This is a genomic window from Dactylosporangium sucinum (assembly GCF_014647515.1).
In the GTDB taxonomy this organism is placed as follows: domain Bacteria; phylum Actinomycetota; class Actinomycetes; order Mycobacteriales; family Micromonosporaceae; genus Dactylosporangium; species Dactylosporangium sucinum.
The window spans coordinates 55172-110010 of the sequence record NZ_BMPI01000003.1 but is presented as its reverse complement, the minus strand read 5'-3'; the positions used below and the strand labels follow the sequence as shown (position 1 = coordinate 110010).

The following is a 54839-nucleotide window of genomic DNA, read 5'->3' as shown; positions in this document are numbered from 1 at the left end:
TCTGCGTGATGGAGGTGTTCGGCGACGCCGCGCAAGCCGTCGGCATGGGCCTGCACGCGTTCCGCGACCCGGCCGTCACCGAGGACTTCGCCGCGCCGCGGCTGGACATCGACGTCGGCGAGTTCCACACGTACGCGGTGGACTGGACGCCCGCGGCGGTCACCTTCTCCGTCGACGGCGTCACGGTGCGCTCATGCGCCGGGCCGCCGACCTATCCGATGCAGATGATGCTCGCGGTCTTCGATTTCCCGGCCAAGCCGGACGACGCCTACGTCGACCCATGGTTCGTGATCGACTACATCAGCGGTAAGAACTTGCAAGACTTACATCGAAGTCTTGCGTTGTGATGCGGCTTGCTGGCAAGCTTTGCCGCAGAAGCCGACATGGTCAGCACCGCCAACCGCGCGCCTCGCGTGGGCTGCTCAGTGCCGGTCCGGCGGGCCCGCCCAGCCCGCCGTCCCCACGTCAACCGACCTGAAGAGCGCCGACGCCGACGACCCGGCCGCCACCGGGTCCGCCCCGCCGTGCGCTCCCGGGCCCGGTCCACCCGAGGAGTCCACATGGGAGTTTCCCGCCGCTCCGTCATCGCGACCTCGCTGGCCGGCGCCGCCGCGACCGGCCTGCCGCTCGCCGCCGGCGCCACCCCGGCCGCGGCCGCCAGCCCGCCCGGCGACGTCGTCGGCAAGGTCACCGTCGGCTACCAGGGCTGGTTCGCCTGCATCGGCGACGGCGCCCCGATCAACGGCTGGTGGCACTACAGCCCGAACTGGTCGCAGTCCCCGGCACCGGGCGCGTGCTCGATCACCTGCTGGCCGGACATGCGCGACTTCACCCGCGGCTACCGGTCCAACTTCGCCAACCTCGGCAACGGCCAGCCGGCGAACCTGTTCTCGTCGTACGACCAGCAGACGGTCGACACGCACTTCCGCTGGATGCAGCAGAACGGCCAGGACACGGCCGCGCTGCAGCGCTTCAACCCCTTCGGCGGCGAAGGGCCGACCCGGGACGCGATGGCGGCCAAGGTCCGGCAGTCCGCCGAGGCCTACGGGCGGAAGTTCTACATCATGTACGACGTCACCTGGTGGCTGAACATGCAGTCGGAGATCAAGACCGACTGGACCACCAAGATGTCGGCGTACACGTCCTCCCCCGCCTACGCGCGGCAGAACGGCAAGCCGGTCGTGTGCATCTGGGGCTTCGGCTTCAACGACGACGGCCGCCCGTTCCAGCCGGCCGCCTGCCTCGACGTCATCAACTGGTTCAAGAACCAGGGCTGCTACGTCATCGGCGGCGTGCCCACCCACTGGCGGCTCGGCACCGACGACTCGCGGCCCGGCTTCATCGACGTCTACCACGCGTTCAACATGATCTCGCCGTGGATGGTCGGGCGGATCAGCGACAACAACGGCGCCGACTGGTTCTACCAGAACCGCGTGCTGCCCGACCTCGCCGACCTCAACCCGCGCGGCATCGACTACCAGCCCTGCATCATCCCCGGCGACCTCGCGGCCGGCCACCGCCGCCACGGCGAGCTCATGTGGCGGCAGTTCTACAACCACACCCGCGCCGGCGTGCAGAGCGTCTACATCTCGATGTTCGACGAGTTCAACGAGGGCAACCAGATCGCCAAGACGGCCGAGAGCGCGGCCTTCCAGCCGACGAACTCGGGCATGCGGGCGCTCGACGAGGACGGCACGCCCTGCTCCGCCGACTACTACCTGCGGCTCACCAACGACGGCGGGCGGATGCTCAAGGGGCAGGTCACGCTGACCGCGACCCGGTTCACCCCGACGTTCCCGACCGGCCCCGACGCCACCGCCCCGTCCGTGCCCGGCAACCTGCGGGTCACCGGCACCACCGACACGACCGTGGCGCTCGCCTGGAACGCGTCGACCGACAACGTCGGCGTCGCCGGCTACCGGGTGTCCCGCGGCGGTACCGTCGTGGGCACCACCACCATGCTCGCCTTCACGGTCACCGGCCTGACCGCCTCGACGGCCTACCAGTTCACGGTCGCCGCGTTCGACGCCGCGGGCAACGGCTCCGGCCCGTCCAACATCGTCAACGTCACCACCGCGGCGCCGCCGAACGGCAACGTCAACCTGGCCGCCGGCCGGCCGACCGCCGAGAGCAGCCACACCCAGGTGTACGGCAGCGGCAACGCCACCGACGGGAACACCGACACCTACTGGGAGAGCGCGAACAACGCGTTCCCGCAGTGGCTGCAGGTCGACCTCGGCAGCGCCGTCGCCACGAAGCGGATCGTGCTCACCCTGCCGCCGTCGTCGGCCTGGGGCACCCGCACGCAGACGCTGTCGGTCACCGGCAGCACCGACGGCGGCTCGTTCACCACGATCGTGGGCTCGGCCGGCTACACGTTCAACCCGGCGACGGGCAACACCGCGACGATCGTCTTCGCCAGCACGGCGACCGTCCGGTACCTCAGGCTGAACTTCACGGCGAACACCGGCTGGCCGGCGGGCCAGGTCTCCGAGTTCCGCGTGTACAACGCCTGACCGCTCGTCCGGAGTCCTCCGCTCCGCACGGCCGACGCCGACGGCCGCGCGGAGCGGACGGGGCACGGCCCGGCCGGCCCGACGCCGACGGGCCGGCCGGCAGCGCAACCCCACCCCCGCGGGTGGCGACCAGGCGTCCGGTCGCCACCCGCCCCCTCAAGCGGGTCGGGTGACGGTGAGGATCGGGGTCACCGCCCGGTCCGCCCGCAGGCGTTCGAGCCATAGGACGACGTGGGCGGCGACCGTGCGGTGGGTGATGTCGTTCAGCGCGTCGTGCCGGCCGGCGCGAACGGTCGCCAGCTCGGCCTGGGGCAGGGCGGCGGCCAGCGCGCGGGCCGCGTCCACGGGGGTCACCGGGTCGGCCTCGCCGTGGACGACGAGGACGGGCACGGCCACCGCGCCCGGGTCGACGGACTCCCGGAGCCCGGCGGGGAGCGGCTCGGTCAGCGCGCCGCGGCGGAACCCGGTGTCGCCTGTGAGCCGGGCCTGGTGGGTCGGGCAGGCGCTGCGGGCCTCCAGCTCGGCATCCCAGCCGCCGGTACGCAGCCGGCCCGGGTCCCCCGTTTCGGTCGGTCGACCGACCAAGCCCAAGCCGTCTTCGGTCGGTCGACCGACCGAGCTCAAGCTACTACCTTCGGTCGGTCGACCGACCAGGCCCGAGCTGTTCGGTCGGTCGACCGACCGAAGCTCCGGAGCGGTCCGCGCCGAGGGCGGCGCGGCCCCGGACCACGGCGTGCCCGCCACGATGGCGCCGTCCACGGCGAGGGTTGCCGCCAGCCTCAGCGCGTGCAGGGCGCCCTCGTCCGAGCCGACCAGCACCACCGGGGCCACCGCCTCGCCGACGGCCGCGGCGGCGGTGGCCGGGGCGACGGAGCGCACCGCGTACCCGTCCACGGCGAGCCGCCGGCCGAACCGGTCGTAGACCCCGGCGTGCTCGCCCCGGCCCGGCAGGATCAGCAGGGTGCCCCGGACCGCGATCGCGGCCGGCGGGTCCCAGCGGGCGCCGGCCACGACCGGCGCGCCCACCGTCGCGGTCACCGGGCACCCGCCGCGAGGGCCGCCGGCGCGGCGGTGGCGGCGCGGTGGGCCAGCTCCTGGCGCACCAGCGGGAGGAGGTGCCGGCCGTAGTCGATCGCGTCGTCCAGCGGGTCGTACCCGCGGATGAGCAGCGTCGTCACGCCGATGTCGACGTAGTCGAGCAGCGCCCGGGCCACCGTCTCCGGCGTGCCGACGAGCGCGGTCGAGTTGCCGCCGGCGCCGGTGGCCTTCGCCGGGGCGGTCCACAGGGCGCGGTCGTGCACGTCGCCCTGCTCGGCCGCGGCGAGCAGCCGCTGCGAGCCGACGTTCTCCGGCGGACCGTCGGTGCGCCAGGCGCGGGCCGGCCAGTTCGACCGGCCGGTCACGATGGTGTCGAGGATCGCGTGCGCCCGCTCCCAGGCCAGCTCCTCGGTCGGGCCGAGGATCGGGCGGAACGAGACGCTGATGCCCGGCGGCTCGGCCCGGCCGGCGGCCGCGGCGGCCGCGCGGACGGAGGCGATCTGCTCGGCCGTCTCCTTCAGCGGCTCGCCCCACAGCGCGAACGTGTCGGCGTGCTTGCCGCCGACGCGGTACGCCGCCTCCGACGAGCCCCCGAAGTACAGCGGGATCCGATGCTGCGGCTGGACGTGGGCGGCGAAGTCCTCGAACCGGTAGAACCTCCCCTCGTAGGAGAACGGTTCGGGCGAGGACCACGCGCGGCGGAGGATCTCGAGGTACTCGTCCGTGCGGGCGTAGCGGTCGTCCTTGTCGAGGTAGTCGCCGTCGCGCCGCTGCTCGGCGTTGTTGCCGCCGGTGATCGTGTGCACCGCGACCCGCCCGCCGCTGAACTGGTCGAGCGTCGCGAACTGGCGCGCGGCGAGCGTCGGGGCGACGAACCCGGGCCGGTGGGCGATGAGCAGCCCGAGCCGCTCGGTGTGGGCGGCGACGTGGGCCGCGACCTGGCCGCCCTCGGGCCAGCCGGAGCCGTAGCCGATGAGGATCCGGTCGAAGCCGGCGTCCTCGTGGGCGCGGGCGAAGCGCCGCGTGTACGCCGGATCGACGACCGGTCCGCTCGGCGCATGGATCTCGGAGGCGTGCTGGGTGCCGATCATGCCGATGAACTCGACCGTCATGGCGTGGTCTCCTTTACGGGTAGCGAGAACGGGTGGTGGCAGGCGACCGCGCGGCCACCGTCCACGGTGGACAGCGCGGGCACCGTGGCGCACGCTCCGGTGGCGAAGGGGCAGCGGCTCGCGTATGGGCAGCCGTCGCCGGGGACCGGCGGGGCGCCGGCCGGGCGGCGCAGCGCCGACGCCGGGATCGGGTGGTCGCGGCGGACGCTCGGGGCCGACGCGGTCAGCAGGGCCGTGTACGGGTGGCGCGGGTTGGCCAGCACCTCCTCGGCCGGGCCGTGCTCGACGAGCCGGCCGCCGTAGAGGACGGCGACCCGGTCGGCGATGCCGGCCAGGGAGCTCAGGTCGTGGGAGATGACCACGACCGTGACGTCCGCGGTGGTGCGCAGGTCGGCGAGCAGGCGCAGGACGTGGTTGCGGTTCGAGGCGTCCAGCGCGCTCACCGGCTCGTCGCACAGCAGCAGCCGCGGGCGCATCGCGATGGCCCGCGCCAGCAGCACCCGCTGCCGCTGGCCGCCCGAGATGCGGCCCGGCGTCCGGCCCGCGAGGGCCGGGTCCAGGCCGACCTGGCTCAGCGCCCACTCGACCCGGTCGCCGACCGGGCGGCCAGCGACGGCGAGGCCCTCGGCGACGATGGTGGCCACGGTGTGCTGCGGGTCGAGGGCGCGCAGCGGGTCCTGGAAGACGTACTGCACCTGCCCGGTGCGCCGCCAGTCGCGCAGCGCGCGGCCGCGCAGGCCGGTGAGGTCGGTGCCGGCGAACCGGATCCGCCCGGCGGTGACCGGCGCGAGCCCGACGACGGCGCGGGCGAGCGTGGTCTTGCCGGAGCCCGTCTCGCCGATGATGCCGAGGATCTCGCCGGTACCGGCGGTCAGCGAGACCCCGGCCAGGACGCGCTGGCGGCGGTAGGTGACGTCGAGGTCCTCGACCGACAGCAGCGCGCTCACCGGGCGCCCACCAGCGCGAGGTCGGCCGCCCGGTGGCAGCGCACCTGCCGGTCGCCGTCGAGCGTGGACAGGGCGACGGGCGTGGCGCAGGCGTCCGTGGCGTGGGCGCAGCGCTCGGCGAACCGGCACCCGGCGGGCGGCGCGCCCAGCTCCGGCGGGCGGCCGGGGATCACCTCCAGCTCGCGGCGGCGCCAGTCGCCGAGCGACGCGACGCGCAGCAGTGCCTCGGTGTACGGGTGCCGCGGGCCGGCGATGACCTCGGCGGTGGGGCCCTGCTCGACGACCTCCCCGGCGTAGAACACCACGATCCGGTCGCAGACCTCGGCGACGACGGCGAGGTCGTGGCTGACGAGCAGCAGGGCCAGGCCGCGCTCCGCGCGCAGGCGGCGCAGCAGCTCCAGCACCTCGGCCTGCACGGCCGTGTCGAGGGCGGTGGTGGCCTCGTCGGCGACGAGCAGCTCGGGCTCGCCGGCGACCGCGATGGCGATGAGCGTGCGCTGGAGCATGCCGCCGGACAGCTCGTGCGGGTACTGGTCGACGACCGCCTCCGCGCGCCGGATGCCGACGGCCGCGAGCAGCTCGACGGCCGCGGCCCGGGCCGCCCGGCGGGGCAGGCCGCGCTTGAGCCGCAGCTGCTCGGCGAGCTGGCGGCCGACGGTGAGCGACGGGTTGAGGTACGACGCCGGATCCTGGAACACGGCGGCCAGCCGGTTGCCGCGGATCCGGTCCCAGCCCCGGCGGTCCAGGCCGGTCAGCGCGGTGCCGTCGAGCTCGATCCGGCCGCCGGTGACGGCGACGCCGGGCGGCAGCACGCCGAGCACGGCCCGGCAGGTCAGGGTCTTGCCGGAGCCGGACTCGCCGACGAGGCCGACCGACTCTCCCTTGTGGACGGTGAACGACACGTGCTGTACCGCCGGACCCCGACCGGCGACCGTGATGTCGAGGTCGTCAACGCGCAAGACCGGCATCGACCCGCTCCTTCGAAGTGGTGTGGTCCGCGAGGGCGTTCAGGGCCGCGACGGTCACCATGATCAGCGCGGCGGGGATGACCGGGGCCCACGGCTGCTGGGCCAGGAAGCCGAGGTCGCTGGCGAGCACGCCGCCCCAGGTCGGCGCGGGCGGCTTGACGCCGATGCCGAGGAACGTCAGCGACGACACGGCGAGCAGCGCGCCGCCGGTCGCCTGGGCCGCGGTCACGGCGACGGTCGGCAGCACCTTGCCCCAGACGTGGGTGCGCAGGATCCGGGTGCGGGAGGCGCCGAAGAGCTCGGCGGCCTCGACGTACTGCGCCCGGGTGAGCCGCAGCCCGGCCGCCCGGGTGACCCGGAAGAACAGCGGCGCGAACAGCGCCCCGATCGCGATCATCGCCTGGGTCAGGCCGTTGCCGAGGATGCCGGTGACGGCGACCGCGAACACGATGAACGGCAGGGTCATGAGGGCGTCGGCGGCACGCAGCAGCAGCCACTCGACCGTGCGGCCCAGCCACAGCGACGCGAGCCCGGGCACGACGCCGAGGAGCAGGCCGACGCCGACGCTCTGGAGCGCGGCGAGCACGGTGGTGCCGGTGCCGGCGAGCAGCCGGCTGAACACGTCGCGTCCGAGGTAGTCGGTGCCGAACGGGTGGGCGAGGCTGGGGCCGCGCAGCGCCAGGTCGGGCTGTTGCAGCAGCGGGTCGTGCGGCGCGATCGCCCCGCCGGCGACGGCGAGGACGGCGACCACGGCGAGCACGCCGATCGCGGTGCGTCTCACTGGCGGCCTCCCTGCGGGGTGAGCCGGAGCAGGGCCAGGTTGACCAGGGTGTTGCAGACCAGCACGACGGTGATGGTGACGAGCAGGGTGCCCTGGATCAGCGGCACGTCGTGCTGCTCGGACGCCTGCAGGGCGAGCCGCGCGACGCCGGGCAGGTTGAAGATCTTCTCGGTGACGACGGCGCCGCCGAGCACCATCGGCACGCCGATGCCGAGCACGGTGAGGGCGGGGCCGACCGCGTTGCGCAGCGCGTGGCGGAACAGCACCCGGCGGGGGCCGAGCCCGCGGACCACGGCCCCCGTGACGTAGTTCTCGCCGAGCTGCCCGACGAGCGAGGTGCGCAGCTGCCGGGCGATCGACGCGGCGATGTCAAGGCTGAGCGCGAGCGCCGGCAGGATCGCGAACCGCAGCCACGGCAGGAACCCGGCCTCGATCGGCACGTAGCCGCCGGCGGGCAGCGCGCCGAGCAGCACGGAGAAGACCACGATCAGCCCGATGCCGACGACGAACGGCGGCAGCGTGCCGAGCCCGGAGGCGACGAACGTGACCGCCCGGTCGAACCGGCCGCCCTGGCGCAGCGCCGCGCCGATCCCGGCGGCGCCGCCGAGCAGCACCGCGAGGAGCACGGCGAGGCCGGCGAGCGTCAGGTCGACCGGCAGCGCGGCGAAGATGCTGTCGGACACCGGGATCGTGGTGAAGTACGAGCGGCCCAGGTCGCCGGTGAGGGAGGCGCCGAGCCAGTCGGCGTAGCGGGCCAGGAACGGCCGGTCGAGCCCGAACTCGTGGTTCATCCGGGCGATGTCGGCCGCGGTGGCCGTCTCGCCGAGGACGGCCGCCGCCGGGTTGCTCGGCGACAGCGCGCCGAGCCCGAACGTCAGCAGCGAGGCCAGGACGAAGACGACGACGGGCGTCGCGAGCGTGGGCCCGAGCCGGCGGGTCATGCCACGGTCACCCCCTCGAACCGCTGGACGACGGTGAACTCCGGGATCGCCGACACGTTCGGCCGGCGGGCCAGGATCCGGGGCACGCTGTAGAGGAAGACGTTCGGCATCGAACGGACCGCGACCGACGTCGCCTCCTGGAGCACCTTCGCGTAGTCCGGCGAGTCGAGCGGGGTCCGGCTCACCACGGCCAGCGCGTCGGCGAGCTCCGGCGGCTGCTGGCGGCCCGGGTTCATCAGGCCCTCCTTGCCGAACAGCACCTGGAACGCCTGCACCGCCGAGTCGCGGCCGGCGAACTGGTCGACGAACAGGGCCTTGGCGTGCTGCACGTACACCAGCTGCGTGGCCTGCGCCTGCGGGATGACCTCGATCGTGGGCTTGAACCCGACGGCCTGCAGCTGGGACTGCAGCTGCTCGGGCACGCCGGCGGCGGCCGCGGTCGTGATGACGACGTCGACGGGCGCGCCCTGGTAGCTGGACTCGGCGAGCAGCTGACGGGCCTTGCCGGGGTTGTAGGCGTAGATGCCGTCGAGGGCCGGGGCGTAGCCGACGTAGTTCTTCGGGAACGGCTGGTAGGCGACGTCGCCGTGGCCGAACTGCGCGGTCTTCAGCAGCGCGGCCCGGTCGACGGCGTAGCGGAGGGCCTCGGCGACCTTCGGGTCGTCGAACGGCTTCTTCGTGATGTTCACGTCGAGCACGGCGACGACGAGCGACGGGATGACCTGCACCTGCAGGCCGGCCGCCTTGGCCGCCTCGACCTGGCTGCCCGGGATCTGCGCCACGTCGTACTGGCCGGACTGCAGCGCGGCCACGACGGTCGCCGCCTCGGGCAGCGGGTAGGCCTCGAAGTGCTGGAGCTTGATGCTGGCCGCGTCCCAGTAGTCGGGGTTGCGGGCGAACACCGCCTTGGCGTTCTGGGTGTACGCCGTGAGCGTGAACGGGCCGGCCCCGACGGGCTGGGTGGCGAGGGCGGCGGCGTCGCTCTCGAACGCCTTCGGGCTCACGATCATGCCGGTCTTGCCGGCCAGCAGGTTGGGGATCTGGAAGTCGGGCGCCTTGAGCTTGATCACGACGGTACCGCCGTCCGGCGCCTCGACCGCCGCGACGTTCACGAGCTGCGGGCCGACGAGCGACTTGGGGAGGTCGCGACCGCGCTCGAGGCTCTTCTTGACGGCGGTCGCGTCGAGCGGGGTGCCGTCGGAGAACTTGAGGCCGGGCCGCAGCGTGAAGGCGACCTCGGTGCCGTCGGCGTTGTACTTCCAGCCGGTGGCGAGGGCCGGTACCGCGTCGCCGCGCTCGTCGAGCTTGGTGAGCCCGGCGTACACCAGGGACAGCACGTGCACGTCCCAGCCGGCCGAGCTGGTCACCGGGTCCCAGCTGGTGGTCAGGGCCCAGCCCCACTTGAGCGTGCCGCCGCCGGCGGCGCCCGGGACGGTGCCGTCGCCGCACGCACCGAGCAGCGTCGCGGCACCGGCGGCGGCGCCGAGGCCGAGGAACGACCGGCGGCTGATGTCTGTCTTCATGGGGGCCCTTCCATGGGTGCTGTTTCTGGGTGCGCTGACTCGTCCGCCGGCGCTCGGCCGCGGGTGCGTGTGCTCACAGGCGCGGGCTCATCGGGCCCGAGGGGAATGACTTATCGACAGAGGGCGCTTGCGGTGCGCCGGAGATCGACGTAGCGCCGTGCCACGCCGGGGTGGGTCGAGGTCATGCGCCCATCATGCGGAGGCGCCGGAACTCTCGTCAATAGCCATCAAGAAGTGTCCTATGTTTCGAGACAAATCAGATGGGCTTTGTAGGAGTTGAGCGGGTCGTCAGCGCAGCGCCGGATGGGTCCTGGCCTCGTCTTCGGCCAGCCAGACCCGGCCGCCGGGCGTGTCGAGGGACACAGCGCCGGGCAGCGACGCGAGGGCGCCGACCTCCGCCTCGGTCAGGCTGGCGTACCGCCGCAGCGCCTCCTCCGGGGACAGCCGGACCGGCTCGCGCACCGAGCCGGGGGCGACCCGCTCGGCCGCCGCCGTGGACTCCGCGTAGGGGCGCCAGCCGGGAACCACCGCCCGTCCGGCGGGGCCCTGGAACAGCAGGGTGGGCAGCGCGTACCGGTGGCCGTCGTCGTCCACCGGCTTCGCCCGGCCGTTGTGCGGGCCGGGGTCGTCGATGCGCAGCACCTCCGGTACCGGCGAACGACACTCCCGCCGGTCCGCGGTGACCGACGCGCGCACGCCCGCGGACGCCGCGTCCGCCGCCAGGCGGTCGTGGTCGAGGCCGGGAATGCCGTCGACGGCCCGCAGGGCGCGCTCCGGCGTGTCGGCCGGGCGACCCATCAGGAACACGGTCTCGCGCAGGCGGCGCAGCACCCGCTCGGCCACGACGGAGCCCTGCGCCTGCGCGGCCCGCGCGACGAGCGACGACGGCCAGCTCGTGAGCGCCACCCGCTCCAGGACGGCCGGCCAGGGCGCGCGGGTGTGCTCGGCGATCCTTTGGAGATGGCCGTGGTACCACGCCGTCTCCGCCGCCGGGTCGGGCGCGGGATCGTCGCCGTCGTCGAAGAGGATGCCGAACACCCGCCGCCACCGCGCGCCCGGCAGCGCCGCCCGCAGCCGGCGGAACGTGGGCTCGGAGCCCCACGCCCACGGGCACATCGGGTCGGTGTACTCGACGACGGTGAGGGTCACTCCGCCCGCGACCACAGGCTTGGCAGGTTCACGACCACGCCCTCCTGGCTGCTGCGGGCGATCACGACGACGGCCTCGGTCGCGCCGGGGTTCTCCTCGCGATGGGGCACGTACGGCGGGACGAAGACGTAGTCGCCGGGCTCGGTCTCCAGCCGTACCTCCCGATCCCCCTCGGCGAAGACGAACACCGGGTTGCCGGAGACGACGTAGATGGCGGTCTCCGTCTCGCCGTGGTGGTGGTCGCCCGAGGACGTGGCCGGGGCGACGTGCGTCTGACCCATCCAGACCTTCGACGAGCCGACGGTCTTGCCGGAGATCGCCTCCAGGCGGGTCATCCCGGACGTCTGGCGGGTGTCGCCGCTCAGGCCGGCGCCGCGGATGTGCCGCAGCGGGGCGTGCCAGTGGTCGGTGGCACCGTCGGGCGCGTCCTCGGGCGTGCGCTCGGTCATGCTGGGGCTCCCAGTGGCAGGCGGAGCAGCGTGGCCGCGGGCTCCGGCGGGTTGTCGGTGAGCAGGTCGGCGATCGTCACGCCGGTGAGGACCTCCTCGGTGCGGGCCTGGATCGCCCGCCAGAGGGCAGTGACGCCGGGGGCCCGCGTAGCGTCCGACGGGTCGGTGCCGTGGATGGTGAGCAGCTCGCCGTCGACGGCCGCGAACACGTCCGCGAGCGTGATGGTGGCCGCGTCACGCCCGAGCCAGTAGCCGCCCTCGCAGCCGCGCTGGCTGCGCACGAGCCCGGTGCGCCGCAGGTCGCGGAGCACGCTCTTGAGGAACCGGTAGGGAATGTGCTGCGCCGCGGCGATCCCCTCGCAGACGAGCGGCCGCCGGACGTCCGCGGCCAACTCGACCAGCGCCCGGATCGCGTAGTCCGCCTTCGCCGAGATGCGCATGGCAAACCATACCAAGGGACTCTGATTGGTATCCATTCCGGTTTCGCGCTGCCTTTTGTCCGATTTGTCGTTAACGTCAGTGATGCCGGGGCGCCCTGCCCCGGCGGGACGGGAGGCGAGGATGGACCGCAGGAGTCTGCTGGTGGCCGCGGGAGCGGTCGGGATCACGGCCGCGGTCGGCGGCACGGCCGTGGCGTCCGCCACGCTGGAGCGCGGCCCCCGCCCGCTCGTGCTGTGGGAGCTGACCGGCGGGTTCGTGCCGGCGGGCTGGAGCATGCTGCGGGCGCCGCGGCTGGCCGCGTACGAGGACGGCGTCGTCATCGCGGACGCCACGCGGCGGCTGCGCATCGGCGGCGGGGCGCTGCGTTCGCTGCGCAACCACGCCACGACCGTGCTGCGCGACCGCTCGAACGCGCGGCGCCGGCCCGGCGCGCCGGTCATCGCCGACGTGCCGTCGACCGTGTTCACCGCCCGGGCCGCGAGCCGGAAGTTCTCGCTGCAGTTCGAGGGGCTGGAGGAGACCCGCACCGACAAGGCGTACCCGGCGCCGGCCTACGCGCTGCTCGACCACCTGAGTCTCGTCCGCGACCGCGCCCTTGCGGTGGGCTCGCCGTGGCGGCCGTCCGCGGTGCGGATGGTGGCCGTCGTCCTCTCCCCGGCCGAACCGACCGCTGCCGCCGTCGTCGAGCCCTGGCCGGCCGGGGTGCCGGTGCCACGGCTGGGCAAGGACGAGTTCGTGGCGCGGCTCGACCTGCACGACCGGCAGGCGCAGGCGCTGATGCGGGCCGTCCCGCGGCCCGACCAGTCGCGCTGGCCGGTGTTCCGGACGCCGGCCGGGGTCTCGATGCAGGTCAACTGGCGCTACCTGCTCCCCCACGAGTAGCGCGCAGGCCCGCCAGCACCGTGTCGATCAACCGCTGGTGGGTCACCGCGACGTCCTGCGGCAGGCCGAACCCGCCGCCGATCTGCAGCATCGCGAAGCCGTGCAGGGTGGCGCGGGCGACCCGGGTGGCGTGGACCAGCTCGTCGTCGTCGAGCCCGTAGCCCTTCAGCACCGCGAAGAACAGCGCCACGAACCGCTCGCCCGCCGCCTGGACCGCGGGGTCGGGGTCGGGCCGCTGGGGCACGATCGCATACCGGTGCGGATGCTCGGTGGCGTACTCGTGGTAGGCCCGCATGAGCGCCTCGACCGCCTCGTCTCGGCTGCGCCCCAGCACCGCCCGCGTGGCCCGGTCGGTGAACTCGTCGAAGAGCCGCACGGCGAGCAGGTTGCGCAGCTCGCCGAGGTTCTTCACGTGTTTGTACAGCGAGGGCGTGGCCACCCCGGTCCGCGCGGCGACGGCGGCCAGCGTCAATGCCTCCGGCCCGCCGTCGTCGATGATCGCCAGTGCGGCGGCGACGACGGCGTCCCGGTTGAGCCCGGCCCTAGGCATCCTGGCGGCCCTGCAGGAAGGCCAGCACCGCCGCGGCCGTCTCTTCGGGGAACTCCGAGTGCGGGTAGTGCCCGGCCCCGTCGATCATCGCGACGCTGCCGTCGATGCGGCCCGCGACGAGCCGGGCCTCGGCCGCCGGGTCGGGGAAGTCGGGGTCCCGGGTCCCCATGACGACCAGAGCCGGCGTGCGAACCTCGGGCATGCGCGCCTCGCAGACCGAGACGTCGGCGTCGCCCATGGCCTTGATGGCCGCCATCCGCCCCGGCTCGGCGAGACTGGCCTTGAGCGCCTTGCGCTCCTGCGGGTTCGGCTTGCGCGTCTTGTACAGCGACGCCCAGAACATCATCCACAGCGGACGGTAGGTGGTCACCGCCCACTGGGCGGCCCGCATGAACGGGCTCTGCTTCGGCATGACGCGCGCGAACGGCGCGCCGAGCACGACGGCGGTGAACAGCTCGGGCGCCTCGGCGGCGGCCCAGACGGCGGTGGCTCCCGTGTAGGAGTTGGTGACGAGGATCGCCGGCCCGGCGTCGAGGTGCTTGAGCAGTGCGATGGCGTCGCGGCCGATGGCCTGCGGCGAGTAGTCGGCCCAGCGCGCGTCGGTCTCCCCCGCGCCGCGCAGGTCCATGGTGACGACCCGGTAGCCGGCCGCGACGAGCAGCGGCCGGAGCGGCTCGTAGGTCTGCCGCGTCACGCCCATCCCGGGCAGGCACAGCACCAGGGGTCCGTCGCCGGCGGTGTCGTCGTAGGCGATCCGCCCACTTTCAAAGCTCATCTCCATAGCCCTAAAGCTAATGCCATTAGCCATTGCCGTCAAGGCCTGATCGCCGCCGCCCGCACCCGACGTCGGTGCGCTCGCGCGGGCCCGTTCGCCGCGTGTTGTTCCGTTGCGGGATCGTCAATCGGTCCGGGTGCGGAGGCTCCGCGCCAGGGTGGGGATCATCACCGCCGCCGGGACGAGGTGCAGCCCGAGGAGGGCGGTGGTGGCGGCGGCGTCTGCCCCGGAGATGAGGGGCGGGACCAACGAGATCGCGGTCAGCGACACTGCCGTCCACACGAATCGCTCGGCGGGCCGAGTGCTCCAACGCAGCAGAGCGGCGGCGATGACGACGCCCACGACCGAGAAGAAGCCGGTCACCACGGCGAACCCGGGCAACGGGATCGTCTCGCCACCATCGGGGATCTCGAAGTCGACGCCGACGGCCCGGGCAAGCGCAGCGGCGAGGGTGGTGGCCACCATCGCCGCGAGCGTGGCAACGAAGCCGGTGCCCGCGAGCCCGCGAAATCGGTGGGTGCGGCTGGTCCGGCCCGATGCCGGACCTGCGGCGACCCCGGTGTCGTTCATGCCGTTCACGTCGTTCCTCCATCATCCGGTGACTGATCCTGGGCGTGACGATGCGCACCCTCGCCGTGCGACGGCCGGGTGGCGCAGGGCGCGGACGCCGGTGCCGCGGAGCCGGAGCACCGCGCAGCGCGAGCGTCCGCTCCGGGACTACTCCGTGCCGTCCGCCGGCAGGCGCTGCGGCAGCCCGAGCCGCGGGAACTGGTCGTCGTGGAACGTGACGATCTCGGTGATCGCCCCGCCGGTGACGCGCAGGACGTCGATCGTCAGCGGCAGGTACGCGCCCTCCCGCTCCCGCCAGAGGTAGAAGGCGACGGCGGGCTGCCGGTTCACGGAGGTGGGGACGGCGCGCAGGTGCTGCAGGTCCTCGAAGCCGCTCTCGACCCAGTCGTTCACCACCGCGTCGCGGCCGACGTGCAGGCCCGGCGTGGGCGGCATCGAGCAGCGGACGTCGTCGCGCAGCAGCGCGGCGAGCCGGTCGATGTCCGTGGCCACGCTGGCGTCGGTGTAGCGGCGCACCAGCTCCCGGGTCCCGGCGTCCTCCTCGCCGCCGGTCCAGTCCTGCCGCTCGGCGGGCAGGTGCTCCCGCATGCCGGCGCGGGCCCGCTGCAGCGCGCTGTTCACGGAGTTGACGGAGTCCCCGAGGAGCTCCGCGACGTCCTTCGCCGGCCAGCCGAGCACGTCCCGCAGGATCAGCACGGCCCGCGGGCGCGGCGCGAGGTGCTGGACCGCGACCAGGTACGCCAGCTCGATCGTCTCCCGCGCGACGGCGACGGCCTCCGGCTCGTCCGCGTCGCCCGCGGGCAGCTCGTCGAGCAGCCGGTCCGGGTAGGGCTGCAGCCACAGCACCTCGCCGCCGGTCGCCGGCTCCGGGCGGCACTTGGCGAGCAGGTCCAGGCAGGCGTTGGTGGCGATCCGGTACAGCCAGGCCCGGAACGTCGAGCGCCCCTCGAAGGTCTCCCGCCGCCGCCAGGCACGCAGGAACGTCTCCTGCACGGTGTCCTCGGCGTCCTCGAAGGACCCGAGCATCCGGTAGCAGTGCACGTGCAGCTCCCGCCGGTGCCGCTCCGCCAGCCCCGAGAACGCCGGTTCGTCGACCTCGCCCAGACCGCTCACGCCCAGCTCCTCCAGCCCCGTGTTCGCACTCATCACGTCATCCTTCCGCCTCGTCGTGCCCCCGTCGTAGGTATGACGGTTGCGGGCGCGACAACTCATCACCAGGGTCGGCCGGCATGGCCGATCCGGTGACGGATCCGGTGGCGGAGCACGACGCGCGGTACGGCGGGGAGGGCGCGGGTCAGCCGGAGCGGGCGCGGGCGCGCGACCGCCTGGCGCGTGCCCGGGGTCGCCTGGTTCACAACGGCACGAGGCCCACCGACCTACGACCTAGAGGTGGTCGAGCCAGATCACGATGCCGGTCCAGTTGTGCAGCACGGCCGCCACACCCGCCCGGATGGCGGCCGAGCAGCGCTCGGGGGTGAACGAGGCGGGGTCGTAGGTCGAGGACATGCCGAGCCCCTCGCCGCGGAACGACGCGCCGGACCAGTCGACCGCCGTGACGTTGTGCGTCGGCTCGGCCAGCTCCGCGCCCACCACGAGGAACTGCTGCGACAGGTGGCTCGCGGTGACCGTCGCCATGGGGTCGATGAGGTCGTTGCCCGCGCTGACGATGAGGTCCGGGCCCATGTCCATGGCCCCGGTGATGGTGGGGATGAGGTCGTGGGGGTCCTTGGCGACGATCGTCCTGAGGTCGACGTCCTCGGCCTTCGCCCACTCCTTGACCGCCGTCACGAGCTCCTGCGTCGGGCGGTCGTCGCCCGCGGTGACCAGCACCACACGGTAGCCCCTCGACGGGTGGACCCCGGTCCAGGAACCGGCCGCCGGCGTGACGGTCCCCTCGGGGGTGGGCGGGGTGGACGGGTCGATGAACCCCGGGCCGAGCGTGCCGACGGGAGCGGGACTGGGGTGCGGCCGGGACCAGTCGTCGCCGGCGGCGCCGCAGCCGGCGACGAGCGCGGCGGCGGCCAGCGTGGCAACGGCCCGAATCGGGCGGCGCAAGGCGATCGTCCTCCCCGGTGGTGACGGGATGTGCGCGTAATTCCTATCGCAGTTCCGGCCGCCTTCAACCCGCCGGGCGCCGATCCAGGTGTTTGTTTTCCAGCGGTTCGTCGGCGGTCCGGCTTGTGTTCGCCAATGACGTGCAACGTGCACTGGCCACGTAAAGGAGCCGCATGTTGCAACGCGCCCGCTCTGTCATTTTCGTCACTGTCGCCGGGATAGCCGCGGCGGTGCTGACGCTACTGAGCGCCGGACCGGCGTTCGCCCACGGTTTCACCTCGACCGTATACGTTCACATCACCGCCGGTGACGAGGGCCGTGTCCGGACGGCGGTGGAACTCGAGTACGACCTTCTTGTCGTGTCCGCCGCCGATTTCGAGAACAACGATCCGCTCTATCGGGCGGGTACCGCCGCATTCGACGACGGTGACACCGAGCGGCAGGCCGCGGCACTCGACACCCATGCGGCGTCGGTCGTGCAGTACGTCACCGGGCGCCTCTCGGTCACCGCGGACGGCAGGGCCTGCGCGCCGGCTCCGGTGGGCGGCTTCACGATGGGCCGGCAGGAGGGCGTGCCGTACGCCAAGCTGCTGCTCGACTGGGCCTGCCCGCAGGGGCGCGCCGAGCACGAGGTGCGCAGCGTGCTGTTCCCCGACACCGAGGGCTACGTCAAGGGCACCAAGACGATCGTCACCTACGAGATCGACGGGCGCTCGGGCAGCGCGGCCCTCGACGCGGCGCGGCCGTCCTTCTCGACCGGCCAGTCGTGGTACGAGCGGTTCTGGGAGTTCTTCCGCCTGGGCGCCGAGCACCTGCTGACCGGGATCGATCACGTCCTGTTCCTGCTCGCGCTCATCGCCGGGTCGCGCCGCCTCCGGGAGATCGTGCTCGCCGCCACCAGCTTCACCCTGGCGCACTCGGTGACGTTCATGCTCGCCGCCCTCGGCCTGGTCGACGTGCCGGCGAGGGTCGTGGAGCCCGTCATCGCGCTGTCGATCGCCGTGGTCGCCGGCTGGCACCTGTGGCGGATCTGGCGGCGCGGCGGCCATGCGACCGACCTGGAGACGGCCGGGCACAGCCATTTCAGCCTGGACCGTGCGGGCTGGACCCGCCTCGGTGTCGTGTTCTGCTTCGGCCTCGTACACGGCCTGGGCTTCGCGGGAGCGCTGGGCATCAATGAGGCGTGGTCGTGGACGCTGCTGTGGTCGTTGCTCGTGTTCAACGTCGGTATCGAAGTTGTGCAGCTCGCCATTGTCGCCGTCGTCTTTCCGCTCCTCATCGTGCTGCGCCACCGGGTGCCGAAAGCCGGTCTCTGGACGACCGGCACAATTGCTGCCGGCGTGTCCGTTATGGGCCTTATCTGGTTTGTGGAACGTGTGATCTGGCCTTGAGAACAGCACGGAGGCTGCGACTGGCCGCAAGATCAAATTCACGGCCGGTTCATCGAGTGGCGAAACGTTGAATCCGCTTTTCCTGTACCTCCATCGGAAAAGGGAAGAAACCCGTGAAAGCACGAACCTCCAAGCGGGCCTCCGGGCCTGCGCGGCGCCGCATGGCCGCAGGGGCCACCGCGGCCGCCCTGGGCCTGACGATGGCCCTCACCAGCGGTCTGGCGACTCCCGCCAGCGCTGCGGACCCCGCCACGCTCAGCGGCATCATCCTCGGCGTCGGCGCCAACGAGACCCAGCGCATCGTGACCTGGTACTCGTCGGCCGACACCGTCCAGAAGGTCCAGGTCGCCCCGACCGCCTCGCTCGTCAACGGCGAGTTCCCGGCCGGCGCGGCCACCTTCGACGCCATCGGCGGAGCGAACATCGCGACCAGTGGCGGCTTCAACCGCCACGCGACGCTCTCCGGCCTGCAGGAGAAGGTCCAGTACTCGTACCGGGTCGGCTCCGAGGGCAACTGGTCCCCGACGTACTCGTTCAAGACGCAGGACTTCGAAGGCGACTACGACTTCCTGTTCTACGGCGACCCGCAGATCGGGGCGTCCGGCAACGTGGCGAAGGACCAGGCCGGTTGGCAGGACACCCTCGACGTCTCGCTCGCGGCCAACCCGGACGCCGAGCTGCTGGTGTCGGGTGGTGACCAGGTCGAGACGGCGAACACGGAGTCCCAGTGGACCGCGTTCCTCGCTCCCGACAAGCTGCGCCAGTACCCCTGGGCCGCCACCATCGGCAACCACGATGTCGGTGGCAAGGCGTACGAGCAGCACCTGTTCACCCCGAACACGGACCGGTCGGCCCCGCTGTACGGCAACGGGAACCCGGCCGGCACCCAGTCCGGCGGTGACTACTGGTACATCTACAAGGATGTGCTGTTCATCGACCTGAACAGCAACAGCTACACCACCACCTCCGGTGGCGGCGGCGACGCTGCGCACATCGCGTACGTCACCAACGTCATCAACCAGCACGGCGCTGAGGCCAAGTGGACGGTGCTCGTCTACCACCACGCGATCTACTCGCCGGCTGACCACGCCAAGGACGGCGACAACAAGGTGCGCCGGGTCGACTTCCCGACGGCCTTCTCCAACCTTGGTGTCGACCTCGTGCTGCAGGGTCACGACCACAGCTACTCCCGCAGCTACGAGATCAAGAACGGTGAGAAGGCGAACCCGGCCGAGCAGCCCGGCGCCGCCGACGTGTTCCCCGGTCCGGGCGGCGTCATCTACGTGACGGGCAACTCCGCCTCGGGCTCGAAGTACTACGACATCACCGCTCCTGACAACAGCGGCACCAGCGGTGCCGGTAACGGTGCTGACCCGTTGAACCCGAACAACTACTGGTACAACTCGGTGCAGAACCAGGAGCACGTTCGGAGCTACGTCAAGGTTCAGGTGCGCAACGACAAGCTCGTCGTCGAGAACCTCCGCAGCGGCACCTGTGCGGCGCCGAACGCCGCGGTCGAGCTGGGCAAGGTCTCGTGGTGCAACAACACCACGGCCGGCCAGCCGGTCGGCTCGATCGTCGACAAGGTCACCGTGCACCCGTACCAGGGCGACGGCCAGTCCATCCAGGTGAACGTGCCCAACGCTGCTCCGGGCGAGTTCGGCTGGACGATCGACGGCTACAACGGCCTCGTGGACCTCGGTACCGCCGTGGACAACAACGGCGACTACTTCGCGGCGACGGGCCAGATCAACCCGATCCTCGTGTCGGACAACCGGCGCTCGCTCGCGCCCTGGTCGATCTCGGCCAGCACGAGCGACTTCCGGGACGCCGACAAGACGTTCTCGGGTGCGTACCTCGGCTGGACGCCGAAGGTGCTCCTGGCCGGTGCCGGTGCCCAGGCCAGCGGGGCGGTTCCGTCCGCCTACGACGACCACGGCCAGGGCCTCTCGGTCTCGCGCGCCCTCGGCTGGGCGGACCAGGGTCACCCGAAGGGCACCGCCCGGCTCGGCGCCGACCTGGAACTGAAGGTCCCGGGCAGCGTCGACAAGGGTAGCTACCGCTCGACCCTCACGATCACTGCGCTGAGCAGCTGACCGTACCCGTTGCACCTGGCGGGGTCGGCACCTTCGGGTGCCTGCCCCGCCAGTCGTTCCAGTCCGACCCGAGACCGCCCGAGGACTTCGAGATGCACGCGTCCACAACGCACCGGAAGACCGTCGTCACCGCCCTGGCCCGTACCGTCGCCGCGGCACTGCTCGCCACGTTCGCGGTCACCGGCCTGGGTGCCACTCCAGCTCTGGCGGAGGGCGATGTCGCCTGGACCGTCAGGACGGCCTCGAACAGCTACGGCGCCGACCGGTCCAGCTTCAGCTACGCCGTCAACCCCGGTGGGCAGGCCCAGGACGCGATGGTCGTCGCCAACCGCGGCAAGGCCCCGCTCGACCTGTCGGTCTACACCGCCGACGGCTACACGACCGGCACGGGTCAGCTCGACTTGCTCACCAGGGACAAGAAGTCCGTCGGCATCGGCGCCTGGGTCCACGCCGACCGCGAGCGCGTCGCGATCCAGCCCGGGGAGACGGTCGAGATTCCCTTCACGGTCACCGTTGCGGGCAACGCCACGCCCGGCGACTACGCGGGCGGCATCGTCACCTCGCTGACGCAGCCCGACGCCGCCCAGGGCGTCAACGTCGAGCGGCGCCTCGGGATCCGGATCAAGCTGCGGGTCAGCGGCGCGCTCAAGCCGGGCCTCGCGATCGAGGACCTGCACGTCGACTACTCCGGCTCATTCTGGAACCCGTTCACCAAGCGCGACGCCACCGTCACGTACCGGATCCACAACACCGGCAACGCCATCCTGACGGCCAGGCAGACGGTGTCGGTCTCCGGCCCGTTCGGGTGGCTGCGCGCCGACGCGGGCGAGGTCAAGTCGCCGCCGGATCTGCTTCCGGGCGAGAGCTGGACGATGACGGTGCCCGTCCACGGCGTGGCGACGTCGGGCCGGCTGGCCGCCACCGCGACGCTCACGCCGCTGCTCACCGACGCGTCGGGCTCCACCACGTCGCTCAAGCAGGTCCAGGCCTCGGCGCACAGCTGGGCGATCCCGTGGGCGCTGCTGCTGCTGATCCTCATCCTGGTCGCGGCCGTCGCCGGGGTGTACCTCCTGATGCGCCGCAACCGGGCTCGGCGCAAGCTGCGCGAGGACGCCCGCGTGCGCAAGGCCGTCGAGCAGGCCCTCCGCGAAAAGTCGACCCAACCCTCCTGACCGCCCCACCGCCCCCCTTTTGCGTCGATCTTGCAGTTGTGGTGCCAGGACACTCCGTGATTGTCCGGGTTTGTCAGGCACCACAACTGCAAGATCGACGCAAAAGGGGGGCGGGGACCGGCGTGGTGTCCGTCGGGTGCGTGGCTGTGGCGTTTCTAAGCTGGTCTCCGTCCGACAAGTGGCCGTCCGGGCAGGCATCCGATGTCTGTAGCCGATGTGGGTACTTGTGCACCCGTGAGGTCGGCTGGTAGACAGCAGTCCTCCGATGTATTTGGGGGATCAGTGAACGGTGAGTTTCAAGGGCTCGGGGCCGTCGTCACCGGCGGGGCGTCCGGGATCGGGCTGGCCACAGCCCTCCACCTGGCCGAGCGCGGCGCCCGCGTCGCCTGCCTCGACCTGAAGATCGACGAGTTGCCGGAGCCGCTGCACGGGGTCGTCGCCGACGTCACCGACGACGCGACCGTGCGGGCCGGGATCGAGGACGCCGTCGCGTGGCTCGGGCGGCTCGACATCCTCGTCAACAACGCCGGCATCGGCGCCGTCGGCACCGTCGAGGACAACGCCGACGACGAGTGGCACCGCGTGCTCGACGTCAACGTCGTCGGGATGGTGCGCGTGAGCCGGGCCGCGCTGCCGCACCTGCGCCGGTCCGAGCACGCCGCGATCGTCAACACCTGCTCCATCGCCGCGCACGCCGGACTGCCCGACCGGGCGCTGTACAGCGCCAGCAAGGGCGCCGTCCAGGCGCTCACCGCGGCCATGGCCGCCGACCACGTCCGCGAGGGCATCCGGGTCTGCTGCGTCAACCCGGGCACCGCCGACACGCCCTGGATCCGCCGCCTGCTCGCCCGGGCCGCCGACCCCGACGCCGAGCTCGCCGCGCTCAAGGCCCGCCAGCCCACCGGCCGCCTGGTCAGCGCGGAGGAGGTCGCCGCCGCCATCGGCTACCTCGCCAGCCCGCTCGCGGGAGCCACCACGGGCACGGTCCTCGCCGTCGACGGCGGCATGCACGGCCTGCGCCTCAGGCCGGCCACATGACGGCCGAACTCGGGCTCGGCTGCGCCCAGCTCGGCAACCTGTACCACGCGATCGACGACGAGCGCGCCCGCGCGACCGTCGACGCCGCCTGGGACGCCGGGATCCGGTACTTCGACACCGCCCCCCACTACGGGCTCGGCCTCTCCGAGCGCCGGCTCGGCGCCGCCCTGCGCGACCGGCCGCGCGAGCAGTACCGGATCAGCACCAAGGTCGGCCGCCTGCTCGTCGAGACCGACGGGGGCGGTCTCGACACCGCGGAGGGGTTCGTCGTGCCGGCCACGCACCGGCGGGTCCGCGACTTCTCCCGCGACGGGGTGCGGCGCTCGATCGACGAGAGCCTCACCCGGCTCGGGCTGGACCGGCTCGACGTCGCCCTGCTGCACGACCCGGAGGGCCACGCTGACGTGGCGTTCGGCGAGGGCTGGCGGGCGCTCGCCGAGCTGCGCGACGAGGGGATCGTGACCGCCCTCGGGGCCGGCTCGAAGGACGCGGCCGTGCTGACCCGGTTCGTGCGCGAGTGCGGCCCGGACGTGGTGATGGTCGCCGGGCGGTTCACGCTGCTGGAGCAGCCGGCCCGCGAGGAGCTGCTGCCGGCGTGCGCCGAGCACGGCGTCGGGGTGCTCAACGCCGGCGTGTTCAACAGCGGCCTGCTCGCCGAGGCCGAGCCGCACGACGGGCTGCCGTACGAGTACGGGACCGCGCCGGGGGCGCTCGTCGAGCGGGCCCGGGCCATCGCCGCCCGGTGCGCCGAGCACGGGACCAGCCTGCCCGCGGCGGCGCTCGCGTTCGCCGGCAGCGACCCGGCGGTGCGCAGCGTCGTCGTCGGCGCCGACGCGCCCGAGCAGGTCCGCCGCAACGCCGCCCTGTTCGCCGCCCCGCCGCCCGCCGGGCTGTGGCCGGCGCTGCGCGAGGGCGGCCTGCTGTGAGCGCCGTGATCGTCGACGCGCACCACCACCTCTGGCATCTGGGCGGCGGCTACGACTGGCTCGACGCGCCCGAGCTCGCCCCGATCCGCCGCACCTTCGCCCCCGGGCAGCTGCGGGCCGAGCTGGCCGCGGCCGGGGTGAGCCGGACCGTCCTGGTCGAGGGAGGTCGATGCGACGCGGATGAGGCAGCGGTACTGCTGGAGCACGCGAAGGCGACGCCCGAGATCGCCGCCGTCGTCGCCTGGGCCGACCCGGCCGATCCCGACCTGGCGGCGACGCTGGCCGGCTACGCCGAGCTGGACGGCGGCGGGCACCTCAGGGGCATCCGCGCGCAGGTCCAGGCGGAGGACGTCGGCTACCTCGACCGCGACGACGTCCGGGCCGGCCTGGCCCGCATCGGCGCGGCCGGGCTCGTCTTCGACCTCGTCGTGCGGGCCGAGCAGCTGCCGTCGGCCGGCCGGGCCGCCGCCGCGCTGCCCGGGGTGCGGTTCGTGCTCGACCACCTCGGCAAGCCCCGGGTCCGGGCCGGCGCCGAGGGGCTCGCCGAGTGGTGCGAGCTCGTCGCCGGGCTCGCCGCCTGCCCGAACGTCTCGGCCAAGCTCTCCGGCCTGGTCACCGAGGCCGACTGGGCCGCCTGGGAGGTGGACGACCTGCGGCCGTACGTCGAGGAGGCGCTCGCGCTCTTCGGCCCCGACCGGCTCATGTACGGCTCCGACTGGCCGGTCTGCACGCTCGCCGCCTCCTACGCCGAGGTGATCGACACGCTTGACGGCCTGATCGGCCGCGACGATCGCGCGGCGGTCTTCGGCGGTACCGCCACGGCCGTGTACGGGCTGGGAAGTGGCACGGCGGGGATCGAGCCGGGTCCAGAGTCGATGGGCCCCGACCAAACTCAGCTAGATTTGCCGCGGAGGAACCGATGGCACTGACCGACGAGGCAATCGACAAGATCAAGGGCATGATCACCTCGGGTGAGCTCGGCCCGGGCGACCGGCTGCCCAAGGAGGCCGACCTGGCCGAGCGGCTCGGGCTGTCCCGCAACTCGCTGCGGGAGGCGGTCAAGGCGCTGTCGATGATCCGGGTGCTCGACGTGCGCCAGGGCGACGGCACGTATGTGACGAGCCTGGAGCCCGACCTGCTGCTCGACGCGCTGAGCTTCGTCGTCGACTTCCACCGCGACGACACCGTGCTGCAGTTCCTGGAGGTCCGCCGGATCCTCGAGCCCTCGGCGACGGCCCTGGCCACCGAGCGGATGTCCGACGAGGACGTCGCCAAGCTGCAGGGCGTGCTCGACGAGCTCGGCGACGACCCGACGATCGAGGCGCTGGTCGCCAACGACCTGGAGTTCCACCGCCAGATCGCGGCCGGCTCGGGCAACGCCGTGCTCTGCTCGCTCGTCGAGGGCCTGTCCGGACCGACCACCCGGGCCCGGATCTGGCGCGGCCTGACCCAGGAGGGCGCCGCCGCCCGCACCCGCGAGCAGCACCAGGCGATCGTCGACGCGATCGCGTCCCGGCAGCCGGAGCTGGCCCGCGCCTGGGCCACGATTCACGTCGCCGGCGTTGAGGAGTGGCTGCGCCGGGCCTTGTAGACGACGCGCACCCGCCGGCCGATGTCGTCCGTGGCCCGGCTGGGCCGAGCGGCTCACGTGCACGATCGTCAGGCCTGCGTCCGGACCGTCTTGATCGAACGGCAGGCGTGCCTGCTCATCGTCGCCGTCGGTTCGGAGCCCGACCCTACGGTGTAAAGCGGGCATCTCCCAGGACCGTGAGACACCGGCCGGTTCCGGCAATCGGCCGCACCCGGACGGTGAGCCTGGTGCCGGCCTGCACCGGCCACGAACGGTCAAATTGGCCTCCAGCCACCAGTTCCTTGTCAAAAACGACAGCACCGTTCAGCTCGAGTTGCAGGAAATCCCGGCAGTCGCCCGGTGAGGTGTCGGAGAGCCCGATCATCGCGCGGACGCTGTGCATGTCTTGAGGCGCCACGTATTCGGCCCACCACGTGTCGGATTTGTCGCTGTTGCAGTTGATGTTCGGTATGCTGGTGAGCTCCGAGCAGACAGCAATGGAATTGGCGTACTCTTTGCCGTTGATTGACCTGGCGCCCTTCAGGACGATTGCGTTTCCGCCGTTGACGCGCGACTTGTCAGCGAGGTAAACGGGTTCGGGAATCCTCGTGGGGTCGACGTCGGGCAACGTTTGATCGACCCTTACGTCGGAAGTCTTGGCGCCCGGTGTGGGCGTTCGCGAACCGTAGGTCGGGGAATTTTCGGGGGAGGTTGGCTCGGCCTGTTGCTGCGTGGATCCGTCTTTGGTTCCGGACGTCGGTGCAGCCGGCGACGAGTTCTTCGTATCGTGCTGTGCGAAGAACCCGTCCCAAGCGTTCTCAATGGGCTTGGCGAAGACCGCAACAACGATCCCCAAAATGGCGGCAACCACGGCCGCTTCCAACTTCTTTTGACGCGCGATGAGAAGAATTACTGCGACGGCGATCAGCAGGATGGCGAACGCTATGGCCATGAGCCCATTCCTCGCGCTGAGGATCTCGTGTTGTGCCGGTCGGCAACGCGCGGGCACTGCGGATCTGCCTGCGTTCCCGGCTTCCGGTTCGTATGGATGCCTTGCTGCGACACGCTACGACTCGAACACCCGGACAGCATCAGCCACAAGGCTCAAAGAGCGCGAGCGTCAACAGGTCCGGGTGCGGCTCCATCAGACCTGGCGTCAGTACGACAACAGGCGCACCCGGCAGGATCCGGATCTGCGGCACGCGGGTCAGCGGATGGCCAGCGTGGCCGCGGCCTGGACCTGGGTCGTCCTCGGGCGGGGGTGGAGGACCGGCGGCACGTGGACCGGGACGTCCACCGCGGCCGACAGGATCAGCGCCAGCGCCACGCTAGTCGGGCGGGACTCCGGGAGCTTCGCCAGGCTTGCCGCGCAGATCTCGGCCAGCTCCGCCGGCAGGCCGGCGATCGTCGGCAGCGGGGCCGGGACCGCGTCGCGGTGGGCGCGCAGCACGCCCTCGTCCGTGTCGGCATGGAAGGGCAGGCGGCCGGTCAGGCACTGGTAGAGCAGGACGCCCAGGGCGTACACGTCCGCGGCCGGGGTCGCCGGGCCGCGGTCCAGGCGCTCCGGGGCCAGGTAGGCCGGCGTGCCCAGCAGCGTGCCGTCCGGGAGGTGGTCCGGGTCGCCCGTGCGGGCGGCCACGCCGAAGTCCAGGATCTTGGCGCCCGACGAGGTCAGGACCACGTTCGCCGGCTTCACGTCGCGGTGGACGATGCCGTGCGTGTGGGCCGCGGCCAGGCCGGCCGCCACCTCTGCGCAGACCCGGCCGGCCACCTGCCAGTCCAGCGGGCCCGACCGGATGACCCCGTCCAGGGGCTGGCCCTCGACCAGCTCCATCACCAGGTACGCCGTGCCGCGGCCGGAGCGCTTCGACGTGCCGAAGTCGTAGACCGACACCACGTTCGGGTGGGCGAAGCGGGCGCCCGAGCGGGCCTCGTTGCGGGCCCGGTCGAAGGCGTCCGGGTCGGCCGTGTGCTCGGGGGTGAGCAGCTTGACGGCCACGGTGCGGTCCAGCACCTCGTCATGTGCCTGCCACACGGTCGCCATGCCGCCCTGGCCCAGCTTGCGCTGGAGCCGGTAGCGGCCGCCCAAACTTCGCACCCGGTCCTCTTTCCCCCCGCGCGGGTGATTCAAGCCAACCCGCGGCACCACACGGACTCCTACCAGGCACCCGGCCTCCAACTCCCGTCCGGGGTCCTGAAGCCACTCGTCGGAGCGAACGGAAGGAACCGGGTGCCCGGACGCACGGCCGTGCTCGTGGCCTTCGGGGCCGGGTCGATCGCCGCGTCCGCGGCGACGCGCGGCACGCTGAGCAGCACGATCTAGATCCTGGGCGCGCTGGTGTGCGCCGCGCCGCTGCTCGTGCGGGCGTGGCGCGGCCGGGCCACCGTCCCGGGCGGCTGGCGGCTGGTGGCCGCCGGGCTCGCGGCCCGGCTGGCCGGGGACCTGACGTGGTCGGTCGAGGGGCTGGCACACGGCGGGGCGGCACCGTTCCCGAGCCTCAACGACTCGTCACCCGGCTCGGGCTGCTGGCCAGGCTCGCCCAGCGCCGCTCCCGGGACCTGGACGAGCGCGGCCGGCGGCTCGCCGAGGCCCTCGTCGAGCGGGAGGCCCTGGCGGAGCAGTTGCGCCACGGCGCGCTGCACGACCCGGTGACCGGCCTGGCCAACCGGGCGCTGCGCACCGCCCGCGAGACGTTCACGCGCATCGCCGCCGGCCCGCGGCACGCGATCGAGCGCGACGGGCTAGATGTCCTCGTCCAGTTGGGTGCCGCGCCGCGGGTCGGCGATCCGGCGGCCGGTCGAGTCGACGGCGCCCTCGTCGATCCGGCCGCCGCGGCCCTCGCGGAACGCGTGGCTCTGCGACTGCTCGGCCTGGCGCCGGGCGGCGTCGCGGGCCTGCGCCTCCGGGCTGTTCGGGTCGATCCCGGTCGGGTCCTGTGCGTTCATGGCTACTCCCCCTGGTCACGGCTGGTCACGGCGGCGGTCGGGCGGGTCGGGACACCATACCCGCCCCGATTCCCGGTAATCCATACGCAATCTCACCGGATGCACGCGGGGCGGGCACCACCGTGCCTGGTTACTGTCGGACGCATGTCTGAACAGAGCACCATCGACGTCGGCGGCGACCTCACCGTCCACCGGCTCGGGTTCGGCGCCATGCGCATCACCGGCGACGGCATCTGGGGCGATCCGCCCAACCGCGACGAGGCGAAGCGGGTCCTGCGCCGCGCGGTCGAGCTGGGCGTGAACTTCATCGACACCGCCGACTCCTACGGCCCGGACGTCAGCGAGGAGCTGATCGCCGAGGCCCTGCACCCGTACCCGGAGGACCTGGTCATCGCCACGAAGGGCGGCCTGGTGCGGCCCGGCCCCGGCGCCTGGGAGGCGGACGGGCGCCCGGAGCACCTGCGCGCCGCGCTCGAGGGGAGCCTGCGCAAGCTGCGGCTGGACGCGATCCCGCTGTACCAGTTCCACCGGCCCGACCCGAAGGTCCCGCTGGAGGACTCGATCGGGACGCTGGTCGAGCTGAAGGACCAGGGCAAGATCCGGCACATCGGGGTCTCCAACTTCACCGAGGACCAGCTGCGCGCGGCCCAGCGGCTCACCCCGGTCGTCTCCCTGCAGAACCGGTACAACCTGGGCGACCGCGTCTCGGAGTCCCTCGTCGACCTGTGCGAGCAGGAGCAGCTGGTGTTCCTGCCGTGGGCCCCGATCCAGGACCTGAACGGCAACCCCACGGTCGAGGCGGTGGCCCGCCGGCACGGCGCGACCCCGCGGCAGATCGTGCTGGCCTGGCTGCTGGCCCGCTCCCCCGCGATCCTGCCGATCCCGGGCACCGGCACGGTCGCCCACCTGGAGGCCAACCAGGCGGCGGCCCGGATCGAGCTCTCGCCGGAGGAGGTCGCCGAGCTGACGAAGGCCGGCTAGAAAAATCTTGAGAAGCCATGTCGGATCCGGGGTCTTCCGTTCGAGAGGTGGGTGAAGGCACACCTCGAAGGGAGACCCCGACATGACCTCCACCGCACCCGTCGACTGCACCCCCGCCCAGCGGGTGACCCGGTCGCTGCTCGGCTACGGCGTCCTCGCCGGTCCGGTGTACGTGACCGTCGCGCTGGCCCAGGCCCTGACCCGCGACGGGTTCGACCTCACCCGGCACGCCTGGAGCCTGCTCGCCCTGGGTCCGCTCGGCTGGATCCAGACCCTCAACTTCGTCCTGGCCGGGATGATGTCCGCCGCCTTCGCCGCCGGGCTGCGGCGGGCGCTGCCCGGCGCGCGCTGGGCGCCGCGGCTCGTGGCCGTCTACGGGGCGAGCCTGTTCGCCGCCGCCGCGTTCGAGGCGGACCCCGCGCCGGCCGCGGACGGTGCGGTCACCGTGAGCTGGCACGGCATGCTGCACCTCGCCGCCGGGGCCGTCGGGTTCACCGCGCTCACGATCGCCGCGTTCGCCGTCGGCAAGCGGCTCCTCCCCCGCTTCTCCCGCATCACGGGCGTCGTGCTGCTGGCCGGCTTCGCCTGCGTGGCCGCCGGCGGCGGGGCGGTCTGGGCCAACCTCGTCTTCACCGGCGCCATCGTCCTCACCTGGGCGTGGATGAGCGTCGTCGCCGTCAAGCTGTACAAGACCGTCTAGAAGGGACCACGTCGATGCGCTACCTGGTGCTGCTCGAAGCGACCAACCCCGCCGGACCGCCCCCGCCCGACCTCATGGCCGCGATCATGAAGCTCGGCGAGGAGGCCACCGCCGCCGGTGCCCTGCTCGACACCGCCGGCCTGCTGCCCAGCGCGGCCGGCGCGAAGATCACCGTCACCGGGGGCGAGCTGGCCGCGACCGACGGGCCGTTCGCCGAGACCAAGGAGATGATCAGCTACGCGCTGTACGAGGTCCGCTCCCGCGAGGAGGCGGTCGAGTGGACCAACCGGTTCATGCGCCTGCACCGCGACCTGTGGGAGGGCTGGGCGGGCGAGGCCCGCGTGCTGCAGGTGATGACGTTCTGACGGGATCTCTGACGGGATTCCGTGCGAGGATCGGTGGCCGTGACCGCCACCGATCCTCGCCGCGTCGTCGAGGCGGTGTACCGCATCGAGTCGGCGCGGCTCGTGGCCGGGCTCGCCCGGATCGTCCGCGACGTCGGGCTGGCCGAGGAGCTGGCGCAGGACGCGCTCGTCGTCGCCCTGGAGCAGTGGCCGGTCGACGGGGTGCCCGAGCAGCCGGGCGCGTGGCTGATGGCGACCGCGAAGCACCGGGCCGTCGACGTGCTGCGCCGCCAGGAGAACTACCGGCGCAAGCTCGCACTGTTCACCCGCGAGGCCGAGGCCGCCGACGAGCTCGCCCTGGACGACCACATCGGCGACGACCTGCTCCGGCTGATCCTCACCGCCTGCCACCCGTCGATCACGCCCGAGTCGCAGGTCGCGCTGGTGCTCCGCACGATCGGCGGGCTCACCACCGACCAGATCGCCCGGGCGTTCCTGACCACGGAGGCGACCGTCTCGCAGCGCATCCTGCGGGCGAAGAAGGCGCTGACCGGGGTGCGGTTCGAGCTGCCGGGGCCGGACGAGCTGCCGGGGCGGTTGGCGGCGGCCCTCGGTACCATATATTTGATCTTCAATGAGGGCTATGCGGCGACGGCCGGTGACGACTGGTCCCGGCCCCAGCTGTGCGAGGAGGCCCTGCGGCTGGGACGGATCCTGGCCGGCCTGCTGCCGGGTCAGGCCGAGGTCCACGGGCTGGTCGCGCTGATGGAGCTGCAGGCGTCGCGGATCCCGGCCCGGACCGGCCCCGGCGGCGAGCCGGTGCTGCTGCCGGACCAGGACCGGCGCCGGTGGGACCGGCTGCTGGTCCGCCGCGGGCTGGCCGCGCTCGACCGGGCATCGGCGCTGGGCACGTTCGGGCCGTACGGGCTGCAGGCCGCGATCGCCGCCTGCCACGCCCGCGCCCGGACGCCGGCCGAGACCGACTGGGGCCGGATCGCGGCGCTGTACCGCGTGCTGGTCCACGTCGCCCCGTCGCCGGTCGTGGAGCTGAACCGGGCGGTGGCCGTGGGGCAGGCGGAGGGGCCGGCCGCGGGCCTGGCGATCGTGGACGGCCTCGTCGCCGCGGGTTCGCTGGCCCGGTATCCGCACCTGCCGGCCGTCCGGGGTGACCTGCTGGAGCGGCTGGGGCGGCTGGGCGAGGCGCGGGCCGAGTTCGCGCGGGCGGCGGCGCTGACCCGCAACGAGCGGGAACGCCAGCTGTTCGAGACCCGCGCCCGCTGACGCCCGTGGTTTCCGCCGGTCGACGGATGCCTCCGTCCCGGTCCGGATCATCGGGGGCAGACCCGGCTGCAGTCCGTCGGGTGGTCGCCGGACGGGCATCGCCTCGCCGTCGGCAGCAACGCCAACGAGGTCCGGATCTACGGGCTCGGCTAACTCGGTTGCCGGGGTGGGGCGGGCGTGGGACGGTCCGGACCGTGAGTGAATACCTGCGGCTCAACCGTGCTCAGTGGGACGAGCGGGCGCCGGCCCATGCGGCCTCGCCCGGCTACGCCGTCGAGCGGTTCGTCACGGACCCGGACCACCTCAGCGAGGTCGTGCGGTTCGACCTGCCGCGGCTCGGGGACGTCGTCGGGGTGCGGGCCGTGCACCTGCAGTGTCACATCGGCACCGACACGATCTCGCTGCACCGGCTCGGTGCCCGGGTCACCGGACTGGACTTCTCCGGCGCGTCGCTCGCGCAGGCCCGGTCGCTCGCCGAGCGGGCCGGGGCCGCGGTCGACTTCGTCGAGTCCGACGTGTACGACGCGCCGAAGCACCTGGAGGCCGGGGCGTTCGACCTTGTCTACACCGGCATCGGTGCGCTCTGCTGGCTGCCCGACATCCGGCGCTGGGCCGGCGTCGTGGCCGAGCTGCTGAAGCCCGGCGGGCGGTTGTTCATCCGCGAGGGGCACCCGATGCTGTGGGCGGTCGACGAGACGCGTGGCGACGGGGTGCTCGCGGCCGAGTTCCCGTACTTCGAGCGCGAGGAGCCGCTCGTGTGGGACGACGCCACGACGTACGTCGAGACCGACGTCGTATTCGAGCACAACGTCACCCACTCGTGGAACCACGGGCTGGGCGAGATCGTGAGCGCGCTCCTGGGGTACGACCTGGAGATCACGATGCTCGACGAGCACGACAGCGCGCCGTGGGACGCCCTGCCCGGCCACACCGTCAAGGACGAGCGCGGCGAGCACCGGCTGGCGGACCGGCCGTGGCGGCTGCCGATGACGTACACGCTGCAGGCGCGCAAGCGCTGACCCGTAGACTGCTCGTTCGTGACGAACGCCTTCACCGCGGTCGAGGCCGCTGCCCGCGCCGCCCGCGCGGCGGCCGGCTCGCTCGCCGCCGCGCCCGCCAAGACGATCGACGAGGCGCTGCGCGGCATGGCCCGCCGGCTGCTGGTCGCGCAGGACGCCGTGCTGGCGGCCAACCGCGACGACCAGGCGGCCGCGGTGGAGAGCGGGATGAGCGGCGGCCTGCTCGACCGCCTCCGCCTCGACGGCGCCCGCCTGGCCGCGATGGCCGACCAGCTCAACATCCTCGCCGACGTGGAGCCCGAGCCGGCCCGCCGCACGATCCGCGACCTCGGCGACGGCCTGGTCCTGCAGGAGTGGCGCCGCCCGGTCGGCGTGATCGGCGCCAACTACGAGGCCCGCCCCAACGTCACCGTCGACGTGGCCTCGCAGCTGGTGAAGTCGCAGAACGGCGGCGTGCTCCGCACGGGCTCGGCCGCCCTGGCGTCGGCGACCGCGCTCATGGACGAGGTCGTCGCCCCCGCGCTGGCGGAGGCCGGCCTCGACCCGGCGGCCGTCCAGCTGGTCCGCGTGCGCGACCGCGAGTCGGCCGAGGCGCTGGTGGCCCAGCCGGGCCTGATCCCGCTGGTCATCCTGCGCGGCAGCGGCGACAGCACCCGCGCCCTGGCGGAGCGGGCGGCCCTGAACGGCGTGCGCACGCTGGCCCACGCCGACGGCGGCGGCGTGCTGTACCTGGACGCGGCGTGCGACCGGACGCGCGCCTTCGAGCTGATCGCCGCGGGCCTGGACCGGCTGGGCGTGTGCAACCGCCTCAACCTGCTGCTGGTGCACCGGTCGCTGTGGGATTCGGTGGTACCGGACGTGGTCGCCGCCCTCTCGTCCCGGACGCCCTCGATCGCGGCGTCGCTGCCGCCGCACGACCACCCGCTGGGCTACGAGTGGGCGCTGGACTCGGCCCGCGAGGCGACGGTGACGATCGCCCCGGTGGACGGCCCACTCGCGGCGGCGCGGCTGGCCAACGACGAGACGTCGGGCCTGGCGGCCGGGATCGTGACGGAGGACTCCGCCGCGGCGGCGGAGTTCCTGTCGGCGTATGCCGGCACCGGCGCGTTCTGGAACGCGACGACCCGCCTGCTCGACGGCTTCAAGCTGCTGTCGGTCCCGGAGACGGGCATCAACATCGACCGCGTCCCGGGCCCGCGCGGCCCGGTGACGTTCCGCGACCTGTCCCTGCGGCAGTACGCGGTGCTCCCGGCCGACCGCGCCGCAGAACTCTAGGCGGCCGTCGGGATCGGGAGGTCCGACGCCACCGGGGAGAGCAGGGCGCCCGCCCGCGTCACGCGGATCGGGGTCGGCTGGGTCTTCGGGTCGCCGCGGTCCCAGATGCGCTGGCCGCGGATCGTGGCCGCCTCCACCCGAGCGTTGATCGTGATGCCCGCGCCGTCCTGCGAGCGGCGGCCGTTGCCGCGGATGCGGTTGGCCAGCAGGAACGCGTCCACCAGGTCGCCGTCGATGCAGATGCCGTCCGCGCCGTTGTCCCAGATGTCGTTGCCCTCGATGACGATGTCCGCGGCCGGCAGGGTGCGGGCGCCCGGCAGGTTGTGCTGGCGGTAGCCGTGGCCGCCGTTGCGGCTCAGCCGGCTCCCCGTCACCGTGTACCCGCCCGGCGTGTTGCCGATGGACACGCCGTCGCCCACGTTCTCGTCGATCACGCAGCCCGTCACCACGCCGTAGCGGCCGGCGATGTGGGTCGTGCCCTGGCCCGACACGTCGAAGCCGGCCACCCGGTTGCCCGTCATCGTGCAGCCCATCACCACCAGGCCGTCGGCGCCCCAATCCGAGATGCCGTAGAAGTTGCCCTGCGCGTGGCAGCCCAGGACGCGGATGCCGCGCGGGCGGGTCCAGGACGCGTCCTGCAGCTCGACGAAGATGCCGTTGGTGCCGTTGTGGAGCGTCACGCAGTCGGTGATCGTCAGGCGTTCCACGTCGCCCCAGCCGCCGACGCCGATGCCGATGCCGGCGCCGCCCTTCTCCCAGCCGCTGTCCAGGCGCCCGCAGTGCACGGCGAGGACCCGCTCGACCGTGGTGTCCTGGAGGAAGTCGCAGCCGAACCCCGTCGCCGGGGTGTCGTGGATGTACAGGTCGTGGAAGTTGCCGCGCAGCACGTACTGCAGGCCCAGCCCCTTGGCCAGCACGTCGTACGCCGGCAGCGTCATGCGCGACCCGTCGATCTCGAACCGGGCGAACTCCACGTCGGCGATCGGGTGCTCGGTGGAGGCGCCGTGCTGCAGGGCGGTCCAGAAGGCCAGCGGCACCGGGCGGTCGGGAGCACCCGGGTTGGCCAGCAGGAAGCGGGTGGCGCCGGGGCCGTCGCCGATCAGCGACACGCCGCTGCGCCAGACCGTGCCGACGTCGTGGATCGCGTACGCACCGGCCGGGCAGTGGATCGTGCGCGGGATCCCGTCGCGGGCGCACTCGGCGCCCAACTGGTCGACGAGCCGCTGCAGCGCCGGCTGGTCGTTGGTCACCCCGTCGCCGGCCAGGCCGTGGTCGAGTGCGTTGACCATGCAGCGACGCTGCCCGCAACGGCGCGGACTAATCCAGCAGGGTGGCCAGGATCCGGCGCAGTTCGCCGCGGTCCTCGGCGGACAGGGCGGCGAAGAAGCGCGACGCCTCCGCGACGCGGGCCTGCCGGATGGACTCGGCCACGGTGCCGCCGGAATCCGTCAACGCGACCAGCGTCGCCCGCCGGTCGGCCGGGTCCGGCAGCCGCTCCACCAGGCCGCGCTCCTGCAGGCCGTCGACCACCTCGGTGGTGGACCGGGGCGCGATGCGCAGGTGCTCGGACAGCTCGCTGAGCCGCATCGAGCCGTGCCGGCCCAGCACGTTGACCGCCCGGGACTGCCCGGGCGTGATCCCCCACGGCTCCAGGCTCTTGTGCGTCTGGTGCCGCAGCCGGCGGGCCACGCTCCAGAACGCCTCGGCGAGACCCTCGTCAGGCTCCACCGGAATACGGTAGCAGCGGTTGGTGTTGGTCCCTCATAGTGAGGTAACCTCAGCATATTCGACCGGAGGGAAACCACCTTGGAGCCCAACCAACCCCCGCGACCCAGCCGCCACCGACAGCTCACCGCCGCCGAGAAGTCCCAGGCCAAGCAGGTCTCGCTGGCCCGCATCGGCCGGCTGTTCAGCGCCCACCGCGGCCCGCTCGCCGTGGTGGTCCTCATCATCGTCGCCTCGTCCGTGCTCGGGATGGCCTCGCCGTTCCTGCTCCGCGAGGTCATCGACAAGGCCCTGCCCGAGCGCGACACCACGCTGCTCGGCTGGCTGGTCGCCGGCATGGTCGCCGTGGCGGCCGTCACCGCCGCGCTCGGCGTCGTGCAGACCTGGATCTCGACCAAGGTCGGCCAGCAGGTCATGCACCGGCTGCGCACCGGCGTCTTCGCCCACCTCCAGCGGCAGTCGGTCGGGTTCTTCACCCGCACCCGCACCGGCGAGGTCCAGTCCCGCATCACCAACGACATCGGCGGGATGGAGGCGGTCGTCACCAACACGGCCACGTCCATCGCGTCCAACCTGACCACCGCGGTCGCCACCGCCGTCGCCATGGCGGCGCTGTCGTGGCGGCTGTCGCTCGTGTCGCTCGTCGTGCTGCCGCCCGCGATCTACCTGACCCGCAAGGTCGCCGGCCTGCGCCGCGAGATCACCGCCCAGCGCCAGCGCGAGCTGGCCGACCTCAACGTCACGATCGAGGAGGGCCTCTCGATCAGCGGCGTGCGGCTGTCCAAGACCATGGGCGCGGGCGCGGCCCTGGTCGACCGGTTCACCGCCTCCTCCACCCGGCTCATCGACCTGGAGATGCGCTCCGAGCTGGCCGGCCGCTGGCGGATGGCCTCGATGAGCGTGATCTTCGCCGCCATCCCCGCGGTCATCTACCTCAGCGCCGGGCTGCCGATGACGGCCGGCACGCTGAGCATCGGCACGCTGGTCGCCTTCACCGCGCTGCAGGCCGGGCTGTTCCGCCCGCTCATGGGGCTGCTGAGCGTGGGCGTCTCGCTGACCGCGTCGCTCGCCCTGTTCGCCCGCATTTTCGAGTATCTCGACCTGCCCGTCGAGGTCGCCGACCCGGCCCGGCCGAAGCCGTTCGGGAACGTGCGCGGCCACCTGCGCTTCGAGAACGTCTCGTTCACCTACCCGGGCAGCCGCGTCCCCGCCGTCGACGGCGTGTCGCTCGACGTGCCCGCCGGCACCTCCCTCGCCCTGGTCGGCGAGACCGGCTCGGGCAAGAGCACGATCGCGGCGCTCGTCGCCCGGCTGCACGACCCGGGCGCCGGCCGGATCACGATCGACGGCATCGACCTGCGTGACGTGCGCCTCACCGACCTGGCCGACGTCGTCGGCGTGGTCAGCCAGGAGACGTATCTGCTGCACACGACCGTCCGGGAGAACCTGCGGTACGCGAAACCGGAGGCGACCGACGAGGAACTGGAGGCGGCCGCCCGGGCGGCGCGGATCCACGACGTGATCAGCGCCCTGCCGGACGGGTACGACACGGTGGTCGGCTCCCGCGGCTACCGCTTCTCCGGCGGCGAGCAGCAGCGCATCGCCATCGCCCGCACCCTCCTGCGCGACCCGCGCATCCTGGTGCTCGACGAGGCGACGAGCGCCCTGGACACCGAGACCGAGCGGGCGGTCCAGCGGGCGTTCGACACCCTGGCCGAGGGCCGCACGACGATCACGATCGCGCACCGGCTCTCCACGGTCCGCCACGCCGACCAGATCGTGGTGATCGACCACGGCCGGGTGATCGAGCGCGGCACGCACGACGCCCTGCTGGACGCCGACGGCACCTACGCCGCCCTTGCGGCATGACATCCGGGAAGTCACCGATGCGGGGAGTGGACGACCGGGCGCATGCTAGGGGCATGGGTCGTTTCATCCTGGGTGCGATCGCGATCATCGTGGGCCTCTTCGTCGCCGGCGCGATCGCGATCTGGCTGTTCGGCGCGCTCTTCAAGATCGCTATCTACGTCCTCGTCGGTGCCGTCGTCGTCGGCGGCGCGATGTATCTCTACGGCAAGGCCAAGCGCAGCCTCGGCACCACTCGCAACCAGCGGCGCATCGACGCCGCCATGAGCACCTGGAAGCAGCGCAACCGCTGATCACGCGCTCGTCATGAGCCGGGCGTGACGAAGCCGGACTCGTAGGCGGCGATCACCGCCGCCGTCCGGTCACGGGCGCCGAGCTTGGCCAGCACGTTGCCGACGTGGGTCTTCACCGTCTCCAGGCCGAGGTGCAGCTCGTGCGCGATCTCGGCGTTGGAGGCCCCCGTGGTCATCCGGCGCAGGACCTCGGCCTCGCGGTCGGTCAGGTGGGCCGACGCGAGGCGGTCGCCGCGCGGCCGCCCGTCGGCGCGAACCCCCGCCAGCCGGCGGATCGCCGCCGGGAAGAGCAGCGACTCGCCGGCCGCCACCACCCGCACCGCCTCGACGAGCTCGGCCGGGCGGGCCCGCTTCAGCACGAAGCCGCTCGCGCCGGCGCGCAGCGCCTCGTACACGTAGTCGTCGTGCTCGAACGTCGTCACCACCAGCACCCGCGGCGGATCGGCCGAGGTGGCCAGGAGGTGGCGGGTCGCCTGAATGCCGTCGATGCCGGGCATGCGCACGTCCATGAGCAGCACGTCGGGGCGGGTCCGGGCGACCAGCGGCGGCACCTCGGCGCCGTCCGCCGCCTCGCCGACCACGGTCAGGTCGCCGGCGCCCTCCAGGATGACCCGCAGGCCGACCCGGATCAGCTCGTCGTCGTCCACGACGGCCACCCTGATCATGAGGCCTCCCCGAACGGCAGCCGGGCCGAGACGAGCCACGCGCCGTCGAGCGGGCCCGCGTCGAGCCGGCCGCCGAGCAGCGTGACCCGCTCGGCCATCCCCCGCAGCCCCCGCCCCGGCGCACCGCCGTCCCGCGCCCGCCGGCGCTGCGCCGTTCCCCCGCGCACCGCGTTGCGCACCTGCACCGTCAGCTCCCCGCCGTCCGCCCGGAGCCGGACGGTGACGGTGCCGCGGCCGGCGTGGCGCATCGCGTTGGTGAGCGACTCCTGCACGATGCGGTACCCCTCCCGGGAGACGTGCGGCGGGACGTCGTCGAGCGCGCCGTCGGTGTGCAGGTCGACGGGGATCCCGGCCTCCTCGACGAGCCGCGGCAGGTCGCGCAGCGACCGCGACGGGGCGAGCGCGGCCGGGGTGTCGTCGCGCAGCACCGCCAGTACCGTATCGAGATCCGCCAGCGCGGAACGCCCCGCGTCCTCGATGGCCCCGAGCGCCCGCTCCGCGAACGCCGGGTCCTCCCGCAGCCGCTGGCGCGCCGCCGCGGCCTGCAGCGTGGTCACCGTCAGCGCGTGACCCACCGAGTCGTGCAGCTCCCGGGCCAGGCGGTTGCGCTCGGCGAGCCGCACGGCCTGGGCCTCCAGCGCGGCGATGCGGGCCGTCGGCGACGGGCCGAGCAGCACCGGCGCCATGGTGGTGGCGAGCGCGCCCAGCCCGGCGACGGCGAACACCAGCCCGACGAGGGCCAGCAGCCCGGCGGCGGTCAGCCCGAGCGTGCCCCGGCCGGGCTCCAGCAGGGCGACGAACGCCAGCGGCACCGCGGTGACCGTGGCGGCGGCGACCGCGCCGCCGATGGCGAGGTGCAGCACGAACCAGAGCGCGGCGCGCAGCCGGGTCTCGCGGCCCTCGGCGGCCGGCACCGGGTCGGGCAGGTCGGCGCCGAGCAGCCAGCGGGCGGCGGTGATCTCCAGCGCGCGGGTGCCCCGCAGGAACGGCGGGACGAGCCCGATCGCGGCGGCGAGCACGGCCAGGGCGGCGACCGTCGCGCGGGGCGCGCCCGGCTCGGTGAGCGCCCGGGCGAAGGCGGCGGCCAGCAGCGCATACGGCAGCAGCAGCACCCCGCCGAGGAGCAGGAACACGCCGCGGCGGTAGGTGGAGCCGCGCACCAGGACGCTCACCCGCCCAGGATCGCACCTCCCCCGTGCGCGACCCCGACGGCCAGGGTCGCCGCGCACAGCGCGAGGAACCCGCAGGCGAGGACGAACTGCGCCGAGTAGTCGGCGGCCCGCAGGTGCGTGTAGACGGCGCAGGTGAAGTACAGGACCAGGCCGAACGCGGCGGCGGTGCCGATGCCGGGCAGCCAGAGACCGGCGAGCAGGCCGACGCCGCCGGCCAGCTTGAGCACGCCGATCGGGAAGACCAGCCAGGACTCGGGAACGCCGGCCCGGGCCATGCCGGGCAGGATCGGACGGAGGCGCAGCAGGGCGCCGGCGCCGGAGAACAGGCTGGCGACGGCGGTGATCAGGAACAGCAGCACGGGGTGGCCTCTCCTCGGTATCGTATCTTCGAGAACCGATATCGTATGAGTTTCATATTATATGAGATACGGAGAGGCGCAAGATGACGGGACGTGACCGGCGGCGCGCGACGAACGACGTCAAGGAGTCGCTGCGCGCGCTGAGCATCCAGCTGTCCCGGCTCAACCATCAGGTGGGAGCGCAGCTGGAACTCAAGGACGCGGACTTCGACTGCCTGGACCTGGTCAACCGGCACGGGCCGCTGAGCCCGAGCGCCCTGGCCCGGCAGGCGGGGCTGCACCCGGCGACGATGACCGGGATCCTCGACCGGCTGGAGCGCGGCGGGTGGGTCGCGCGGGACCGCGACCCGGGCGACCGGCGCGCGGTGGTGATCCGCGCGCTGCGCGACCGCAACCACGAGGTGTTCGCGCTGTTCGCGAGCATGAACGCCGCGATGGACGCGCTCTGCGCCGGCTACGACGACGCGCAGCTGGCGCTGATCGGCGAGTTCCTGGAGCGGTGCACCGAGGCCGGCCGAGCCGCGACGGACGACCTGGCCTCGGCGTGAGTCAACTCTTCTTGACGCCCTTGCCGCTGCGGAACAGCTTCACCATGCCGGCGAAGAAGCGCTCCATCTCGGAGCCGAACGGGTTGTCGCTCACGACGTAGGTCCAGGTGGCGCTCGGGCGCACCAGGCCGGCGTCGTCGAGGCTCCGATCGGGCGAGAACTCCTCGATCCCCTCGAACTCGGCGACCGTGCGGTCGTCGATCTCGGCCAGCAGGCCGCGGAAGGCGGGGATCGCCTCGCGGTGGAACTCGTCGAGCGGGTCCTGCGAGCCGAGCACCCGCAGGTGGATGCCCTCGCGCAGCTCGCTCATGTCGGCCAGGTGCTCCGACCAGGCGTTGTCCGCGTGGTAGAGCGCGATCATCCGGGCCACCTTGAGGACGGCCTCCTCGCCGAACTCCTCGGCCAGCTCGTTGTACTGCTCCGGGCTGCGCTCGGCGAGCAGCTCGCCGGCCGCGTCGGTGGTGAGCAGCTCCTCGCGGCGCTTGCCGTGCAGCTGGCGGTGCTGGTCGAGCAGGTAGTTGTACCGCCAGGTGTTGCGGTGGATCTCCAGGTTGACGGTCTCGGCGACGCGCTGCGCCGAGCCGATCGCCCAGCGCACGTCCTCGTCCTCGATCGCACCGTCGGCGTCGGCCTGGCCCATGGGCATGGGCTCCGGCCCGTACCGCTGGATCAGCTCGTCCTCGAGGCTCACGAAGAACATCGACTCGCCCGGGTCGCCCTGCCGGCCGGCGCGGCCGCGCAGCTGGTCGTCGATGCGGCGGGAGTCGTTGCGGGCGGTGCCGATGACGAACAGGCCGCCCAGCTCGGCGACCCGCTCCCGGTCCTTCTCGTCGCTGCCGCCGAGGCGGATGTCGACACCGCGGCCGGTCATCTGGGTCGACACAGTGACCGCGCCGACGGCGCCGGCCTCGGCGACGATGCCGGCCTCCTTCTCGTCGTTCTTCGCGTTGAGCACGACGCACTCGACGCCCTCCTCCGCGAGGGTGGCGGCGAGCTGCTCCGACTCGGCGACGCTCAGCGTGCCGACGAGCACCGGGCGGCCGGTGGCGTGCATCGCGACGATCTCGGCGACGCAGGCGATGTCGCGCTCCTCGGCCGAGGCGTAGACCCGGTCCGGCCAGTCCTTGCGGATGTTGGGCAGGTGCGGCGGGATGACCGCGACCTCGAGCTTGTAGAACTCCCGCAGCTGGTCGCCGACGGGGAGGGCGGTGCCCGTCATGCCGCAGATCTTCTTGTACTGCGTGAGGAACGCCTGCACCGTGATGGTCTGCAGGACCGTGCCGCCGCCGCTGCTGCGGATCTTCTCCTTCGCCTCGACCGCGGCCTGGAGCCCGTCCGGCCAGCGGCGCCGCTGGGCGACCCGGCCGCGGAACTCGTCGATGAGCTCGACCTTCTCCTCGCGCACGATGTAGTCGACGTCGCGGACCAGCAGCGCCTCGGCGTGCAGCGCCAGGTTGACGGCGGTGAGCGTGTCGACGTTCTCCGACCCGTAGAGGTCCACACCCAGCGCGGTCTCGACCTTGGCCAGGCCGTCGGTGGTCAGGTGCGCGGTGCGCCCCTCGTCGACGACCTCGTAGTCGTGGTCGCGGTGCAGGCCGCCGACGACCTCGGCGATGGCGATCGGCTGGTCCTTGTCGTCGATCGTCGAGCCGGCGAGCACCAGCGGCACCCGGGCCTCGTCGATGAGGATCGAGTCGGCCTCGTCGATGATGACGGTGCCCAGCTCGCGGTGCACGCGGTCGGCGACGTCGGTGACGATCGAGTCGCGGAGCAGGTCGAAGCCGGCCTCGGACACCGACACGTAGGTGATGTCCTTCGCGTAGGCCTCGCGGCGCTCCTCGGGGGTCGAGGACTCGTTGACCCAGCCGACGGTGAGGTCGAGCAGCTCGTAGACGGGACGCATCCACTCGGCGTCGCGGCGGGCGAGGTAGTCGTTGACGGTGATGACGTGGACGGGGCCCTGCGCCGCATACCCGGCCGCCGCGATGGCCGCGGTCAGCGTCTTGCCCTCACCGGTGGCCATCTCGACGACGTGCCCGGCCAGCAGGACCTGGGCGCCGAGGAGCTGCACATCGTACGGCCGCTCGTCGAGGGCCCGCTTCGCCGCCTCCCGGCCGAGCGCGCACGCCTCGACGAAGTCCTGCGGGTCGTCGCGCTGGTGCAGGGCCGTGGCGGCCGCGCGCAGCTCGTCGTCGGTGAGCTCCGACAACTCCGCCTCGCGCAGCTCGATCTCGGGCAGCAGGGCGCGCATCGGCTCCAGGTCGATGGTGGTGCCCGGCTGCTCCTGCAGCTTGCGGCGCCAAGCGTTGAATTTGCTCACCAAACCCATGGCGAACACGATACGTCCCCGGCCGTGGAACGTGTGCGCCCCGTCACGCGCGGCCGCTCACCCGCTGGTCTGTTCGGACATTTCCGACATATCGGCTAAATCCGCCCCGACGACGGGCCCGCCGCCGGCCCCACCCATGATCGGTGGAGACTGCCGGCTGTCACGGCAGCCGGAAAAACTTCCAATGATCATGGGAAGCCGCCCAGGCCGGCCCCGGGCGGGTGGGGCGGCGGGTGGGGCACCATTGAGCGCGTGGAAGGTGGGGTGCGGGCGCTCAGCCAGCTGTTCGCCCGGGGCGACGTCGTGATCCTCAGCGGAGCCGGGCTGTCCACCGAGTCGGGCATTCCGGACTACCGGGGACCGACCGGGATGCGGCGGCCGGCGACGCCGATGACGTACCAGACGTTCACGCGGGACGGGGTCGCCCGGCGGCGCTACTGGGCGCGCAGCCACCTCGGGTGGCACAACATCGCCCGGGCCGCGCCCAATGCGGGGCACCAGGCCGTCGGGCGGCTACAGCGGCAGGGCTACGTCGGCGGGATCATCACCCAGAACGTCGACGGGCTGCACCAGGCCGGCGGGGCCGACCCCGTCGTCGAACTGCACGGCGGGCTCGACCGGGTCGTCTGCCTCGACTGCGGCGACCTTTCCGGGCGGGCCGACCTGCACGAGCGGCTCGCCGGCGCCAATCCCGCGTTCGACCACACCAGCGACGCGATCAAGCCCGACGGCGACGTCGACCTCACCGACGAGCAGGCCGCCGGGTTCGCGATCGTCGACTGCGTGCGGTGCGGCGGGATGCTCAAGCCCGACGTGGTCTTCTTCGGCGAGAGCGTGCCGGCGCCCCGGGTGCAGGCGTGTTTCCAGCTGGTCGAGAAGGCCTCAGCGCTCGTGGTGCTCGGCTCGTCGCTCACCGTCATGTCCGGGCGGCGGTTCGTCGTGCGGGCGGCCAAGCTCGGACTGCCGATCGCGATCGTCAACCAGGGGGCGACCAAGAGCGACGGGCTGGCCACGCTGCTGCTCGACGCGCCGCTCGGCACGGTGCTCAGCGCCGTGGCCTGGTCGCTACGCGGCTGAGGACCAGACCGACAGGGCCAGCCGGACCAGCTCGGCGTTGTCGGCGACGGGCTCGCCGGAGGGGCCGGTCAGGGTGTCCTCCAGGCCGATCCGCGTCGGCAGGCCGAGCCGGCCCGCGAGGGCGACCATCGGCCAGCACGACGCCCCCTCGCCGTGCAGCAGCCGCTCGCCGCGCACGCCGGCCGTCTCCAGCGCGGCCAGTACCGCCGCCGGATCCGTCTCCGGGGACATGATCTCGACCAGCACCCGCGGCAGGGTGGCCCCGATCGACAGCGCGGCCGCGTCGGCGACCGTCCAGACGCCCGCCTCGACCGCGACCCCGAGCTCGGTCAGCATGAGGACCAGCTCGGTGAACCCCGGTTCGGAGACGTTCACCGAGGCGAAGTCGGGCCGGTCGTACCGCGAAAGCTCGGCCCATCCCCCGACCGCGAGCGAGCGGGTGGCCACGTCGCCGCCGGTCACCCAGAGGCCGGTCGTGACCCCGATCGGCGTCGCCGGGCAGACCGCGCGCACCGCCGCGACGGCCGCGCCCACGTCGGCGGCGTCGAGCGACTCGGTCCCGCCGGCCCGGCGCGGGTGCAGGTGGACGGCCTCGGCGCCGGCGGCCACGGCGGCCTGCGCGGCGACGGCCAGCTCGGCCGGGGCGCAGGGCAGCGCGGGGTGCTCGCCGGGCCGGCGGCCGCCGTTCAGCGCCACCTTGAGCCGGGCGATCGGGCGCAACACAGGACAACTCTCGCGCTCGGCCCGGCCGCGCGCAAGATCGGACCCCTCCCCGGGGGTATGGAAACCCCCGGCGATCCAGCGACCACCGGGGGTTTGGCGGAGACTATTTCAGGGGTTTATGGGGTCGCCCGGCCGGTCGGGGTTGGACGGCCGGTAGGTCCACACTCCGCCGGCCACGCCGAGGGCGCAGATCGCCAGGACCGCCCCGGGGACGGATTTGGCGGCCAGCCCGATGACGACGCCGACGACGGCGGCGATGGCGATGACGACCGCGGTCACGCGACGGGGTGTGACGCGGCGGGTCATGGCCCGGTTGAATCCGTTGACGAACCGCGTGTCGTCACGCAACGCGGCTTCGATGTCCGCGAGCCGCTTCTGCTCGCTCTCGCTGAGCATGATGCCCAACCTCCTCCGACGGGCCTGCCCGTGCGCGATGGGTACCCGTTCCGCTCGATGGTCACACAAATCACCGGCCTGTGGGTCGGTCGATCGGCGCCAAGTGGGATTCTGCAGGTCATCGGCCTGACGTTTCGCGGCTTTTGTCGGATCAACCGACCTGCGCAAAGACGCCCACGTATGTAATTCTCGACGGCGAACTGCGCCGGGTGACCGGAGCGCGGCGGCCGTCCGCAACGGTCGCCTGAAGAACCAAGCGTGAACTTTCGGGGAGGATCCGTCGTGGACCCGCAGCACCACTGGCAGCAACCGCAGGACCAGACCGGCGCTTACGGTCCGCCACCGGGTCAGCCGCCCTACCCGCCCCAGCAGTATCCGCCGCAGCAGCAGTACCCGCCCCAGCAGCAGTATCCGCCCCAGCAGCAGCAGTACCCCGCACAGCCGTACTCCACGGTGCCCTACGCGAGCCAGCCGTACAGCGCGCCGCCCCAGCAGCAGTACCAGCACCCCGGCCCCTACCAGCCGCCGGCCCAGTACCAGGCGCCCGTGCCGGTGGCGCCGCCGAGGCGCAACCGGTGGTTCGCCGCGCTCGTCATCAGCGCCGTGCTGCTCGTGATCATGGCGGTCGCCGTGGTCGTCGTCGCCACCACCCGCGGCGGCGACGACAAGACCCCGGTCGCGGCCGGCACCGCCTCGTCGTCACCGAAGGGCCCGGTCGACGCCTGTCTGATCGGCAAGTGGAAGCAGACCGGCTACCAGCGCCAGGTCGTGCTCGGCGACACCGACGTCGGCACGCGCGAGAGCCTCGGCACGATCAAGATGACCGGCGGCGGCAAGCAGTGGACGATCAACGCCGACGGCAGCGCGATCGAGGACGACGCCAAGACGGTCTACAGTGGAAAGACGCCGGACGGCCGCACGGTCACGGCGACGTTCTCCGGCTCGACCGAGTGGACCCTCAAGACCGACGGCAACCAGATCAGCTACGCCGGCAAGGAGAGCACCGCGTCGGTGCTCATCTCGGTCAACGGCGCCGACAAGGGCCGCATCGACCTCGAGCCCAACCTCGACCCCACGAAGTACACCTGCACCGGCGACATCTGGCGGACGACCAGCAACTCCGACCCCGACGCGTTCAGCCGGTTCGACCGGGTGAAGTAACCAGCGTGAAGCAGCCCGCCCGGGGGTACTGGCCAGGGCATGGCGACATGGATCACCCAGGTCGGTGAGCGGGCCCGGGCGCGGCTGACCACCGCCCGCAAGGGCGCCCCGGTCCCACCCTTCGTCCCCGGCGCGGGCGAGGGGGACGTGCTGCTCGTCCACCCGGCGTCCACAGTGGAGAACGGCATCCCCCGCGGCATCAAGGTCGCGGGGGCCTGGGCCTGGCGGATCATCCTGTTCGTCCTGGCCGCGTACCTGCTGCTCCAGCTGATCTCGGCGCTGCGGCTGGTGGTGATCCCGGTCGCCGTCGCGCTGCTGCTCGCCGCGCTGCTCGAACCCGCGGCCGGGTGGCTGCGACGGCACGGCATGCACCGCTCGCTCGCCGCCGCGATCGTGCTCGTCGGCGGCCTCATCGTGGTCTTCGGCGGCCTCGGCGTGATCGTCTACACCTTCATCGCCCAGTTCAACGACCTGGCTCGGCAGGTGCGGGGCGGCCTGAACGAGATCCGCCACTGGCTCTCCTACGGCCCGCTGCACATCTCCGAACGGCAGCTCAACGAAGCGGTCGACCAGTTGCAACGGCAGGTGACGGCGAACCGCGGCGCGCTCACGTCCGGCGCCCTGAGCACCGCCACGACCCTCGGCGAGGTGCTCACCGGGTTCTTCCTGGTGCTGTTCACGCTGTTCTTCTTCCTGCGCGACGGCGCGCAGATCTGGCACTTCCTGTGCCGCCTGCTGCCCGGGCAGGCCCAGCTGCCGGTCGCCCGGGCCGGGCACTACTCCTGGTTCACCCTCACCTCGTACGTGCGGGCCACGGTCCTGGTCGCGTTCGTCGACGCGGTCGGCATCGGCATCGGCCTGGTCGTGCTGCGGATCCCGCTCGCCCTGCCGCTGGCCGCGCTGGTCTTCCTCGGCGCGTTCATCCCGGTCGTCGGCGCCACGCTGTCCGGCACCGTGGCCGTCCTCGTCGCGCTCGTCACCCACGGGCCGGTGAGCGCCCTGCTCGTGCTCGGCGTGGTCATCGCCGTCCAGCAACTGGAGGGCCACGTCCTCCAACCGCTCATCATGGGCCGGGCGGTCGCCCTGCACCCGCTGGCGATCATCCTCGCCATCACCACCGGTGTCGTCGTCGCCGGGATCGTCGGTGGCCTGGTCGCCGTGCCGCTGCTCGCGATCGGCAACACCGCGGTGCGGTACCTCGCCCATCACCCGGACGGCGAGCCCACGCCGGAGGGCGAGGCGCCCGGCACGGAGCCGGCCGACGAGGCGCCCCGCACGGAGCCGCCCGCCGAGGATGAGAAAGGTACCGTCGAAGCCGACCATGAGCAGCCGTAAGGAGCGAGCATGCCGTTGACCGGTGAGTACGAGCCGAGCCCGACCGACTGGGCGCGCGAGCAGGCCGAGCTGTTCGAGCGCACGAACGGCGCGGAGGGCAACACGCTGCGCGGGCGGCCGATCATCCTGCTGACCTCGCTGGGGGCGAAGTCCGGGAAGATCCGCAAGACCCCGCTGATGCGGGTCGAGCACGACGGGGAGTACGCGGTGGTCGCCTCGCAGGGCGGCGCGCCGCAGCACCCGGTCTGGTACCACAACCTCGTCCAGCACCCGCTGGTCGAGCTGCAGGACGGCCCGGTCCGCAAGGACTACACCGCCCGCGAGGTGACCGGCGAGGAGCGCGAGACCTGGTGGAAGCGGGCGACGGCGACCTGGCCCGACTACGACGACTACACGAAGAAGACCGACCGCACGATCCCCGTCTTCGTGCTCACGCCGGTCGCGGATGCGTGATCATCCGGTACTGCTGACGCTGCTGGCCATGCAGCGGCAGAACTGGGAGCAGGGCGTGGCCACCCACGCCCTGCTGGACCTCGGGCTCGGCGACCTCGCCGCGCGGCTGGCCCGCGACGCGGCCGTGCACCGCAGCGCCGACGGCCGGCTGGGCACCATCGGCGGCGACGCCGGGTCGGTCAACTCGGGTGCGCTGTACGAGGCGGCGGTACTGGCGGACCTGACCGACGCCGCCTCCGCCCAGCTCGACTGGATCGTCACGGCGGCGCCGCGGGCCGCCGACGGCACGCTGTTCCACCTGCTCAGCGGGCCGGAGGTGTGGGCCGACACGGTGTACATGGTGGTGCCGATGCTCGCCTTCGCCGGCCGTCCCGACCTCGCCGTCGCCCAGGTCGAGGGCCACCGGGCCCGGCTGTGCACCGGCGGGCTCTACGCGGCCCGGCACGACGAGGCGACCGGCACGCTGGCCGGGCCCGAGCACTGGGGCACCGGCAGCGGCTGGGTCGCGGCCGGGATCGCCCGCGCGATCCGGCACGACCCCGCCCTGGCCGGGCCGCTGGCCGGGCACGCCCGCGAGGTGCTGGACGCCTGCCTCGCGTGCCGGCGCGCCGACGGGCTGTTCGGCAACGTGCTGGACGATCCCGGCTCGTTCCGGGAGGCGAACGTCGCGCAGATGCTCGAGTACACGATCCGCGTCGGTGTCGCCGACGGCTGGCTCCCCGCCGCATACCTGGGCACGGCGGCGTCGCTGCGCGAGGCGGTCGCGCCGCTCGTCGACGACGGCTGGGTGACCTCGGTGTGCGGCGCGCCGACGTTCGACCGCCCGGGCGTGTCGGCCGAGGCCCAGGCGTTCCACCTGCTCGCGCTCGCGGCCGGCTGAGCGCGGCGGCGTGCTCGGCCGCCGGGCCCGGACCGCGACGCCCGGCCGTAAATCACCTGACGGGGCGATGGCGGCGCCGCTAGGTTCACGGCGTGACACCGGATGTGGCGGTACGGCGGGCAGGCGCGGACGACGCGGAGGAGCTCGTCCGGCTGCGGTTGGTGATGATGGAGTCGGTCGACGGCACCGCTCCCCCGCCCGGCGACTGGTCCCGCAACGCCGCCGCATCCCTGCGCCGCCGCCTGCCGCTGCCGGACGCCCCGATCGCGGCCTTCGTCGTCGACCGCCCGTCGCCGCCCGGGCTGGTGGCGTGCGCGGTGGGCGTCTTCGAGGAGCGGCTGGCGTCCCCGGTCAACCCGAACGGCCTGGCCGGCTACGTGTTCAACGTGGCGACGGACCCGCAGTACCGCCGCCGCGGCTACTCGACGGCGTGCATGCGGGCGCTGCTGGCCTGGTTCGCGGCCCACGACGTCGCGGTGGTCAACCTCCGCGCCTCGGACGACGGCCTCCCGGTCTACGAGCGGCTGGGCTTCGAGCTCCAGCCCGGCCCGGCGATGCGCCTGCGCCTCGGTTAGCTCCGCAGCCTGGTCAGGGCGGCCAGCAGGTCGGCCTGGGTGATCGGGCCCGCCGGGGCGCCCGAGCGGGCCTCCTGCATGGCCTTGTCGAGCTGGGCGCGGCGCAGCGCCTCCTTGAGGTCGGCGCCGGTCAGGCCCGGGGACTCGGTGGCCAGCGCGTCGGCGTCGACGTCGTCGGCGAACATGCGGAAGCCCGGGGTCTCGTGGCGGGCGATCAGGCCGCGCAGCAGCTTGGTCAGGATGTCGGCGCGGGCGCGGCGGGCCGGCACGGGCACCGCGAGCTTGAGGTCGAAGCGGCCCGACCGGACCAGCGAGGCGTCCACGCGGTCGGGGAAGTTCGTCGTGGCCACGACGATCACGTTGGGGTTCTCCGCGATGAGCGTGTTCATCTCCTGCTTGAAGATGCCCGCCACCGCGTTGATCATCTGCCCGGCGGCGTCGAAGGCCTGGCCCGTGTAGGTGATGATGGAGTCGAACTCGTCGAACAGCAGGACGGTCGGCTCGCGCAGGTGGCGGGCCTCGGCGAAGATCCGCTGGATGTTCTTCTCCGAGTTGCCGACCCACTTGTCGAGGATCTCGGGGGTGCGGATCTCGCGCAGCTCGCCGCCGATCTCGTTGGCGAGGGCCTGGGCGAGCATCGTCTTGCCGGTGCCGGGCGGCCCGTAGAGCAGGATGCCCTGCGGGCGGGTCGCGCCCCAGCGGGCCATGACGTCCGGATGGCGGAACGACACGGCCACGTCGCGGAACTGGGCGACCACGTCCTCGAGCCCGCCGACGTCGTCGAGGCGCACGCCGGGCGACCGGTCCGCGACGACCGCCGGGCTGACCGTGACGGGCCCCTCGGCCCCGGTCAGCTGCATGACGGTGAGCATCAACGCGGGCAGCGAGGCGCTGCGGACGACCAGGTCGGGCCCGTCCTCGACCACGGTGACCCGCGGGTCGACGTCGATCGCGGGCGACGGCCGCGCCGACCGGGCGATGCCCACGGCGACGACCGCACCGAGCACCGCGCCGGGCAGCCCGAGCAGCCGGAACAGCGCCCCGCCGGCCGCACCGCCGGCGAACATCCTGGCCAGCGCGGGCAGGCTGAACGAGCTGCGCACCCACCGGGCGGCATACCCGTCCGGCCCGGTGGTGACCTCGACCCCGCGCTCGGGCAGGTCATGCCCGAGCGGCCGGCGCGGCCCACCGGCCTCGATCAGGTGGCCGTCGATGATGCGCACCTCCCGCCCGGAGGCGGCGACGACCTCGACGGCCGGACGCAGCGACGCATCGGCCATGTGTTCGAGTCTGCCACGGAGCGGCGCGTCCGCGCGGCACGAGCCGTTGCCCCAACAGCGGGGGCGCATGCCGGACGAAAGGGGCATAATCGGAGTGTTCGGGCACCGACACAGACCGCCCGGCGGCGACGCGTGATCAGTTCGCGGCAGGGCTGGACTTGAAACATCCTCGGAGTAGGGTGCCGAGGATACCGAGAGGGGGGCCATGCTCGACCGGTTCAACGACCTGGCGCCCGAGGCTGCGGCCGAGGCCCTGCTGGCCTGCTGCGCCTCGCCCGGCTGGGCCGCCCGCGTCGTCGCCGGGCGGCCATACGTAACAGCGGCCGACCTGGTCGTCGCCGGAGTCGCGGCGTTCGACGACCTCGGCTGGGCCGACCTGCGGCGGGCGCTCGACGCCCACCCGCGCATCGGCGAACGACCCGGCGGCGAGCACCCGGAGGCCGCCTGGTCGCGCCGCGAGCAGTCCGGCGTGCGGGGTGCCGAGGACGAGCTGCGGGACGTCAACCGCGCCTACGAGGAGCGGTTCGGGCACCTGTTCCTGATCTTCGCCAGCGGCCGGACGGCCGAGGAGATCCTCGCCGCGGCCCGCGGACGGCTGCGCAACGACGACGAGGCCGAGCAGACCGTCGTGCGGGGCGAGCTGCGGAAGATCGTCGAACTACGGCTGGAGCGGCTGGTGACTGTTTGAGCATCTCGACCCACGTGCTGGACACGGCCCGCGGAGTGCCGGCCGCGGGGGTGCCGATCCGCCTGGAGAAGGACGGCACCGTCCTGGGTGCCGGGCGCACCGACACCGACGGACGGATCAGATGGGACGGCCCGACCGATCGCGGCCGGTATCACCTCGTCTTCGACATCCTCGCGTACCACGGGCCCGACGCGTTCTACCCCGAGGTCGCCATCACGTTCACCGTCGTCGACGAGCGCCACCACCACGTCCCGCTGCTGCTGAGCCCGTTCGGATACTCGACCTACCGGGGGAGCTGAATGCTGGGATCCAACCAGTACGGCAAGGCCGAGATCCGGATCGTGCGGGTCGACCGCCGCCCCGGCGGCGACGAGCTCACCGACCTCAACGTCAGCGTCGCGCTGCGCGGCGACCTGGCCGCGAGCCACCTCACCGGCGACAACAGCAACGTGCTGCCCACCGACACCCAGAAGAACACCGTCTACGCCTTCGCCCGGCAGCACGGCATCGACAGCATCGAGTCCTTCGCGCAGCGGCTCGCCGAGCACTTCGTCGCGAGCCAGGAGAGCATCCGCGAGGCCCGGGTCTCCATCGAGCAGTACCTCTGGCGCAAGGTCGACGGCAACCACACCTTCGAGAGGACCGCCGAGACCCGCACCGCGACCGTCCACCACGGACCCCACGGGACCCAGACCGTCAGCGGGGTCAGGGATCTCGTCCTGCTGAAGACGACCGACTCCGAGTTCCACGGCTTCGTCAAGGACCGCTACACCACGCTGCCCGAGACCGCCGACCGCATCCTCGCCACCTCGGTCAACGCCACCTGGCGCCACGACGGCGCCGACCCCGGCGCGGCGAAGCGCGCGCTGGTGGAGGCGTTCGCCGACACGCACAGCCTGGCGTTGCAGCAGACGCTGTACGGCATGGGATCCCGCGTCCTGGAGCGCTGCCCCGAGGTCGTCGAGGTGAAGCTGTCGCTGCCCAACAAGCACCACTTCCTCGTCGACCTGACCCCGTTCGGGCTGGACAATCCCAACGAGGTCTACTACGCCGCCGACCGGCCGTACGGGCTGATCGAGGGCGTCGTGCGCCGCGACGGCGTGGAGGTGCCGGAGGAGGTCGTGTGGAGTTTCTGAGACCGTCCACGTGGGACGAGGCGCTCGCCGCCAAGGCCGAGCATCCGGACGCGGTGCCGATCGCGGGCGGGACCGACGTCATGGTCGAGCTGAACTTCGACCGCCGCCGCCCGCCGGCCCTGCTCGACCTCACCCGCGTCGCCGAACTCCGGGCGTGGTCGGCGGACGGCGACCGGCTGCGGATCGGGGCCGGCGTCACGTACCGCCGCCTCATCGACGAGCTCGGCGGCCGCCTGCCCGGCCTGGCGATGGCGGCCCGGACGGTCGGCTCGCCGCAGATCCGCAACCGCGGCACCGTCGGCGGCAACCTCGGCTCGGCCTCCCCCGCCGGCGACGCCCACCCGCCGCTGCTGGCCTCGGGCGCGCTGGTCGAGGTGGCGTCCGTGCGGCACGTGCGGACCATCCCGGTCGAGGACTTCTTCGTCGGCCCCAAGCGCAGCGCCCTGGCCCGGGACGAGCTCATCGCCGCGTTCCTCGTGCCCGCGTCCGGCGGGCCGCAGCAGTTCGCCAAGGTCGGCACCCGCAACGCCATGGTCATCGCCGTCTGCTCGTTCGCGCTCGCGCTGCACCCCGCCGAGCGGCGCGTCGGCACCGGCATCGGCTCGGCCGGCCCCACCCCGCTGCGCGCGGCCGAGGCCGAGTCGTTCGGGGCCGAACTGCCCTGGGAGAGCCGGGAGCCGCTGCCCGAGGCGACCGTGCGCCGGTTCGGCGAGCTGGTCGGCGCGGCGGCCCGGCCGATCGACGACGTGCGCGGCAGCGCCGGCTACCGGCGGCACGCGCTCGCCGTCCTCGGTGGACGGACGCTGCGCTGGGCGTGGGAGGAGTACCGATGCGGGTGAACGTGACCGTCAACGGCGAGCCGATGCGGGCCGACGACGTGTGGGCGGGCGAGAGCCTGCTCTACGTGCTGCGCGAGCGGCTCGGCCTGCCGGGCGCCAAGAACGCCTGCGAGCAGGGCGAGTGCGGCTCGTGCACGGTGTACCTCGACGACGTGCCGGTCTGCTCCTGCCTGGTCGCCGCCGGGCAGGCGGAGGGCCGGGCGGTCCGGACCGTCGAGGGGCTGGCCGCCCCGGAGGCGTTGCACCCGGTCCAGCAGGCGTTCCTCGCCGCCGGCGCCGTCCAGTGCGGGTTCTGCACCCCGGGCCTCGTCGTCGCGGTACACGATCTGCTGGAACGGAACCCGCGCCCGAGCGAGCCGGACATCCGCGAGGCGCTGGCCGGCAACCTGTGCCGGTGCACCGGCTACGAGCACATCGTGGCCGCCGTCAAGCTGGCCGCGGCGTCATGATCGTCATCGAGCACTGCGCGGTCGCCACCGTCGACGGCGCCGGCACCGAGTACGCCGACGGCCACGTCGTCGTCCAGGGCGACCGGATCGTGGCCGTCGGCCCCGGCACCTACCCGGGCGGCCACGCCGGCGTCACCCGCGTCGACGGCACCGGCTGCCTGGCCACCCCCGGCCTGGTCAACACCCACCACCACCTCTACCAGTGGGCCACCCGCGGCCTGGCCCAGCAGGAGATCCTGTTCGGCTGGCTCACCGAGCTGTACCCGATCTGGGCCCGTCTCGACGCCGGCATCGTGCACGCCGCCGCGTCCGCCGGGCTCGCGCAGCTGGCGCTGTCGGGCTGCACGACGACCACCGACCACCACTACGTCTTCCCGCGGGAGGGCGGCGACGTCCTCGCGGCCGAGATCGACGCGGCGGCCGCGGTCGGGCTGCGGTTCCACCCGTGCCGCGGCTCGATGGACCTCTCCGTCAAGGACGGTGGCCTGCCGCCCGACACCGTCGTCGAGGACACCGACGCCGCGCTCGCCGCGACGAAGGCCGCGATCGACCGCTTCCACGATTCCTCGCCCGGCGCGATGGTGCGCATCGCGGTGGCGCCCTGCAGCCCGTTCTCGGTGACCCCGCGCCTCATGCGCGAGGCGGCCGACCTGGCCCGGGCCGAGGGCGTGCGGCTGCACACGCACCTCGCCGAGACGATCGAGGAGGAGTCGTACTGCCGGGAGGTGCACGGCTGCACCCCGGTCCAGTACGCCGAGCAGCTCGGCTGGCTGGGCGACGACGTCTGGCTGGCCCATGCCGTGCACCTCGACGACGGCGCGATCGCCAAGCTCGGCGCGACCGGCACCGGCGTGGCCCACTGCCCCAGCTCCAACGGCCGGCTCGGGGCCGGCATCGCCCCGGTCCGGGCCCTCCTCGACGCCGGCGCGCCGGTCGGCCTCGGCGTCGACGGCGCCGCCTCCCAGGAGGCCGGCCAGCTCGGGCCGGAGCTGCGCCAGGCGCTGTACCTCGCCCGCCTGCGCGGCGGCCCGGCCGCCCTGACCGCCCGCGAGTCCCTGGCGCTGGGCACCATCGGCGGCGCCCGCTGCCTGGGTCGCGCCGACGAGCTCGGCTCGCTGGAGCCCGGCAAGCTGGCCGACGTGGCGCTGTGGCGGCTCGACGGCCTCGGCCACGCCGGCATCGCCGACCCGGTCGCGGCCCTGGTCTTCGGCCCGCAGGCCCCGCTGCGCCTCCTCCTGGTCGGCGGCCGCGCCGTGGTCCAGGAGGGCGCCCTGTCCACGGTGGACGAACCGACCGTGGCCGCCGCCCTGGCGAGGTCCGCCCGCACCCTCCGGGAGCCCCGATGACCCCCGCGTCGATCTTGCAGTTGTGGTGCCAGGACGCTCCGCGAATGTCCGGGTTTGTCAGGCACCACAAGTGCAAGATCGACGCGGAGGGGGTGGGGGGATGAGCGC

59 protein-coding genes and 1 pseudogene (1 of these 60 cut by a window edge) are annotated in these 54839 nt (G+C 73.0%); 31 read left to right on the top strand and 29 right to left on the bottom strand.

Annotation, left to right across the window (positions count from 1 at the left end):
• A protein-coding gene (locus IEZ31_RS03165; protein WP_190248173.1) for a glycoside hydrolase family 16 protein crosses the window boundary here: on the top strand, positions 1 to 347 show its 3' end. 415 nt of this gene lie to the left of the window's left edge; 347 of the gene's 762 nt are visible here — the last part of the coding sequence; the start codon falls outside the window, past its left edge; it ends in the stop codon at positions 345 to 347.
• Between the two features lie 213 nt (positions 348 to 560).
• A complete protein-coding gene (locus IEZ31_RS03160) occupies positions 561 to 2516 on the top strand; it encodes a glycoside hydrolase family 99 protein (RefSeq protein ID WP_190248172.1) in 1956 nt (651 codons plus the stop codon).
• Positions 2517 to 2672: 156 nt separating this feature from the next.
• Here the strand turns inward: IEZ31_RS03160 and IEZ31_RS03155 are convergent, their stop codons facing one another.
• The 11 genes from IEZ31_RS03155 to IEZ31_RS03110 form a co-directional block, all read right to left on the bottom strand.
• The gene (locus IEZ31_RS03155; protein WP_190248171.1) at positions 2673 to 3554 is read right to left on the bottom strand and encodes an alpha/beta hydrolase; all 882 of its coding nucleotides are present in this window, start codon (positions 3552 to 3554) and stop codon (positions 2673 to 2675) included.
• On the bottom strand, positions 3551 to 4666 hold the full coding sequence (locus IEZ31_RS03150) for an LLM class flavin-dependent oxidoreductase (RefSeq protein WP_190248170.1): 1116 nt from the start codon (positions 4664 to 4666) through the stop codon (positions 3551 to 3553). Before IEZ31_RS03150 ends, IEZ31_RS03155 begins: the two co-directional genes overlap by 4 nt.
• On the bottom strand, positions 4663 to 5613 hold the full coding sequence (locus tag IEZ31_RS03145; protein ID WP_190248169.1) for an ABC transporter ATP-binding protein: 951 nt from the start codon (positions 5611 to 5613) through the stop codon (positions 4663 to 4665). Before IEZ31_RS03145 ends, IEZ31_RS03150 begins: the two co-directional genes overlap by 4 nt.
• On the bottom strand, positions 5610 to 6581 hold the full coding sequence (locus IEZ31_RS03140) for an ABC transporter ATP-binding protein (protein WP_190248168.1): 972 nt from the start codon (positions 6579 to 6581) through the stop codon (positions 5610 to 5612). Before IEZ31_RS03140 ends, IEZ31_RS03145 begins: the two co-directional genes overlap by 4 nt.
• Positions 6562 to 7362, bottom strand: a complete 801-nt coding sequence (locus IEZ31_RS03135; protein WP_229834051.1) for an ABC transporter permease — start codon at positions 7360 to 7362, stop codon at positions 6562 to 6564. The genes IEZ31_RS03140 and IEZ31_RS03135 overlap by 20 nt, the downstream gene beginning before the upstream one ends.
• Positions 7359 to 8303 carry an ABC transporter permease gene (locus tag IEZ31_RS03130; protein WP_190248167.1) on the bottom strand — a complete coding sequence of 315 codons (945 nt, stop codon included), beginning with the start codon at positions 8301 to 8303 and terminating at the stop codon, positions 7359 to 7361. Before IEZ31_RS03130 ends, IEZ31_RS03135 begins: the two co-directional genes overlap by 4 nt.
• A complete protein-coding gene (locus tag IEZ31_RS03125; RefSeq protein ID WP_190248166.1) occupies positions 8300 to 9826 on the bottom strand; it encodes an ABC transporter substrate-binding protein in 1527 nt (508 codons plus the stop codon). The genes IEZ31_RS03130 and IEZ31_RS03125 overlap by 4 nt, the downstream gene beginning before the upstream one ends.
• Before the next feature lie 110 nt (positions 9827 to 9936).
• Positions 9937 to 10011 (bottom strand): putative leader peptide, encoded by a 75-nt coding sequence (locus IEZ31_RS59325; RefSeq protein WP_350544119.1) that lies wholly within the window; start codon positions 10009 to 10011, stop codon positions 9937 to 9939.
• Between the two features lie 103 nt (positions 10012 to 10114).
• Positions 10115 to 10975, bottom strand: a complete 861-nt coding sequence (locus IEZ31_RS03120) for a DsbA family oxidoreductase (protein WP_229834049.1) — start codon at positions 10973 to 10975, stop codon at positions 10115 to 10117.
• A complete protein-coding gene (locus tag IEZ31_RS03115; RefSeq protein WP_190248165.1) occupies positions 10972 to 11424 on the bottom strand; it encodes a cupin domain-containing protein in 453 nt (150 codons plus the stop codon). The genes IEZ31_RS03120 and IEZ31_RS03115 overlap by 4 nt, the downstream gene beginning before the upstream one ends.
• Positions 11421 to 11864 carry an RrF2 family transcriptional regulator gene (locus IEZ31_RS03110; RefSeq protein WP_190248164.1) on the bottom strand — a complete coding sequence of 148 codons (444 nt, stop codon included), beginning with the start codon at positions 11862 to 11864 and terminating at the stop codon, positions 11421 to 11423. The genes IEZ31_RS03115 and IEZ31_RS03110 overlap by 4 nt, the downstream gene beginning before the upstream one ends.
• Before the next feature lie 121 nt (positions 11865 to 11985).
• On the opposite strand from IEZ31_RS03110, the gene IEZ31_RS03105 reads away from it, so the two are divergent.
• Complete coding sequence (locus IEZ31_RS03105) at positions 11986 to 12747, top strand: hypothetical protein (protein WP_190248163.1); 762 nt, start codon at positions 11986 to 11988, stop codon at positions 12745 to 12747.
• On the opposite strand, the gene IEZ31_RS03100 is transcribed toward IEZ31_RS03105, so the two are convergent.
• From IEZ31_RS03100 to IEZ31_RS03080, 5 genes are all read right to left on the bottom strand, one after another.
• Positions 12716 to 13297 carry a TetR-like C-terminal domain-containing protein gene (locus IEZ31_RS03100; protein ID WP_190248162.1) on the bottom strand — a complete coding sequence of 194 codons (582 nt, stop codon included), beginning with the start codon at positions 13295 to 13297 and terminating at the stop codon, positions 12716 to 12718. The genes IEZ31_RS03105 and IEZ31_RS03100 overlap by 32 nt on opposite strands.
• Entirely contained in the window at positions 13290 to 14072 is a 783-nt protein-coding gene (locus tag IEZ31_RS03095) for an alpha/beta fold hydrolase (protein ID WP_190248161.1), read from the bottom strand. Before IEZ31_RS03095 ends, IEZ31_RS03100 begins: the two co-directional genes overlap by 8 nt.
• 123 nt (positions 14073 to 14195) lie before the next feature.
• Positions 14196 to 14642: a DUF6069 family protein gene (locus IEZ31_RS03090; protein ID WP_190248354.1), complete on the bottom strand. Its 447-nt coding sequence runs from the start codon at positions 14640 to 14642 to the stop codon at positions 14196 to 14198.
• 147 nt (positions 14643 to 14789) lie between these two features.
• Positions 14790 to 15788 carry an RNA polymerase subunit sigma-70 gene (locus tag IEZ31_RS03085; protein WP_190248160.1) on the bottom strand — a complete coding sequence of 333 codons (999 nt, stop codon included), beginning with the start codon at positions 15786 to 15788 and terminating at the stop codon, positions 14790 to 14792.
• 237 nt (positions 15789 to 16025) lie between these two features.
• Positions 16026 to 16697 carry a type 1 periplasmic-binding domain-containing protein gene (locus IEZ31_RS03080; protein ID WP_190248159.1) on the bottom strand — a complete coding sequence of 224 codons (672 nt, stop codon included), beginning with the start codon at positions 16695 to 16697 and terminating at the stop codon, positions 16026 to 16028.
• Positions 16698 to 17056: 359 nt separating this feature from the next.
• Between IEZ31_RS03080 and IEZ31_RS03075 the strand changes: the two genes are divergently transcribed.
• The 7 genes from IEZ31_RS03075 to IEZ31_RS03045 all read left to right on the top strand — a co-directional run bounded on the left by IEZ31_RS03075 (position 17057) and on the right by IEZ31_RS03045 (position 24911).
• On the top strand, positions 17057 to 18088 hold the full coding sequence (locus IEZ31_RS03075) for a HupE/UreJ family protein (protein WP_229834048.1): 1032 nt from the start codon (positions 17057 to 17059) through the stop codon (positions 18086 to 18088).
• A gap of 113 nt (positions 18089 to 18201) precedes the next feature.
• Entirely contained in the window at positions 18202 to 20184 is a 1983-nt protein-coding gene (locus IEZ31_RS03070) for a fibronectin type III domain-containing protein (protein ID WP_190248157.1), read from the top strand.
• Positions 20185 to 20276: 92 nt separating this feature from the next.
• Complete coding sequence (locus IEZ31_RS03065) at positions 20277 to 21356, top strand: COG1470 family protein (RefSeq protein WP_190248156.1); 1080 nt, start codon at positions 20277 to 20279, stop codon at positions 21354 to 21356.
• 282 nt (positions 21357 to 21638) lie between these two features.
• Entirely contained in the window at positions 21639 to 22394 is a 756-nt protein-coding gene (locus tag IEZ31_RS03060) for an SDR family NAD(P)-dependent oxidoreductase (RefSeq protein WP_229834047.1), read from the top strand.
• Positions 22391 to 23320, top strand: coding sequence for an aldo/keto reductase (locus tag IEZ31_RS03055; RefSeq protein ID WP_190248154.1), 930 nt, complete (start codon positions 22391 to 22393; stop codon positions 23318 to 23320). Before IEZ31_RS03060 ends, IEZ31_RS03055 begins: the two co-directional genes overlap by 4 nt.
• Positions 23317 to 24249 (top strand): amidohydrolase family protein, encoded by a 933-nt coding sequence (locus IEZ31_RS03050; protein ID WP_229834044.1) that lies wholly within the window; start codon positions 23317 to 23319, stop codon positions 24247 to 24249. Before IEZ31_RS03055 ends, IEZ31_RS03050 begins: the two co-directional genes overlap by 4 nt.
• Positions 24240 to 24911, top strand: a complete 672-nt coding sequence (locus IEZ31_RS03045) for a FadR/GntR family transcriptional regulator (protein ID WP_190248153.1) — start codon at positions 24240 to 24242, stop codon at positions 24909 to 24911. The genes IEZ31_RS03050 and IEZ31_RS03045 overlap by 10 nt, the downstream gene beginning before the upstream one ends.
• A gap of 145 nt (positions 24912 to 25056) precedes the next feature.
• Here IEZ31_RS03045 and IEZ31_RS03040 read toward each other — a convergent pair whose 3' ends face one another.
• From IEZ31_RS03040 to IEZ31_RS03025, 4 genes are all read right to left on the bottom strand, one after another.
• The gene (locus tag IEZ31_RS03040; protein ID WP_190248152.1) at positions 25057 to 25842 is read right to left on the bottom strand and encodes a hypothetical protein; all 786 of its coding nucleotides are present in this window, start codon (positions 25840 to 25842) and stop codon (positions 25057 to 25059) included.
• Between the two features lie 255 nt (positions 25843 to 26097).
• Positions 26098 to 26988, bottom strand: a complete 891-nt coding sequence (locus tag IEZ31_RS03035) for a serine/threonine-protein kinase (RefSeq protein WP_190248151.1) — start codon at positions 26986 to 26988, stop codon at positions 26098 to 26100.
• Between the two features lie 221 nt (positions 26989 to 27209).
• On the bottom strand, positions 27210 to 27521 hold the full coding sequence (locus IEZ31_RS03030; protein ID WP_190248150.1) for a hypothetical protein: 312 nt from the start codon (positions 27519 to 27521) through the stop codon (positions 27210 to 27212).
• Between the two features lie 111 nt (positions 27522 to 27632).
• Positions 27633 to 27836, bottom strand: a complete 204-nt coding sequence (locus IEZ31_RS03025; RefSeq protein ID WP_190248149.1) for a hypothetical protein — start codon at positions 27834 to 27836, stop codon at positions 27633 to 27635.
• Positions 27837 to 27980: 144 nt separating this feature from the next.
• On the opposite strand from IEZ31_RS03025, the gene IEZ31_RS03020 reads away from it, so the two are divergent.
• The 6 genes from IEZ31_RS03020 (at position 27981) to IEZ31_RS02995 (ending at position 33436) form a co-directional block, all read left to right on the top strand.
• Entirely contained in the window at positions 27981 to 28817 is an 837-nt protein-coding gene (locus IEZ31_RS03020) for an aldo/keto reductase (protein ID WP_190248148.1), read from the top strand.
• Positions 28818 to 28899: 82 nt separating this feature from the next.
• Positions 28900 to 29517, top strand: coding sequence for a DUF998 domain-containing protein (locus IEZ31_RS03015; protein ID WP_190248147.1), 618 nt, complete (start codon positions 28900 to 28902; stop codon positions 29515 to 29517).
• 14 nt (positions 29518 to 29531) lie between these two features.
• Complete coding sequence (locus tag IEZ31_RS03010) at positions 29532 to 29882, top strand: YciI family protein (protein ID WP_190248146.1); 351 nt, start codon at positions 29532 to 29534, stop codon at positions 29880 to 29882.
• 39 nt (positions 29883 to 29921) lie between these two features.
• The gene (locus IEZ31_RS03005; RefSeq protein WP_190248145.1) at positions 29922 to 31142 is read left to right on the top strand and encodes an RNA polymerase sigma factor; all 1221 of its coding nucleotides are present in this window, start codon (positions 29922 to 29924) and stop codon (positions 31140 to 31142) included.
• A 194-nt stretch (positions 31143 to 31336) separates the two neighbouring features.
• Complete coding sequence (locus IEZ31_RS03000) at positions 31337 to 32161, top strand: class I SAM-dependent methyltransferase (protein ID WP_190248144.1); 825 nt, start codon at positions 31337 to 31339, stop codon at positions 32159 to 32161.
• An 18-nt stretch (positions 32162 to 32179) separates the two neighbouring features.
• The gene (locus IEZ31_RS02995; RefSeq protein ID WP_190248143.1) at positions 32180 to 33436 is read left to right on the top strand and encodes an aldehyde dehydrogenase family protein; all 1257 of its coding nucleotides are present in this window, start codon (positions 32180 to 32182) and stop codon (positions 33434 to 33436) included.
• Here IEZ31_RS02995 and IEZ31_RS02990 read toward each other — a convergent pair.
• Positions 33433 to 34725, bottom strand: a complete 1293-nt coding sequence (locus IEZ31_RS02990; RefSeq protein WP_190248142.1) for a right-handed parallel beta-helix repeat-containing protein — start codon at positions 34723 to 34725, stop codon at positions 33433 to 33435. The two genes, IEZ31_RS02995 and IEZ31_RS02990, sit on opposite strands and share 4 nt — an antisense overlap.
• 28 nt (positions 34726 to 34753) lie before the next feature.
• Positions 34754 to 35164, bottom strand: a complete 411-nt coding sequence (locus tag IEZ31_RS02985; RefSeq protein WP_190248141.1) for a MarR family winged helix-turn-helix transcriptional regulator — start codon at positions 35162 to 35164, stop codon at positions 34754 to 34756.
• 78 nt (positions 35165 to 35242) lie between these two features.
• Here IEZ31_RS02985 and IEZ31_RS02980 point away from each other — a divergent pair, with 78 nt between their 5' ends.
• Both IEZ31_RS02980 and IEZ31_RS02975 read left to right on the top strand, forming a co-directional pair.
• Entirely contained in the window at positions 35243 to 37030 is a 1788-nt protein-coding gene (locus IEZ31_RS02980; protein ID WP_190248140.1) for an ABC transporter ATP-binding protein, read from the top strand.
• A 53-nt stretch (positions 37031 to 37083) separates the two neighbouring features.
• Positions 37084 to 37320: a hypothetical protein gene (locus tag IEZ31_RS02975; protein ID WP_190248139.1), complete on the top strand. Its 237-nt coding sequence runs from the start codon at positions 37084 to 37086 to the stop codon at positions 37318 to 37320.
• A gap of 11 nt (positions 37321 to 37331) precedes the next feature.
• Here IEZ31_RS02975 and IEZ31_RS02970 read toward each other — a convergent pair whose 3' ends face one another.
• Genes IEZ31_RS02970 through IEZ31_RS02960 form a run of 3 tightly spaced genes read right to left on the bottom strand, consistent with a single transcriptional unit; the run spans position 37332 to position 39516 of the window.
• Positions 37332 to 37985 carry a response regulator transcription factor gene (locus tag IEZ31_RS02970; protein WP_190248138.1) on the bottom strand — a complete coding sequence of 218 codons (654 nt, stop codon included), beginning with the start codon at positions 37983 to 37985 and terminating at the stop codon, positions 37332 to 37334.
• Positions 37982 to 39157, bottom strand: coding sequence for a sensor histidine kinase (locus IEZ31_RS02965; RefSeq protein ID WP_190248137.1), 1176 nt, complete (start codon positions 39155 to 39157; stop codon positions 37982 to 37984). Before IEZ31_RS02965 ends, IEZ31_RS02970 begins: the two co-directional genes overlap by 4 nt.
• Positions 39154 to 39516, bottom strand: coding sequence for a DoxX family protein (locus IEZ31_RS02960; RefSeq protein ID WP_190248136.1), 363 nt, complete (start codon positions 39514 to 39516; stop codon positions 39154 to 39156). Before IEZ31_RS02960 ends, IEZ31_RS02965 begins: the two co-directional genes overlap by 4 nt.
• Positions 39517 to 39599: 83 nt before the next feature.
• On the opposite strand from IEZ31_RS02960, the gene IEZ31_RS02955 reads away from it, so the two are divergent.
• Positions 39600 to 40064 (top strand): MarR family winged helix-turn-helix transcriptional regulator, encoded by a 465-nt coding sequence (locus IEZ31_RS02955; RefSeq protein ID WP_190248135.1) that lies wholly within the window; start codon positions 39600 to 39602, stop codon positions 40062 to 40064.
• A 1-nt stretch (position 40065) separates the two neighbouring features.
• On the opposite strand, the gene secA2 is transcribed toward IEZ31_RS02955, so the two are convergent.
• Positions 40066 to 42393: an accessory Sec system translocase SecA2 gene (gene secA2 / locus IEZ31_RS02950; RefSeq protein WP_190248134.1), complete on the bottom strand. Its 2328-nt coding sequence runs from the start codon at positions 42391 to 42393 to the stop codon at positions 40066 to 40068.
• A gap of 243 nt (positions 42394 to 42636) precedes the next feature.
• On the opposite strand from secA2, the gene IEZ31_RS02945 reads away from it, so the two are divergent.
• Complete coding sequence (locus IEZ31_RS02945; protein WP_373294493.1) at positions 42637 to 43470, top strand: NAD-dependent protein deacetylase; 834 nt, start codon at positions 42637 to 42639, stop codon at positions 43468 to 43470.
• Here the strand turns inward: IEZ31_RS02945 and IEZ31_RS02940 are convergent.
• Entirely contained in the window at positions 43459 to 44193 is a 735-nt protein-coding gene (locus IEZ31_RS02940) for a 3-keto-5-aminohexanoate cleavage protein (RefSeq protein WP_229834043.1), read from the bottom strand. The two genes, IEZ31_RS02945 and IEZ31_RS02940, sit on opposite strands and share 12 nt — an antisense overlap.
• A 108-nt stretch (positions 44194 to 44301) precedes the next feature.
• Positions 44302 to 44589, bottom strand: a complete 288-nt coding sequence (locus IEZ31_RS02935) for a DUF3040 domain-containing protein (protein ID WP_190248132.1) — start codon at positions 44587 to 44589, stop codon at positions 44302 to 44304.
• Positions 44590 to 44871: 282 nt separating this feature from the next.
• Between IEZ31_RS02935 and IEZ31_RS02930 the strand changes: the two genes are divergently transcribed.
• The 5 genes from IEZ31_RS02930 (at position 44872) to IEZ31_RS02910 (ending at position 48993) form a co-directional block, all read left to right on the top strand.
• Positions 44872 to 45750 carry a lipocalin-like domain-containing protein gene (locus IEZ31_RS02930; protein ID WP_190248131.1) on the top strand — a complete coding sequence of 293 codons (879 nt, stop codon included), beginning with the start codon at positions 44872 to 44874 and terminating at the stop codon, positions 45748 to 45750.
• 39 nt (positions 45751 to 45789) lie between these two features.
• The gene (locus tag IEZ31_RS02925; RefSeq protein ID WP_190248130.1) at positions 45790 to 47085 is read left to right on the top strand and encodes an AI-2E family transporter; all 1296 of its coding nucleotides are present in this window, start codon (positions 45790 to 45792) and stop codon (positions 47083 to 47085) included.
• Between the two features lie 9 nt (positions 47086 to 47094).
• A complete protein-coding gene (locus IEZ31_RS02920; protein ID WP_190248129.1) occupies positions 47095 to 47538 on the top strand; it encodes a nitroreductase family deazaflavin-dependent oxidoreductase in 444 nt (147 codons plus the stop codon).
• On the top strand, positions 47531 to 48418 hold the full coding sequence (locus tag IEZ31_RS02915) for a glycoside hydrolase family 88 protein (protein ID WP_190248128.1): 888 nt from the start codon (positions 47531 to 47533) through the stop codon (positions 48416 to 48418). The genes IEZ31_RS02920 and IEZ31_RS02915 overlap by 8 nt, the downstream gene beginning before the upstream one ends.
• 92 nt (positions 48419 to 48510) lie before the next feature.
• Positions 48511 to 48993 (top strand): GNAT family N-acetyltransferase, encoded by a 483-nt coding sequence (locus tag IEZ31_RS02910; protein WP_229834039.1) that lies wholly within the window; start codon positions 48511 to 48513, stop codon positions 48991 to 48993.
• Here the strand turns inward: IEZ31_RS02910 and IEZ31_RS02905 are convergent.
• Positions 48990 to 50273 (bottom strand): ATP-binding protein, encoded by a 1284-nt coding sequence (locus IEZ31_RS02905; protein WP_229834033.1) that lies wholly within the window; start codon positions 50271 to 50273, stop codon positions 48990 to 48992. The two genes, IEZ31_RS02910 and IEZ31_RS02905, sit on opposite strands and share 4 nt — an antisense overlap.
• 202 nt (positions 50274 to 50475) lie before the next feature.
• Between IEZ31_RS02905 and uraD the strand changes: the two are divergent.
• The 6 genes and pseudogenes from uraD to IEZ31_RS02875 all read left to right on the top strand — a co-directional run.
• Positions 50476 to 50961 (top strand): annotated as a pseudogene (gene uraD, locus IEZ31_RS02900) (2-oxo-4-hydroxy-4-carboxy-5-ureidoimidazoline decarboxylase); the annotation flags it as partial.
• Complete coding sequence (uraH, locus tag IEZ31_RS02895; protein WP_229834032.1) at positions 50958 to 51260, top strand: hydroxyisourate hydrolase; 303 nt, start codon at positions 50958 to 50960, stop codon at positions 51258 to 51260. The pseudogene uraD and the gene uraH, both read left to right, overlap by 4 nt.
• Positions 51261 to 52097 carry a factor-independent urate hydroxylase gene (gene pucL, locus IEZ31_RS02890; protein WP_190248125.1) on the top strand — a complete coding sequence of 279 codons (837 nt, stop codon included), beginning with the start codon at positions 51261 to 51263 and terminating at the stop codon, positions 52095 to 52097.
• The gene (locus IEZ31_RS02885) at positions 52085 to 52936 is read left to right on the top strand and encodes an FAD binding domain-containing protein (protein ID WP_190248124.1); all 852 of its coding nucleotides are present in this window, start codon (positions 52085 to 52087) and stop codon (positions 52934 to 52936) included. The genes pucL and IEZ31_RS02885 overlap by 13 nt, the downstream gene beginning before the upstream one ends.
• Positions 52927 to 53385 (top strand): (2Fe-2S)-binding protein, encoded by a 459-nt coding sequence (locus IEZ31_RS02880; RefSeq protein WP_190248123.1) that lies wholly within the window; start codon positions 52927 to 52929, stop codon positions 53383 to 53385. Before IEZ31_RS02885 ends, IEZ31_RS02880 begins: the two co-directional genes overlap by 10 nt.
• The gene (locus tag IEZ31_RS02875; protein WP_190248122.1) at positions 53382 to 54731 is read left to right on the top strand and encodes an 8-oxoguanine deaminase; all 1350 of its coding nucleotides are present in this window, start codon (positions 53382 to 53384) and stop codon (positions 54729 to 54731) included. Before IEZ31_RS02880 ends, IEZ31_RS02875 begins: the two co-directional genes overlap by 4 nt.
• The last annotated feature ends 108 nt before the right edge of the window (positions 54732 to 54839 follow it).

What these genes read in the sequence shown, in the direction of transcription:
- IEZ31_RS03160 (WP_190248172.1), top strand. Translation starts at nt 561, where the DNA reads ATGGGAGTTTCCCGCCGCTCCGTCATCGCGACCTCGCTGGCCGGCGCC.
- IEZ31_RS03150 (WP_190248170.1), bottom strand. Translation starts at nt 4,666, where the DNA reads ATGACGGTCGAGTTCATCGGCATGATCGGCACCCAGCACGCCTCCGAG.
- IEZ31_RS03140 (WP_190248168.1), bottom strand. Translation starts at nt 6,581, where the DNA reads ATGCCGGTCTTGCGCGTTGACGACCTCGACATCACGGTCGCCGGTCGG.
- IEZ31_RS03130 (WP_190248167.1), bottom strand. Translation starts at nt 8,303, where the DNA reads ATGACCCGCCGGCTCGGGCCCACGCTCGCGACGCCCGTCGTCGTCTTC.
- IEZ31_RS03125 (WP_190248166.1), bottom strand. Translation starts at nt 9,826, where the DNA reads ATGAAGACAGACATCAGCCGCCGGTCGTTCCTCGGCCTCGGCGCCGCC.
- IEZ31_RS03115 (WP_190248165.1), bottom strand. Translation starts at nt 11,424, where the DNA reads ATGACCGAGCGCACGCCCGAGGACGCGCCCGACGGTGCCACCGACCAC.
- IEZ31_RS03110 (WP_190248164.1), bottom strand. Translation starts at nt 11,864, where the DNA reads ATGCGCATCTCGGCGAAGGCGGACTACGCGATCCGGGCGCTGGTCGAG.
- IEZ31_RS03105 (WP_190248163.1), top strand. Translation starts at nt 11,986, where the DNA reads ATGGACCGCAGGAGTCTGCTGGTGGCCGCGGGAGCGGTCGGGATCACG.
- IEZ31_RS03100 (WP_190248162.1), bottom strand. Translation starts at nt 13,297, where the DNA reads ATGCCTAGGGCCGGGCTCAACCGGGACGCCGTCGTCGCCGCCGCACTG.
- IEZ31_RS03095 (WP_190248161.1), bottom strand. Translation starts at nt 14,072, where the DNA reads ATGAGCTTTGAAAGTGGGCGGATCGCCTACGACGACACCGCCGGCGAC.
- IEZ31_RS03090 (WP_190248354.1), bottom strand. Translation starts at nt 14,642, where the DNA reads ATGAACGACACCGGGGTCGCCGCAGGTCCGGCATCGGGCCGGACCAGC.
- IEZ31_RS03085 (WP_190248160.1), bottom strand. Translation starts at nt 15,788, where the DNA reads ATGAGTGCGAACACGGGGCTGGAGGAGCTGGGCGTGAGCGGTCTGGGC.
- IEZ31_RS03065 (WP_190248156.1), top strand. Translation starts at nt 20,277, where the DNA reads ATGCACGCGTCCACAACGCACCGGAAGACCGTCGTCACCGCCCTGGCC.
- IEZ31_RS03055 (WP_190248154.1), top strand. Translation starts at nt 22,391, where the DNA reads ATGACGGCCGAACTCGGGCTCGGCTGCGCCCAGCTCGGCAACCTGTAC.
- IEZ31_RS03045 (WP_190248153.1), top strand. Translation starts at nt 24,240, where the DNA reads ATGGCACTGACCGACGAGGCAATCGACAAGATCAAGGGCATGATCACC.
- IEZ31_RS03040 (WP_190248152.1), bottom strand. Translation starts at nt 25,842, where the DNA reads ATGGCCATAGCGTTCGCCATCCTGCTGATCGCCGTCGCAGTAATTCTT.
- IEZ31_RS03025 (WP_190248149.1), bottom strand. Translation starts at nt 27,836, where the DNA reads ATGAACGCACAGGACCCGACCGGGATCGACCCGAACAGCCCGGAGGCG.
- IEZ31_RS03020 (WP_190248148.1), top strand. Translation starts at nt 27,981, where the DNA reads ATGTCTGAACAGAGCACCATCGACGTCGGCGGCGACCTCACCGTCCAC.
- IEZ31_RS03015 (WP_190248147.1), top strand. Translation starts at nt 28,900, where the DNA reads ATGACCTCCACCGCACCCGTCGACTGCACCCCCGCCCAGCGGGTGACC.
- IEZ31_RS03010 (WP_190248146.1), top strand. Translation starts at nt 29,532, where the DNA reads ATGCGCTACCTGGTGCTGCTCGAAGCGACCAACCCCGCCGGACCGCCC.
- IEZ31_RS02990 (WP_190248142.1), bottom strand. Translation starts at nt 34,725, where the DNA reads ATGGTCAACGCACTCGACCACGGCCTGGCCGGCGACGGGGTGACCAAC.
- IEZ31_RS02975 (WP_190248139.1), top strand. Translation starts at nt 37,084, where the DNA reads ATGGGTCGTTTCATCCTGGGTGCGATCGCGATCATCGTGGGCCTCTTC.
- IEZ31_RS02970 (WP_190248138.1), bottom strand. Translation starts at nt 37,985, where the DNA reads ATGATCAGGGTGGCCGTCGTGGACGACGACGAGCTGATCCGGGTCGGC.
- IEZ31_RS02955 (WP_190248135.1), top strand. Translation starts at nt 39,600, where the DNA reads ATGACGGGACGTGACCGGCGGCGCGCGACGAACGACGTCAAGGAGTCG.
- secA2 (WP_190248134.1), bottom strand. Translation starts at nt 42,393, where the DNA reads ATGGGTTTGGTGAGCAAATTCAACGCTTGGCGCCGCAAGCTGCAGGAG.
- IEZ31_RS02935 (WP_190248132.1), bottom strand. Translation starts at nt 44,589, where the DNA reads ATGCTCAGCGAGAGCGAGCAGAAGCGGCTCGCGGACATCGAAGCCGCG.
- IEZ31_RS02925 (WP_190248130.1), top strand. Translation starts at nt 45,790, where the DNA reads ATGGCGACATGGATCACCCAGGTCGGTGAGCGGGCCCGGGCGCGGCTG.
- IEZ31_RS02920 (WP_190248129.1), top strand. Translation starts at nt 47,095, where the DNA reads ATGCCGTTGACCGGTGAGTACGAGCCGAGCCCGACCGACTGGGCGCGC.
- IEZ31_RS02915 (WP_190248128.1), top strand. Translation starts at nt 47,531, where the DNA reads ATGCGTGATCATCCGGTACTGCTGACGCTGCTGGCCATGCAGCGGCAG.
- IEZ31_RS02905 (WP_229834033.1), bottom strand. Translation starts at nt 50,273, where the DNA reads ATGGCCGATGCGTCGCTGCGTCCGGCCGTCGAGGTCGTCGCCGCCTCC.
- pucL (WP_190248125.1), top strand. Translation starts at nt 51,261, where the DNA reads ATGCTGGGATCCAACCAGTACGGCAAGGCCGAGATCCGGATCGTGCGG.
- IEZ31_RS02880 (WP_190248123.1), top strand. Translation starts at nt 52,927, where the DNA reads ATGCGGGTGAACGTGACCGTCAACGGCGAGCCGATGCGGGCCGACGAC.
- IEZ31_RS02875 (WP_190248122.1), top strand. Translation starts at nt 53,382, where the DNA reads ATGATCGTCATCGAGCACTGCGCGGTCGCCACCGTCGACGGCGCCGGC.